General features: G+C 40.4%; 64 protein-coding genes, 1 tRNA gene, 2 riboswitches and 1 other annotated feature (1 of these 68 running past the window's edge). Of the genes, 22 read left to right on the plus strand and 43 right to left on the minus strand.

Annotated elements, in window-relative coordinates:
* From LCD34_RS13510 to LCD34_RS13525, 4 genes are all read left to right on the plus strand, one after another.
* On the plus strand, positions 1-575 hold a 575-nt coding region (locus LCD34_RS13510; protein WP_224559515.1), incomplete at its 5' end, for an MFS transporter.
* Between the two features lie 523 nt (positions 576-1,098).
* Complete coding sequence (locus tag LCD34_RS13515; RefSeq protein WP_017359639.1) at positions 1,099-1,305, plus strand: hypothetical protein; 207 nt, start codon at positions 1,099-1,101, stop codon at positions 1,303-1,305.
* Between the two features lie 780 nt (positions 1,306-2,085).
* Entirely contained in the window at positions 2,086-2,532 is a 447-nt protein-coding gene (locus tag LCD34_RS13520) for a MarR family winged helix-turn-helix transcriptional regulator (RefSeq protein ID WP_019743045.1), read from the plus strand.
* Positions 2,533-2,564: 32 nt separating this feature from the next.
* Positions 2,565-3,509 (plus strand): acetyl-CoA carboxylase carboxyltransferase subunit alpha, encoded by a 945-nt coding sequence (locus LCD34_RS13525; RefSeq protein ID WP_224559516.1) that lies wholly within the window; start codon positions 2,565-2,567, stop codon positions 3,507-3,509.
* Between the two features lie 250 nt (positions 3,510-3,759).
* On the opposite strand, the gene LCD34_RS13530 is transcribed toward LCD34_RS13525, so the two are convergent.
* The 3 genes from LCD34_RS13530 to LCD34_RS13540 all read right to left on the minus strand — a co-directional run bounded on the left by LCD34_RS13530 (position 3,760) and on the right by LCD34_RS13540 (position 6,254).
* Positions 3,760-3,832: transfer RNA gene (locus LCD34_RS13530), tRNA-Val, on the minus strand.
* A gap of 128 nt (positions 3,833-3,960) precedes the next feature.
* The gene (metC, locus tag LCD34_RS13535) at positions 3,961-5,139 is read right to left on the minus strand and encodes a cystathionine beta-lyase (RefSeq protein ID WP_100324888.1); all 1,179 of its coding nucleotides are present in this window, start codon (positions 5,137-5,139) and stop codon (positions 3,961-3,963) included.
* Complete coding sequence (locus tag LCD34_RS13540; protein WP_108611375.1) at positions 5,136-6,254, minus strand: methionine biosynthesis PLP-dependent protein; 1,119 nt, start codon at positions 6,252-6,254, stop codon at positions 5,136-5,138. The genes metC and LCD34_RS13540 overlap by 4 nt, the downstream gene beginning before the upstream one ends.
* A 79-nt stretch (positions 6,255-6,333) precedes the next feature.
* Positions 6,334-6,455, minus strand: a riboswitch (SAM riboswitch).
* Positions 6,456-6,675: 220 nt separating this feature from the next.
* Between LCD34_RS13540 and LCD34_RS13545 the strand changes: the two genes are divergently transcribed.
* The 3 genes from LCD34_RS13545 to LCD34_RS13555 are packed head-to-tail and all read left to right on the plus strand — an operon-like array spanning position 6,676 to position 8,425.
* Positions 6,676-7,416 carry an esterase family protein gene (locus LCD34_RS13545; protein WP_019743058.1) on the plus strand — a complete coding sequence of 247 codons (741 nt, stop codon included), beginning with the start codon at positions 6,676-6,678 and terminating at the stop codon, positions 7,414-7,416.
* Positions 7,417-7,468: 52 nt separating this feature from the next.
* The gene (locus LCD34_RS13550; RefSeq protein ID WP_017359656.1) at positions 7,469-7,984 is read left to right on the plus strand and encodes a YjcG family protein; all 516 of its coding nucleotides are present in this window, start codon (positions 7,469-7,471) and stop codon (positions 7,982-7,984) included.
* 6 nt (positions 7,985-7,990) lie between these two features.
* On the plus strand, positions 7,991-8,425 hold the full coding sequence (locus LCD34_RS13555; RefSeq protein ID WP_008348412.1) for a GNAT family N-acetyltransferase: 435 nt from the start codon (positions 7,991-7,993) through the stop codon (positions 8,423-8,425).
* 83 nt (positions 8,426-8,508) lie between these two features.
* Here the strand turns inward: LCD34_RS13555 and LCD34_RS13560 are convergent, their stop codons facing one another.
* Positions 8,509-8,766 (minus strand): hypothetical protein, encoded by a 258-nt coding sequence (locus tag LCD34_RS13560; RefSeq protein WP_008348414.1) that lies wholly within the window; start codon positions 8,764-8,766, stop codon positions 8,509-8,511.
* Positions 8,767-8,892: 126 nt separating this feature from the next.
* On the opposite strand from LCD34_RS13560, the gene LCD34_RS13565 reads away from it, so the two are divergent.
* Positions 8,893-11,202 (plus strand): ATP-dependent helicase, encoded by a 2,310-nt coding sequence (locus LCD34_RS13565; RefSeq protein ID WP_065460170.1) that lies wholly within the window; start codon positions 8,893-8,895, stop codon positions 11,200-11,202.
* Between the two features lie 16 nt (positions 11,203-11,218).
* Here LCD34_RS13565 and LCD34_RS13570 read toward each other — a convergent pair whose 3' ends face one another.
* From LCD34_RS13570 to LCD34_RS13585, 5 genes are all read right to left on the minus strand, one after another.
* On the minus strand, positions 11,219-11,476 hold the full coding sequence (locus tag LCD34_RS13570) for a stage VI sporulation protein F (RefSeq protein WP_008348417.1): 258 nt from the start codon (positions 11,474-11,476) through the stop codon (positions 11,219-11,221).
* 136 nt (positions 11,477-11,612) lie between these two features.
* Complete coding sequence (locus tag LCD34_RS13575) at positions 11,613-11,750, minus strand: YjcZ family sporulation protein (RefSeq protein WP_008348419.1); 138 nt, start codon at positions 11,748-11,750, stop codon at positions 11,613-11,615.
* Between the two features lie 84 nt (positions 11,751-11,834).
* A complete protein-coding gene (locus LCD34_RS13580; RefSeq protein ID WP_008348420.1) occupies positions 11,835-12,056 on the minus strand; it encodes a hypothetical protein in 222 nt (73 codons plus the stop codon).
* Positions 12,057-12,140: 84 nt separating this feature from the next.
* Positions 12,141-12,269, minus strand: a complete 129-nt coding sequence (locus LCD34_RS19590; protein ID WP_008348422.1) for a hypothetical protein — start codon at positions 12,267-12,269, stop codon at positions 12,141-12,143.
* A gap of 71 nt (positions 12,270-12,340) precedes the next feature.
* The gene (locus tag LCD34_RS13585; protein WP_019743061.1) at positions 12,341-12,691 is read right to left on the minus strand and encodes a DUF1360 domain-containing protein; all 351 of its coding nucleotides are present in this window, start codon (positions 12,689-12,691) and stop codon (positions 12,341-12,343) included.
* A 177-nt stretch (positions 12,692-12,868) separates the two neighbouring features.
* Between LCD34_RS13585 and LCD34_RS13590 the strand changes: the two genes are divergently transcribed.
* The 5 genes from LCD34_RS13590 to LCD34_RS13610 all read left to right on the plus strand — a co-directional run bounded on the left by LCD34_RS13590 (position 12,869) and on the right by LCD34_RS13610 (position 15,501).
* Positions 12,869-13,255, plus strand: a complete 387-nt coding sequence (locus tag LCD34_RS13590; protein ID WP_007498962.1) for a spore coat protein — start codon at positions 12,869-12,871, stop codon at positions 13,253-13,255.
* A gap of 44 nt (positions 13,256-13,299) precedes the next feature.
* Positions 13,300-13,635, plus strand: a complete 336-nt coding sequence (locus tag LCD34_RS13595) for a hypothetical protein (RefSeq protein WP_008348429.1) — start codon at positions 13,300-13,302, stop codon at positions 13,633-13,635.
* A gap of 88 nt (positions 13,636-13,723) precedes the next feature.
* On the plus strand, positions 13,724-14,206 hold the full coding sequence (locus LCD34_RS13600; RefSeq protein ID WP_182489096.1) for a spore coat protein: 483 nt from the start codon (positions 13,724-13,726) through the stop codon (positions 14,204-14,206).
* A gap of 147 nt (positions 14,207-14,353) precedes the next feature.
* Complete coding sequence (locus LCD34_RS13605; RefSeq protein WP_008348432.1) at positions 14,354-14,845, plus strand: CotY/CotZ family spore coat protein; 492 nt, start codon at positions 14,354-14,356, stop codon at positions 14,843-14,845.
* A gap of 212 nt (positions 14,846-15,057) precedes the next feature.
* On the plus strand, positions 15,058-15,501 hold the full coding sequence (locus LCD34_RS13610) for a CotY/CotZ family spore coat protein (protein WP_008348434.1): 444 nt from the start codon (positions 15,058-15,060) through the stop codon (positions 15,499-15,501).
* 37 nt (positions 15,502-15,538) lie between these two features.
* On the opposite strand, the gene LCD34_RS13615 is transcribed toward LCD34_RS13610, so the two are convergent.
* From LCD34_RS13615 to LCD34_RS13660, 10 genes are all read right to left on the minus strand, one after another.
* On the minus strand, positions 15,539-16,114 hold the full coding sequence (locus LCD34_RS13615) for a CotO family spore coat protein (protein ID WP_047945549.1): 576 nt from the start codon (positions 16,112-16,114) through the stop codon (positions 15,539-15,541).
* A 113-nt stretch (positions 16,115-16,227) separates the two neighbouring features.
* Positions 16,228-17,004 (minus strand): enoyl-ACP reductase FabI, encoded by a 777-nt coding sequence (fabI, locus tag LCD34_RS13620; RefSeq protein WP_003211867.1) that lies wholly within the window; start codon positions 17,002-17,004, stop codon positions 16,228-16,230.
* 149 nt (positions 17,005-17,153) lie between these two features.
* Positions 17,154-17,960 carry a bifunctional hydroxymethylpyrimidine kinase/phosphomethylpyrimidine kinase gene (thiD, locus tag LCD34_RS13625; RefSeq protein ID WP_052320244.1) on the minus strand — a complete coding sequence of 269 codons (807 nt, stop codon included), beginning with the start codon at positions 17,958-17,960 and terminating at the stop codon, positions 17,154-17,156.
* Between the two features lie 17 nt (positions 17,961-17,977).
* A complete protein-coding gene (locus tag LCD34_RS13630) occupies positions 17,978-18,991 on the minus strand; it encodes a thiazole biosynthesis adenylyltransferase ThiF (protein WP_017359662.1) in 1,014 nt (337 codons plus the stop codon).
* Complete coding sequence (locus tag LCD34_RS13635) at positions 18,988-19,755, minus strand: thiazole synthase (RefSeq protein WP_007498979.1); 768 nt, start codon at positions 19,753-19,755, stop codon at positions 18,988-18,990. The genes LCD34_RS13630 and LCD34_RS13635 overlap by 4 nt, the downstream gene beginning before the upstream one ends.
* Before the next feature lie 4 nt (positions 19,756-19,759).
* The gene (gene thiS / locus LCD34_RS13640) at positions 19,760-19,963 is read right to left on the minus strand and encodes a sulfur carrier protein ThiS (protein WP_017359663.1); all 204 of its coding nucleotides are present in this window, start codon (positions 19,961-19,963) and stop codon (positions 19,760-19,762) included.
* The gene (gene thiO / locus LCD34_RS13645) at positions 19,960-21,072 is read right to left on the minus strand and encodes a glycine oxidase ThiO (RefSeq protein WP_017359664.1); all 1,113 of its coding nucleotides are present in this window, start codon (positions 21,070-21,072) and stop codon (positions 19,960-19,962) included. Before thiO ends, thiS begins: the two co-directional genes overlap by 4 nt.
* On the minus strand, positions 21,056-21,673 hold the full coding sequence (tenI, locus tag LCD34_RS13650; protein ID WP_017359665.1) for a thiazole tautomerase TenI: 618 nt from the start codon (positions 21,671-21,673) through the stop codon (positions 21,056-21,058). Before tenI ends, thiO begins: the two co-directional genes overlap by 17 nt.
* Positions 21,648-22,358 carry a thiaminase II gene (gene tenA / locus LCD34_RS13655; RefSeq protein WP_017359666.1) on the minus strand — a complete coding sequence of 237 codons (711 nt, stop codon included), beginning with the start codon at positions 22,356-22,358 and terminating at the stop codon, positions 21,648-21,650. The genes tenI and tenA overlap by 26 nt, the downstream gene beginning before the upstream one ends.
* Before the next feature lie 78 nt (positions 22,359-22,436).
* Positions 22,437-22,546, minus strand: a riboswitch (TPP riboswitch).
* A gap of 53 nt (positions 22,547-22,599) precedes the next feature.
* Positions 22,600-24,447 (minus strand): monovalent cation:proton antiporter family protein, encoded by a 1,848-nt coding sequence (locus LCD34_RS13660; RefSeq protein WP_007498989.1) that lies wholly within the window; start codon positions 24,445-24,447, stop codon positions 22,600-22,602.
* Positions 24,448-24,607: 160 nt separating this feature from the next.
* Here LCD34_RS13660 and prpE point away from each other — a divergent pair, with 160 nt between their 5' ends.
* On the plus strand, positions 24,608-25,351 hold the full coding sequence (prpE, locus tag LCD34_RS13665; RefSeq protein WP_017359667.1) for a bis(5'-nucleosyl)-tetraphosphatase PrpE: 744 nt from the start codon (positions 24,608-24,610) through the stop codon (positions 25,349-25,351).
* 40 nt (positions 25,352-25,391) lie between these two features.
* Here the strand turns inward: prpE and LCD34_RS13670 are convergent, their stop codons facing one another.
* The 4 genes from LCD34_RS13670 to LCD34_RS13685 form a co-directional block, all read right to left on the minus strand.
* Positions 25,392-26,285 carry an RluA family pseudouridine synthase gene (locus LCD34_RS13670; protein WP_175415476.1) on the minus strand — a complete coding sequence of 298 codons (894 nt, stop codon included), beginning with the start codon at positions 26,283-26,285 and terminating at the stop codon, positions 25,392-25,394.
* 17 nt (positions 26,286-26,302) lie between these two features.
* Positions 26,303-27,103 (minus strand): NAD kinase, encoded by an 801-nt coding sequence (locus LCD34_RS13675; RefSeq protein ID WP_008355343.1) that lies wholly within the window; start codon positions 27,101-27,103, stop codon positions 26,303-26,305.
* 65 nt (positions 27,104-27,168) lie between these two features.
* Positions 27,169-27,798, minus strand: a complete 630-nt coding sequence (locus tag LCD34_RS13680; protein WP_008348457.1) for a GTP pyrophosphokinase family protein — start codon at positions 27,796-27,798, stop codon at positions 27,169-27,171.
* A gap of 33 nt (positions 27,799-27,831) precedes the next feature.
* Positions 27,832-28,197: a hypothetical protein gene (locus LCD34_RS13685; protein ID WP_008348459.1), complete on the minus strand. Its 366-nt coding sequence runs from the start codon at positions 28,195-28,197 to the stop codon at positions 27,832-27,834.
* Positions 28,198-28,414: 217 nt separating this feature from the next.
* Here LCD34_RS13685 and LCD34_RS13690 point away from each other — a divergent pair, with 217 nt between their 5' ends.
* The 5 genes from LCD34_RS13690 (at position 28,415) to LCD34_RS13710 (ending at position 31,833) form a co-directional block, all read left to right on the plus strand.
* Complete coding sequence (locus tag LCD34_RS13690; RefSeq protein ID WP_007498999.1) at positions 28,415-28,990, plus strand: CYTH domain-containing protein; 576 nt, start codon at positions 28,415-28,417, stop codon at positions 28,988-28,990.
* A 25-nt stretch (positions 28,991-29,015) separates the two neighbouring features.
* Positions 29,016-29,780: a lytic transglycosylase domain-containing protein gene (locus LCD34_RS13695; protein WP_008348461.1), complete on the plus strand. Its 765-nt coding sequence runs from the start codon at positions 29,016-29,018 to the stop codon at positions 29,778-29,780.
* 277 nt (positions 29,781-30,057) lie between these two features.
* The gene (locus LCD34_RS13700) at positions 30,058-30,456 is read left to right on the plus strand and encodes a thiol management oxidoreductase (RefSeq protein ID WP_007499001.1); all 399 of its coding nucleotides are present in this window, start codon (positions 30,058-30,060) and stop codon (positions 30,454-30,456) included.
* Positions 30,453-31,364, plus strand: a complete 912-nt coding sequence (locus tag LCD34_RS13705; RefSeq protein ID WP_007499002.1) for a ClpXP adapter SpxH family protein — start codon at positions 30,453-30,455, stop codon at positions 31,362-31,364. The genes LCD34_RS13700 and LCD34_RS13705 overlap by 4 nt, the downstream gene beginning before the upstream one ends.
* 295 nt (positions 31,365-31,659) lie before the next feature.
* Complete coding sequence (locus LCD34_RS13710) at positions 31,660-31,833, plus strand: hypothetical protein (protein ID WP_224559517.1); 174 nt, start codon at positions 31,660-31,662, stop codon at positions 31,831-31,833.
* Positions 31,834-32,119: 286 nt separating this feature from the next.
* Here the strand turns inward: LCD34_RS13710 and pepF are convergent, their stop codons facing one another.
* The 4 genes from pepF to mecA all read right to left on the minus strand — a co-directional run bounded on the left by pepF (position 32,120) and on the right by mecA (position 37,755).
* Positions 32,120-33,946 (minus strand): oligoendopeptidase F, encoded by a 1,827-nt coding sequence (pepF, locus tag LCD34_RS13715; RefSeq protein ID WP_285891535.1) that lies wholly within the window; start codon positions 33,944-33,946, stop codon positions 32,120-32,122.
* A gap of 214 nt (positions 33,947-34,160) precedes the next feature.
* Positions 34,161-35,321: a competence protein CoiA gene (locus tag LCD34_RS13720; RefSeq protein ID WP_048003234.1), complete on the minus strand. Its 1,161-nt coding sequence runs from the start codon at positions 35,319-35,321 to the stop codon at positions 34,161-34,163.
* A 162-nt stretch (positions 35,322-35,483) separates the two neighbouring features.
* Positions 35,484-37,004 carry a cardiolipin synthase gene (gene cls / locus LCD34_RS13725; RefSeq protein WP_008348473.1) on the minus strand — a complete coding sequence of 507 codons (1,521 nt, stop codon included), beginning with the start codon at positions 37,002-37,004 and terminating at the stop codon, positions 35,484-35,486.
* An 85-nt stretch (positions 37,005-37,089) separates the two neighbouring features.
* The gene (gene mecA, locus LCD34_RS13730) at positions 37,090-37,755 is read right to left on the minus strand and encodes an adaptor protein MecA (protein ID WP_008348474.1); all 666 of its coding nucleotides are present in this window, start codon (positions 37,753-37,755) and stop codon (positions 37,090-37,092) included.
* A gap of 264 nt (positions 37,756-38,019) precedes the next feature.
* On the opposite strand from mecA, the gene LCD34_RS13735 reads away from it, so the two are divergent.
* Positions 38,020-38,685, plus strand: a complete 666-nt coding sequence (locus LCD34_RS13735) for a TerC family protein (protein WP_224559518.1) — start codon at positions 38,020-38,022, stop codon at positions 38,683-38,685.
* 40 nt (positions 38,686-38,725) lie between these two features.
* Here the strand turns inward: LCD34_RS13735 and spxA are convergent, their stop codons facing one another.
* The 8 genes from spxA to LCD34_RS13775 all read right to left on the minus strand — a co-directional run bounded on the left by spxA (position 38,726) and on the right by LCD34_RS13775 (position 46,148).
* The gene (gene spxA, locus LCD34_RS13740; RefSeq protein WP_003211421.1) at positions 38,726-39,121 is read right to left on the minus strand and encodes a transcriptional regulator SpxA; all 396 of its coding nucleotides are present in this window, start codon (positions 39,119-39,121) and stop codon (positions 38,726-38,728) included.
* Positions 39,122-39,314: 193 nt separating this feature from the next.
* Positions 39,315-39,893 carry a GNAT family N-acetyltransferase gene (locus LCD34_RS13745; RefSeq protein ID WP_008348478.1) on the minus strand — a complete coding sequence of 193 codons (579 nt, stop codon included), beginning with the start codon at positions 39,891-39,893 and terminating at the stop codon, positions 39,315-39,317.
* Positions 39,894-40,030: 137 nt separating this feature from the next.
* Positions 40,031-40,318: a hypothetical protein gene (locus LCD34_RS13750; RefSeq protein ID WP_224559520.1), complete on the minus strand. Its 288-nt coding sequence runs from the start codon at positions 40,316-40,318 to the stop codon at positions 40,031-40,033.
* 105 nt (positions 40,319-40,423) lie between these two features.
* Complete coding sequence (locus LCD34_RS13755; protein WP_373467165.1) at positions 40,424-41,374, minus strand: ABC transporter ATP-binding protein; 951 nt, start codon at positions 41,372-41,374, stop codon at positions 40,424-40,426.
* Positions 41,343-42,404 carry an ABC transporter ATP-binding protein gene (locus tag LCD34_RS13760; protein ID WP_035392433.1) on the minus strand — a complete coding sequence of 354 codons (1,062 nt, stop codon included), beginning with the start codon at positions 42,402-42,404 and terminating at the stop codon, positions 41,343-41,345. Before LCD34_RS13760 ends, LCD34_RS13755 begins: the two co-directional genes overlap by 32 nt.
* Positions 42,405-42,422: 18 nt before the next feature.
* On the minus strand, positions 42,423-43,451 hold the full coding sequence (opp3C, locus tag LCD34_RS13765; protein WP_035392435.1) for an oligopeptide ABC transporter permease: 1,029 nt from the start codon (positions 43,449-43,451) through the stop codon (positions 42,423-42,425).
* Complete coding sequence (opp3b, locus tag LCD34_RS13770; protein ID WP_035392438.1) at positions 43,451-44,380, minus strand: oligopeptide ABC transporter permease; 930 nt, start codon at positions 44,378-44,380, stop codon at positions 43,451-43,453. The genes opp3C and opp3b overlap by 1 nt, the downstream gene beginning before the upstream one ends.
* Before the next feature lie 109 nt (positions 44,381-44,489).
* On the minus strand, positions 44,490-46,148 hold the full coding sequence (locus LCD34_RS13775) for a peptide ABC transporter substrate-binding protein (protein ID WP_035392439.1): 1,659 nt from the start codon (positions 46,146-46,148) through the stop codon (positions 44,490-44,492).
* A 449-nt stretch (positions 46,149-46,597) separates the two neighbouring features.
* Between LCD34_RS13775 and LCD34_RS13780 the strand changes: the two genes are divergently transcribed.
* Positions 46,598-46,861 carry a DUF3899 domain-containing protein gene (locus LCD34_RS13780; protein WP_223255625.1) on the plus strand — a complete coding sequence of 88 codons (264 nt, stop codon included), beginning with the start codon at positions 46,598-46,600 and terminating at the stop codon, positions 46,859-46,861.
* A 44-nt stretch (positions 46,862-46,905) separates the two neighbouring features.
* Positions 46,906-47,125: a binding site (T-box leader), on the plus strand.
* Positions 47,126-47,178: 53 nt separating this feature from the next.
* Positions 47,179-48,174, plus strand: a complete 996-nt coding sequence (gene trpS, locus LCD34_RS13785) for a tryptophan--tRNA ligase (protein WP_136944449.1) — start codon at positions 47,179-47,181, stop codon at positions 48,172-48,174.
* Positions 48,175-48,209: 35 nt separating this feature from the next.
* Here the strand turns inward: trpS and LCD34_RS13790 are convergent, their stop codons facing one another.
* The 8 genes from LCD34_RS13790 to fabF form a co-directional block, all read right to left on the minus strand.
* Complete coding sequence (locus LCD34_RS13790) at positions 48,210-48,962, minus strand: YjbA family protein (RefSeq protein ID WP_008348490.1); 753 nt, start codon at positions 48,960-48,962, stop codon at positions 48,210-48,212.
* A gap of 165 nt (positions 48,963-49,127) precedes the next feature.
* Positions 49,128-50,027, minus strand: coding sequence for an oligopeptide ABC transporter permease (opp4C, locus tag LCD34_RS13795; protein WP_081114822.1), 900 nt, complete (start codon positions 50,025-50,027; stop codon positions 49,128-49,130).
* Positions 50,028-50,060: 33 nt separating this feature from the next.
* Complete coding sequence (locus LCD34_RS13800; protein WP_007499031.1) at positions 50,061-51,011, minus strand: ABC transporter permease; 951 nt, start codon at positions 51,009-51,011, stop codon at positions 50,061-50,063.
* Between the two features lie 77 nt (positions 51,012-51,088).
* A complete protein-coding gene (locus LCD34_RS13805; RefSeq protein ID WP_025207149.1) occupies positions 51,089-52,723 on the minus strand; it encodes a peptide-binding protein in 1,635 nt (544 codons plus the stop codon).
* Positions 52,724-52,808: 85 nt separating this feature from the next.
* On the minus strand, positions 52,809-53,804 hold the full coding sequence (locus LCD34_RS13810) for an ABC transporter ATP-binding protein (RefSeq protein ID WP_029575386.1): 996 nt from the start codon (positions 53,802-53,804) through the stop codon (positions 52,809-52,811).
* Positions 53,805-53,827: 23 nt separating this feature from the next.
* Positions 53,828-54,808: an ABC transporter ATP-binding protein gene (locus LCD34_RS13815; RefSeq protein WP_224559522.1), complete on the minus strand. Its 981-nt coding sequence runs from the start codon at positions 54,806-54,808 to the stop codon at positions 53,828-53,830.
* Between the two features lie 170 nt (positions 54,809-54,978).
* On the minus strand, positions 54,979-55,773 hold the full coding sequence (locus tag LCD34_RS13820) for a DUF2268 domain-containing protein (protein WP_224559524.1): 795 nt from the start codon (positions 55,771-55,773) through the stop codon (positions 54,979-54,981).
* Between the two features lie 77 nt (positions 55,774-55,850).
* Positions 55,851-56,987 carry the 3' portion of a beta-ketoacyl-ACP synthase II gene (gene fabF / locus LCD34_RS13825; protein ID WP_008348501.1) on the minus strand. The gene runs 105 nt beyond the window's last position, so the window shows 1,137 of its 1,242 coding nt (coding positions 106-1,242); its start codon lies off the right edge, out of view — the gene reads right to left on this strand; its stop codon occupies positions 55,851-55,853.

Below are 56,987 nucleotides of genomic sequence, written 5' to 3' on the forward strand. Positions count from 1 at the left end.
TTTGGCGTTCTAAGCTAGCGTGGAATGTTACATTGTTTATGGGGTCTCAGTCCTTTGTATTTTTCACAGTCATTTCATGGATTCCTGAAATTCTTGAAACTAAAGGGCTAAATGCTAATGAAGGTGGATGGATGCTATCATTGATGCAACTTTCAATGCTTCCTGCTACATTTATTGTACCTATTTTAGCTGGACGTTTTAGCAAACAACAGATATTAGTATGGATTTCATTTCTCTTGCTTGTTGTTGGCTTAATGGGCATTTTATTTGGCGTGTCATTCCTTATACCTCTGTGGATGATAATGATTGGGATTGGCATTGGAATGGCCTTTAGCTTAGCCATGATGTTTTTTAGTTTACGCACCAAAGATACACAAGAAGCAGCAGAATTATCTGGTATGGCACAGTCTTTAGGCTATCTATTAGCAGCGATAGGACCTATTTTATTCGGCTGGTTACATGACATGACTTATCATTGGACTGTTCCTCTGTTCATGCTAATCTTCATTTCAGTCATTATTTTAATTACTGGTGTGAATTCTGGTAAGAACGTATATGTTACTTCTGCTAAATAAATAGCAACATTCATTAAGAATTTTTATGACACATGCATCGTAAAGGTTTTGAGTTAGTAACTTCTTCCCCAATTCGTCCCTTTTCAAAAAAATAAAACAAATATCTGTTGTCAAAAAACCCTTGCTTAGCAAGGGTTTTAATGATGATTCCGGCTAAACTCGATCCTGCAACCTCTCCCCTGTCAAGGACCGTTCAACCCCTATAACAAATAACCTATTTACTTCATTTATTTACAAATGATAACATTCATTAGAGATGGAGAACCAATATGCATACATATTCATTATGAAAAAAACTTTCAAAAGGTTTAATAATATCCACGGTTTCAGGAACTTTTTTTATTCACACCTTCTGCAGAAGCAAAATTCGAAACCATTCTAATCACTCTTGAACACTATACAGGCGCTCTTAAAGTGAATGGAAGTGAAAATGTAGCATGGTGGGTTGCTAGAACCATCATGTTGTTCTTTTTTTAAAATGAACTAAAACACAATGCTGAAACAATAAGGAGGTACTTGATTAGTGACACAGGAAAATAAGGCATCAAAAAGTTTGTTAATTACTTTACCCGCCGCTATTATCGCTATTGTATTGATTTTAGGAAAAATTGATACACCTGTAACAAACATTTTATTTTATGTAGTAGCTTTTGTTGTAATTGGTTTAACTGTTTCAAGCTTAATAAAAGACTACAAAAAAAGAAAGATTGATGACTCTTCGAAGGTGTAGCTATGAAAAACACGATAATGAGCCCTTCAATAGTAGAGATAAGGTTACCAAAATACGGTTTTATGATCTTAATCACACTATGAAACTATTGTATTGTTAAATGGCTCACCTGTCGTATCTTAAATTGACCACACTGAAAAATACAGTGTGGTTTTTCATTTCACTAATGTTTTTTTGTTTTAGAAATACAAAAGCCACTCTCGACTATCTCAGGAATGGCTCTGTATCAACATCTTTTCATATGAATCCGACTGGGTTCGAACCAGCGATCTCTCCCCGTCAAGGTGAATGACCTTATCCGAAACTTCCAGATGTTCTCTTAAAAAGACTGTTTTAATAAGATTCTATGCTAAGCCTTTCTAATAAAAAAAGTGCACTCCTGAAGAAAACTGAAAGGGTTCGCACCCAATCCGTCCCCATAAAAAAACAGACCCTGCATGGTCTGTTTTCATTTTGCCTATACGTTTTGAGATGTGTTTCTAATACCTTTTGATCAGCAGCCGTAGCTTCTTCAAATCGACCTTGTTTCCCATGCTCATCTGCATATACTATATAGCATGCTTCTGCATAAGCGAAACACTGTTTCTGCTCTACATACTGAAAGACCTTGGGCAACTACTTCTCATTTATATTAATAAAATAAATTGGTTTATACCATTTTAACAAGTAGAAATATCTCATTCTTATTTTAATATTGGCTTACGTTAAACTTGTGAAAAAAACACATTCATGTATAATACAATTGATGTATCATACATGAATTTTAGGAGGGTGACCTTTTTGAAAAGAGAAGATGCCTTAAAACTAAGATCAGATATTAAGAAAATGATTATAATAACTGGGGTTTTTGAATCTCAAAATTTGCCCAATGGACCATTTGAAAAACCTCTACCAACTTCTCAAATGATGGCGTTAGAGGAACTAGAGATGGAAAAATTAACTGTTTGGCAACTATCCAATAAACTTAGATTAGAGACTTCAACTGTAAGTAGATTGGTAGATAAGTTAGTAAAAAAGGGACTTGTTTATCGTGAAGTAAATGAAAAAAACAGAAGAGAACTTTTTCTGCACCTCACAGAAGAAGGTCACATTACTGTTAATCGCTTAAGAGAACAATCCCTTACATTTTATCAACGTATCCTCAATAATTTATCAGAATCAGAACAAAAAATAGTTGTGGATGGTTTTGAATTATTTATTGATTCTATTTCTAAGTCTTTTGATTAGAGTGAGGTAAATCATACCCTTTGGAGGATAAAATGAGTTTGGATTTTGAACGTCCTATTATTGAACTAAAAGAGAAATTTGATGAATTAAAGAAAATGATGAAAGAACATAATGTAGATTTATCATCAGAAATTCAAGAATTAGAAAAACGTTTAAATAAAATGCAAGATGAAATTTATTCTAATCTTACACCTTTTCAACGAGTTCAAATTGCAAGGCTACGTAACCGGCCCACGACATTGGATTATATACCTTTATTGTTTACAAACTTTTTCGAACTTCATGGTGATCGATTATATGGTGATGATCAAGCAATGATAGGTGGTATTGCAAAATTTAAAGGGATGCCCGTTACGGTTATTGGTCATCAAAGAGGGAGAAGTACAAAGGAAAATATAGAAAGAAATTTTGGAATGTCACACCCAGAAGGATATAGAAAAGCGCTAAGACTGATGAAACAAGCTGATAAATTTAATCGCCCTATTATTACATTTATTGATACGATTGGCGCCTATCCAGGCAAAGGGTCTGAAGAACGTGGAATTTCTGAAGCGATAGCTCGAAATCTATTGGAAATGGCTACACTTAAAGTGCCAATTGTTTGTATTGTAATTGGAGAGGCATCAAGTGGTGGAGCTCTTGGTATTAGTGTCGGTAACCATATCCATATGTTAGAGTATTCATGGTACTCGGTCATTTCGCCAGAAGGAGCAGCATCTATCCTATGGAAGGATGCTAAGTATGCTCCAGAAGTTGCTAAACATATGAAAATTTCAGCAAGAGATTTAAAGCATTTAGGAATTATTGATGAAATCATTCCTGAAATTAAGGGTGGAGCACAAAATGATATCAACTCACAGGCAAAATTGATTGAATCTGCAATCGAATCATCTCTTAAAAAATTGATACGATTATCCTCGGAAGAGCTTATACAACAGCGATATGAAAAGTATAGACAAATAGAGAATTATAAATGAAAATATTTAAAACCGTATTACATTTCTGAGGATTCTTACTAAAAAGTTCTAAATATTTTGTAAGTAACCTCTTAAACTGGATATGCTGATACTATTAAAAAATGTGTGATTGGTATGGAAAAGGAATTTTTTGATTCTAAAAATACTGAGAAACAATCTGGTGGATAAAGTTCGTCCCCAACCAAAAGAAACAGAACAAATATTTGTTACCGACAATCAAAAAACCCTTGCTAGGCAAGGGTTTCAACGATGATTCCGACTGGGCTCGAACCAGCGACCTCTACCCTGTCAAGGTAGCGCTCTCCCAGCTGAGCTACGGAATCGGATTATGTATCAGTTCTGGGCTTTCTGTTACTGACAGTCTCTATTATATAACCATCATGATCAGTCGTCAATGGTTTTGTTCAAAAAAGGCGAAAAGCCGGTATACGCACCGGCTTTTTACTGACTTTTATGATTGGTTCACAAGAGCTGGCTTTAGTTGATCTAGTGCTTGTTTGAAGTCCCTTTTGAGGTCTTCTCCGTTTTCTACGCCCACACTTAATCGAAGTAAACCATCCGTGATGCCTCTTTTTTCTCTTTCTTCTTTTGGCATAGCGGCATGGGACATTTTGGCCGGATAGGAAAGAATGGATTCGACTGCTCCGAGGCTGACGGCGAATACAGGTAATGTGACGCCATCGACCAATTCTTTGACAGCCGCTTGGTTTTCTAGTTCAAATGAAAGAACAGCACCTGCACCGCTCGCCTGTTTCCGCTGAATGTCTGCCCCTGGGTGATCATCTAATCCCGGGTAATATACTTTTTTGACCGCAGGATGTTCTTTGAGGAATGAAGCCAGTTCTAATGCGGTTTGACTGGCTTTTTCTAATCTGACTTGAAGGGTCTTTAATCCTCTCAGCACAAGCCAGCAATCCTGTACGCCAAGTACCGCCCCGAAGGAGTTTTGCAGCGAATAAAGTTCGTCTCCTAGCTTCTCATCTTTCACCACGGCTAAGCCTGACAGTACATCACTGTGGCCGCTTAAAAATTTCGTTGCGCTGTGCAGCACAACGTCAACACCAAGGTCCAGCGGACGCTGAAGCGCAGGCGTTAAAAACGTATTATCTAAGAAAGTCAGACAGTCATGTTCTTTCGCAATCTGTACGACACCTTCAATATCCGTAATACCGAGTGTAGGGTTTGACGGTGTTTCCATGTAAATGACTTTTGTATTTGATTGAATGCCTTGTTTCACTTCATTCAAATCAGTCATGTCCACAAAGGTATGCTCAATCCCAAATCTCGAAAGAACTTGGGTGATCATTCGGAAAGTCCCGCCGTACACATCTCTTGTGACAAGAACGTGATCTCCTTTTGATAACAGAAGAAAAGCGGTTGAAATGGCTGCCATACCTGACGCAAAGGCAAGCCCTCTCGTTCCTCCTTCTAGCGCTGCAATGGTATCCTCCAATGCCTGACGTGTAGGGGTGCCTGATCTAGAGTAGTCATATTGACCAAAGTCATCGAAGCTGCTTTGGTGAAACGTCGATGCATGTTGAATCGGTACACTGACTGCACCTGTTGAACGGTCTGTTTTAAACGCATTATGAACGAGTTGTGTTTCTAATGTCCAATCGTGTGTGGTCATTTCGTGTGTACCTCCTCTTTCACATTTGATAGTGCCTGTTTCAGGTCTGCTTTTAGGTCCTCCACATGCTCAATCCCGACTGAGAAACGGAGCAATTTGTTACACACACCGTTTGCGATGCGAATCTCTTCTGGGATGTCCATATGGGTTTGCGTTGCAGGATACGTAATGAAGCTTTCGACTCCGCCAAGGCTTTCAGCAAAACAAATCGTTTTCAGCTGCCTCAAAAATGGATTGACCCAGTCCTCTTTGGCTACTCGGAATGACAGCATGCCTCCCTTGCCTGGGTAAAGGACATCTTGAATTTCCGGCTGCTGCTTTAGAAAGTCAGCTAATTCCTTCGCATTTGCTTCGTGCTGGCGCATTCTCAGCGCCAATGTTTTCATTCCTCTCATTAAAAGCCATGAGTCAAATGGAGATAAAACCGCCCCGATGGCGTTTTGATGCTGGAACATGTCTTCCGATAGCTGCTCCCCTTTTGTGACGACAAGTCCGGCAAGAACATCGTTATGTCCGCCTAAATATTTGGTGGCACTATGAATGACAATGTCCGCTCCGAGTGTAATCGGTTTTTGCAAGACGGGCGTATAAAAGGTGTTATCCACAATGACCAATGCACCGTGTTCTTTTGCGATTTTCGCAACCTTTTGAATATCCGCTTCCTGCATGAGTGGGTTTGTTGGCGTTTCAATAAAGACGGCTTTTGTATTTGGCGTCATTTTAGAGCGTAAACAGTCTTCATCTGAAAAATCATCATAAACAAAGCGCAGTCCGTACTTTTTCCATTCGTTTTCAAATAGACGGTATGTACCGCCATATAAATCTGATGAAACAATGAGTTCATCCCCGCTCTCAAACAGCGCCATGATCGTTTGGATGGCAGCCATTCCCGAACTGAAGGCAAAACCGGCCGTTCCTTCTTCGAGTGAAGCAATCGCATCTTCTACAAGCTGCCTTGTTGGGTTTTTTGTCCGAATATAATCAAATCCTGTTGATTCCCCAATGCCTCTATGTCTGTAAGCTGTTGAAAGATAAACGGGAGGACTGACAGTTCCAGTCGCCTCTTCGCTGCGGTTTCCAATTTGCGCTAACTTCGTTTCCACATGTTCTGTCATTTGACACCATCCTAAGTAAAAATCTAATTTCAAAACAGAAAAACCCCTTCTTCATAAGAAGAAGGGGTTTAATCGCTTCCTCTTATCTTCCAAGCAAAAAAGCTGCTTGCTGGATTTAGCACCTTGGTACATCACATGAAGTGATGCATACCGGTTGCTGAGGTTTCAAAGGGCCAGTCCCTCCACCTCTCACGATAAGAATGTGTTGTCTGTCTGTTCTAATTCTTAATACTGTAACGCATTAAACCTCATTTTTCAAGGGGAAATGTAACGATTAATTAAAATTTTCTGTATTTTGCAGCAGATTGGATGCCAGCCAATTTGATTGCATGTTAGCATATAGGAACAACGCTGTTTTTCGTGTTACAATGAATGGAAACGTTTCACTTATGATGAATTTGGTTAGCTGGAGGAATGGATTATGGTGAAGAAAACAGGCATCATTCAAGAAGAAACCTTACAGTCAAAAGAACTTGGGGCAGATATGACCATTTTGATTTATTTGCCAGTCAATTACTCCCCCCTTTATACATATCATGTCATCATTGCACAAGATGGTCATGATTATTTCCGTCTAGGTAAAATAGGCAGACAGGCGGAAGAATTAATGCAAAACAAAGAAATGGAACGCTCGATTATCATTGGTGTCCCATATGAAAATGTGACTGAAAGGCGAAATACGTATCATCCAGACGGACCAAAGTTCGAGGCGTATAAACGCTTTTTGGCAAATGAACTAGTTCCGTATATTGATGAACACTACCCAACGTATCAAGTTGGATCAGGTCGTACATTTATTGGTGATTCATTAGGTGCTACGATCTCACTTATGACAGCCATTGATTATCCTTCGTTATTTGGCGGACTGATTTTGCAGTCTCCTTACGTGGATGAGTCGGTTCTGCAAGCAGTCAAACAGTCATCATCCCTTGCTCATTATGCCATTATCCATCAAATCGGGTTAGAAGAAACCGCTGTGAAAACGACAGATGGGCAAGTGCTAGACTTTATTCAGCCGAACGAAGAATTAAAGGTCCTTTTGGAGAAGTCCGGTGCGGATTATTTATTTGAGACATTCGAAGGCGATCATAAATGGACGTTTTGGCAACCGCTCATTTCACCTTCGTTAAAAAGAATGCTCCCATATTCGTTAATCAACTGAATTTTGTTATAATAAAAAATAATAAATACTTTCTTAATCAGGAGGGAACATGATGAAATACGGAGTTGTTTTATTTCCATCAAAAAAATTGCAAGACATTGCGAACTCTTATCGGAAACGTTATGATCCGAACTATGCACTCATACCACCTCATTTAACATTAAGAACACCTTTTGAATTAACGGATCTAGAAGCAGCTGAGGTCGTCTCCACCTTGCGAGAGTACGCAAAAAATGCTTCTCCTATTACGTTACGTATTAAAAAATTCAGTTCATTCGCTCCTGTAAACAACGTGATTTATATGAAAGTAGAACCGAACGAAGAATTAATGGCTCTCAATGAGAAGTTGTACACTGATCCGCTTGCTGGTACACCTGAATATGCATTTGTTCCGCATGTGACAGTGGCTCAAAAGTTATCAGACGATGAGCATTCAGACGTTCTAGGCACATTGAAGCTGAGAAAAATTGACCACGAGGAAACGGTTGACCGCTTCCACCTTTTATATCAATTAGAGAACGGATCTTGGACCGTTTATGAAACATTTATCTTAGGAGAAGAGGGTTAAAGACATTTGAATACAGTCATCGTAAAAGAACAAACACAACGAGAAGATGCTTATTATGTTCGAAAAGAAGTTTTCGTAAAAGAACAAGAAGTCCCGTTAGAGATCGAAATTGATGAACTTGAGGACGAAGCCATTCACTTTGTCATTTATAATGATGACAACAAACCACAAGCTGCTGCTAGACTGCGCATAATTGAAGGTCATAAGGCAAAGCTTGAACGAATTTGTGTATTAAAAGAGGCGCGCTCTTTCGGTCTTGGCCACCAGCTTTTAGAAGCACTTGAGTCTGAAGCGATGGCAAACGGGGCGAAAGAAGCTGTCATGCATGCACAAGTCCAAGCTCTTCCTTTCTACGAAAAGAAAGGCTACAAAGCCGTTTCAGAACCGTTTGAAGAAGCAGGAATTACACATGTCAAAATGACAAAAACACTATCCGTTTAACGAAAATAAAAAGCCAGGGCATCATGGATGCTCTGGCTTTTTATTGATTCCATCTCGTTCGCTCAGGAAGAAAGCGCAGTCATTTAGACGTAAGTATTGATATGAACGCCCTTGCCTTCTTCCATAAACATATCTCGTACAAAGCGTTCCCGCTTTTTTTGCTGTACTTTCGTTTCCGCTTCTGTCACTAAGTCCTCTTTTTTCTCCAGCTCTCTGTATACCTTGTCATGAAAGGTGCGGGTGACCTTCGTCACTTTCGCATAGTCTTCTTTATCCTGAGGAGCAGGACGATTGATATATTGAAAATACAGATCCGGCTGAATCGGGGCTATATATCCCATCAAGAACGCCTCCTTTGCTTCTCTTCTACTCTACTATTCCCTAATTATGACTGTTTGAAACACGCCTCATTTGATATGATTAGAAGTGTTTCTTTTTAAGATTGATTGACTATTGGAGGACTAGCTTTGAAATGCGCACGACGACATGATCGAACGATCTCATTACATACATATTCGAGAGAACACTATCAATTCCTCCATGATGAGGGGAAAAAAGGGCATTTATCTTGCCCATATTGCGGACAACCCGTCTTTTTTAGATTAAATATACATGAAGAACCTGCCTTTATCCATAAGCAAATATCTCAGCAAGAGATTTGCGAAAAAAGAGAACAACAAGAGGAAAAGAAACCGGCTGAACGAGAGGAACATGCATCCTACAAAGAACTTGGCGGCTTTCGCTTTCCAACCGGCAAACAGATCATCTCACAAACAGAAGAATCGGATGACTGGCAGGAACCACGGTCCATTCAATTTGGCGAAACCTTTCATTTAGAAAAGAATGAAGAAGTCCATACCATTGACCTCTTTCCACACATCACCTTTAGCGCACCGCAGCTTCAAGCAGTCACACACAAAGACGGTCCGATGCTTGTGCTGGCTGGCGCCGGCAGCGGGAAAACAAGGGTACTGACAGCAAGAGCTGCTTATCTGATGTCGCACCATCAAATCCCTGCTCACCATATCCTGCTCGTGACCTTCACCACAAAAGCAAGCAGTGAAATGAAAGAAAGACTGCGTATGCAGTATCAGCTTCATCCTTCACAGGCGAGCCAAGTTGTGACAGGCACATTCCACAGTCTATTTTATAAAATGCTGCTTCACGATGATCGGGGCAAATGGAACGGACAGCATTTGATTAAATTCGACTGGCAAAAAGAGCAGTATATTCGAAAAGCAATCATGCATGAAGGACTTGATGAAAAAGACTATCCAACCGATCAAGTGCTGCAATCAATCGGCTATTGGAAAAATGCTTTTTTACCAAACGAACTTCCTGAGCTGAAAGATGAAAAGGAAAAGCAAATGTGGACAATCTATCAGTCATACGAGCAGCAAAAGCGTGAAAATCAACAATTTGACTTTGATGACATGGCGATTGCCTGTTTACACATGCTGAATAAGCAGCCTGAATTGCTCAAACAATATCAAGAACGATTCAAGTATATTTTAGTAGATGAATTTCAAGATATTAATCCCGTACAATATCAATTAATCCAGCTTTTAGCTGGAGAATCCGAGCAGCTATTTTGTGTAGGCGATGATGATCAAGCCATCTATGCATTTAGAGGAAGCAATCCTGCTTTTATTCTTGACTTCAAACAGGACTATCCTTCGGCCGAGATCGTCCATTTACATGCAAATTACCGCTCTCATCATACGATTGTCGCAAGTGCTGACGCCATTATTAAGAAGAACCAGCATCGTTACGAGAAAACGTTAAAAGCCGTACGCGTGGAGAAAATTCCGCCGACTCTTTTTTATCCATATGACGAGGAAGAGGAAGCGACCATGATCGTAGCAGATATTCAGGAGAAAATTAAAAACGGTGCAAAACCGAATGACTTTTGCGTGCTGTTTAGAACGAATACAGGAGGCCGCGCGATTTATGAACGTCTTCATCAATCGGCGATTCCGTATCAAACTGATGCTGGCGTAAAAGCCTTTTATAGCAGAAGAATTGTTCGGGTGCTGCTCGCTTTTCTTTCGCTCAGTCAGGATGCAGATGATGTCGCCGCAATGAAGCTGCTGCTGCCCGTTTTCTTTTTAAAGCAGCAAACACTGAATACCATGAAGGCGCTGACCATTACGGAAGATTGTTCTATGGTAGAGGCACTTGGAAAGCTAACAGACATCCAGCCGTTTCAGCTCAAAAAACTACAATCGATCGTTCCCCTGTTTCGAACGTTAAAATCGTTAAAGCCATCTGAAGCTGTAGCGTTTATTGAACAAAGGATGGGACTTGGTGATTATTTAAAAAAACGTGTGAGTGATACGAATGTGCTTGAAAAAGGAACAGATGATGTACGAGATGTGAAAACAGCGGCGAAACGTTTTGAAACGATTGAAGCCTTCCTCGCTCATGCCGAACATATGAAATCTGCTGAAAAGGAAAAATCAGATGAACCAGGCGTTCAGCTCATGACGATCCACCGTGCGAAGGGACTAGAATTCCAAACAGTGTACATCACGAGCGTGGTTGATGGGGCGCTCCCTCATGACTTTGCACTTGATGAACTGAGAAGCGGTGATGAAGAAGCCATCGAAGAGGAGCGGCGCTTATTATACGTTGCCATGACGAGAGCAGAACAATCCCTTTATCTATCCGTTCCATCATATAGAAGAGGAAAAACGGCTCACCGCTCCCGCTTTTTGTACCCTCTTTTAAAGAAAAATCGTGAATTATTCACACAAAAACAACAGGCCCCCCTTTAAATGGAGAGCCTGTTGTTTATTTTTTGTTGTTCATCATTTTAGCGATTGTATTAAAATCAAGCTTTTCTTTTCCACTTGTAATCGATTGAACGATTTTGTCTTCCATTTCTTTAGGTACACGTTTGTTTGCAAGCTGCGCCACTTTTTTAATGACACCTCGAACGGTATTCTCATCTTTAAAGTTCGCGTTTTGCAAAGAACCTGCAAGCTTAAAGACATCATTCATATTTACACCTGTTTTATTTTCCACACTTTTAAAGAACTTATTATCCATTCCTTTGCCTCCTCTTTGTGGAGTAATCACCTTACTATATGAAAATAGGCGAGATATGTGCCTATCCTGCTGCCTTGTTAGCAAAGAGAAAGGAAAGCAAAAGGCTTCCCTATTGCTTCCCTCACCTTCTTACTGTTTAGTTAAAGAAAGAAGCACCAACGATGATTAGAAGGATGAAAAGCACGACGACAAGAACAAAAGTTGAACCATAACCGCCGCCGTAGCCGCCGCCATAACCTCCGCAATAACCGCCACCGTAACCGTAACAACTCATATTTAAGCACCTCCTCTTCTCCCTTACAAAATATGAAAAATACATGAAATGGTTTGGACGATCACATAAAAAAGTGCGGAATTTTTATTTCTGCTGTTTAAAGACGTAATCTGCCTCTCCATGACGGATCATGAATGCTTCTGTTTCTTTCGCAAAAGTATCCATTTTCTCGCCAAATGCTTTTAAGTGCTCTTCAAGATCCTTCGCTTTATTCGCTAGATCCATTTCAGCTTTTTCGTGCGCTTGCTCTTTCCCATCATGGGGTTTAGTGAACAAGGAACCGATTAATTGTTCGAATGCATCCATTCTGGTCACCCCTTCTCTCTTACATATGCATCACCCAAAAAAAGGGCAACAAAAAAACCGGATAAATCCGGCTTTTGTTTTTCCCTATTGAGGTTTCTTTTTCTTCCCGCAGCCGCAGCCAGTCTTCTTGATTTTCTTCGTATATACAGATTGTTGATTTGACTGCGCTGGATACCCTTGAAGCATATGTGACGGTGTTTCAGTTGGTTTCATCGCAACCCTTCCTTTCCTATTCCATGTTAGTATATGCATTTTCTTTAAGCGTGTCTGATCAGAATGCCTGTTTATTTCACAAGCTTCGACACGACTGCTTCAATCAAGCCTGCTGCGGCGGCAATCGCTAATAGTAAATTAAGCCACATGCTGATGACAGGAAAAAATATGTATATCGCAAGTAAAGCAGCAGTGCACCACATACCCGTACACCAATAACAACTTAACAGCTCTCCTATCCAAGATCGCAGTCCCTTCCCCTTAATGACGATATAGGTCTCGACTTCACCTTGTTCGTTCACCTCTTCTTGCTCTTCATGAAATAGACGGCGAAAGGGGGCTGTAATCGTATCAAACACGATCAATCTCGTCAGCCTAAAGGATGCGAGGGCAAATATAGCAAATGACAAAGCGCCGCTCATGGAACCTCCACCTCCTTCATTCTTCTTTTTCCGTCCTTTCTTTATATATGCAAAAAGAAAGACTGCCATGATGAATCGGGTGTAAATAAAATTGGGTTGTACTTTTTCATGCTTTCCGATTCCACCTTGAGCCTCTGCTGCATTAAATAATGTATAGATAAGAAAGGAGTGAAAGTATTGTCTATTGAAGAAAGTGCTGATTTATTATACACACAACTGTTAAACGAATTAATCAGCAATTATGATGATTTCATCGAGATCAAGGATTCCGAAAATGTCACGATTCATAAAACAGATGTAACAGCCGCACTCTCCCTTCAAGCGACCGTAACGACAATCATTACTCTTTTAATTCAAATTCTTGTACCAGATGATGAATTGGCTGCAGACATCACAGAACAGCTTTTAGCTGCACAACAAGTGACAGTTCAAAAGAAAACAGTGATTCAAATCATCAATTGTTATAACGTCACGATTACATTATCTGATGCATCCATTATGAACTCCGTCCAAATTCTCACTCAAACACTGAATGTACTTTTAGTTGAAGCCGGCATTCTTTAACCCTTTCTTTTTCTAACATCACGTATGAAAGAGGTGAAATAATCGTGGCTGAAGAGAACGAAAAAAAGGAGTTTCAAATCAACACTGATGTTGATCCATTAACAAGCCTTCTTGTGAGTGATATTTTAAACAAAAATAATGTCACAGATGATCAGAAAGCAAACCTTTCAGAAGATCAAAGAAAGATGATTTTGAAGTTGGTTCAGGATTTACAAAAGAAAGCAGATGATTTCGTACAGCAGCAGCAAGAGAAAAAGCGTCAGGCAGAGGCAGCAAAACATGCAGAAGAGGTCGAGCCTGAACCACAAGTGCGTCCTAAACGAAATTCACTTCGAGATCGTATTCAGCAGCGCCGTCAAGCGCAGCAAAATAACGATTAAATAAAAATGGGTTGCCTGCTAGGATAAATGCCCGAGACAAAACCAATCATTCCAGCATTTAATAAAGTAAACGGAAGGAGGAAAAGAAATGGATTCTAAACCATACTCTTGGGTCGCTCTAGATCGTAACTGTACACACCACGGCGATTACAACAACTACGAAAGAAAAGCAGTTTGTGACGGCCACTATTATGATGATGAAGATGTTTTACAAGACTTTGATCAAGTGAGTGTCACAAAGCAGACATCTGAGGAAGTCATTATCGTTAGAGATTCTTGTGACATTAACGTCTCTTCTGTTGATGCACAGGTTGCAGCATCTATCCAAGCAGCTGTTCAAACAGCGATCATCACCATTACAAACATCTCAATCGCTGATGGTGACCTAGCTGACCGCGTCACGCAAGATCTCTTACAAGCAGCTAGCCACAAACAAACAAATCGCCAGAAACTTGTTATCGAAAACTCTAGAAACGTTACAGTCTCTACAATCGATGCGGACATCTCTATTGCCATCCAAACACTTACACAGACACTTGTTGCGACGATCGTTGCAATTGGTATCCTCTAATGTACAAAAGCAGAGCGAAAAGCTCTGCTTTTCCTTTTTCTAAAAATACAACAAAGATAAATAGTCATTTACCCACACCAACTAGAGGGCGCATACATATGTTGTTAAGGACTAAAGTCAAATACCTTGTTAAAGGAGCTGAAATCCATGAGCTGCGGAAAACACCATGGCCGACATGATGAAAACTGTGTATGCGATGCGGTTGATAAGATTTTAGCAGAGCAGGAAGCTGTAGAAGATAAATGTCCTACGAGCTGCTACAGTAATTTATTAAGCCCGACAGTTTCTGGAAAAGATACGATTCCGTTTTTACTTTTTGATAAAAAGGGCGGATTGTTCTCTACTTTCGGAAACATTGGAGGATTTGTTGACGATTGCCAATGCTTCGAATCCATTTTCTTCCGGGTTGAAAAATTGCATGACTGCTGTGCCACATTATCTGTATTAAGACCTGTTGATGTACACGGACATACGCTAAGCGTTTGTCACCCTTGCGATCCTGACTTCTTTGGTTTAGAAAAAGCGGACTTTTGTATCGAAGTTGATTTGAACTGTTTCTGCGCGATCCAATGTTTAAATCCAGAACTTGTCGACAGAGTCATGCCAACAAAAGATAAAAAGCATCATCACCACGGCTAAACCAATCGCCCGCTCATCTATCTTGTCATAAGTCAAAGCATCCCCTTCCTCACGAATGACAACCAATCATGCGGAGCAGTCAGCAAAAGGCGGCCGCTTCCGCATTGATTGACATTAGATGCATCAACCGGCGAGACACGTAATAAAGCTTATAGATGATGATGACAGTGCTCAAACACTCAAACAAATTTCCTTGTATAGGAGGGTTGAATATGAGCCGCAAACATTCATGGAACTGTGTAGCAGAGGCTGTTGAAAACATAAACGACTTACAAAATGCCGTCGAAGAGGATTGCCCGACCAGCTGTTACAGCAATCTCCTTTCTCCATCACATTCATTAGGTGACACTGTCCCGTTTGTTCTATTTACCTCAAAATCAAAACCATTCGTCGCATTCGGAAACGTCGGAGAAGTAGATGCTGGCCCTTGCTTCAGCACTGCATTTTTCAGAGTCGAACACATCTCTGATCACTGCGCAACACTCAGCTTGCTTATTGCATTTGACAAAGATCGTCATATTTTAGATTTTACAGATAAAGATTCCGTATGTGATGTGTTCCGTTTAGAAAAATCAAAGTATTGCATTGAAGTAGACCTTGACTGCTTCTGCGCAATCGAGTGCTTAAATCCAAGACTCATCAACCGTAGCTGCTAACAAAAAAAGTCCCATTATGGGACTTTTTTTATGTTCATTAAAAACCAAGTGGATGAATAGAAGAAATATCACCAATTGCTAATTCCACTGGATTACCGCCGCCTGCCGTGCGGATGACCACCATATTGTCTTTTCTCTCCATGATGATCCCTCTATATGTTTTTCCATCGGCTTCAATGAGGCAAAGCGCTCTCGGCATATTATGCGGCAGACTTGTAAGAAAATCGACTTTCTCCTCGATATTCATTTGGCTTAACGGCTTCTTCACTCGTTTTCTTCTTGGTTCTTCTTTTGTTTCATGAAATACGCCTTCTGGCTGTTTTTCTTGTTCTTGTACTGGCTCTCGATTTTGTGAATTATCTTTTTCTTGATTGATCTCCCGCTCTTGCTGTAGCGCAGGCGGCTCTTCTTTTTTCTGCTTTACTTCCTGTGATACAGGTTCTTGCACGCTCTCTTCGATTGCATCCTCTTTGGCGCTTTTTTTGGTTTCTGAAGGTTTTTCTGACTTCTTGCGCTTTCTCACAATATTTTGCATGGCCGGCGCTGATTCATCATAGCTCGGCTGAACAATATACATAAGCGGCTTTTGATTCTCATCACCTTTATTTGACATACTAATCCCTCCCGAATGATTCATTCCTTATATATATGAGAGGACACCCCAAATCAGAAGAAAAATAAAAAACAGCATACCAGTGATTGGTATGCTGCAAATCAATTATTCGTTTAGCGGGCAATGATATGGAAGCCAGAATCAACATGAAGATTCTCACCTGTCATGCCGCGGGATAAATCACTGAATAAGAATAGTGCTGTATCGCCAACTTCTTCAGGAGTCGTTGTACGGCGAAGCGGTGCACGCTCTTCAATATCCTTCAGGATCGTATTAAAGCCGCTGATTCCTTTTGCAGATAACGTACGAATTGGACCAGCAGAAATGCTGTTCACACGGATGCCTTCCGCTCCAAGATCAGCTGCTAAGTATTTCACACTTGCTTCAAGGGCTGCTTTTGCTACACCCATGACATTGTAGTTAGAGACAACGCGCTCTCCGCCTAGGTAAGTAAGTGTGACAATGCTTCCGCCTTCTGTCATGAGCGGACGTGCTGCTTTTGCTACAGCTGTTAGTGAATAGGCACTAATGTTGTGCGCTAAAAGGAAACCTTCACGGTTCGTGTTCAAATATTCACCGACAAGCTCTTCTTTGTTCGCAAATGCAATCGCATGTGCAACACCATGGATGACTTGTACTTTTTCTTTAATCGTTGCAAAACATTTTTCGATTTCTTCATCACTTGTCACATCACAAGGAAGAATAATGGAATCATCACGCTCTAGCGTGCTTGCTAGTTCTTTTACTGATTCTGCAAGACGATCTCCAACATAAGTAAAAATCAAACGAGCTCCTGCTTCGTGAAGTGAACGAGCAATCCCCCAAGCGATGCTTCGTTTATTGGCAACACCCATCACCACAATATTACGGCCTTCTAAAGAAAAGTTCATATGTATTAAAGCCTCCTATTTTTTCAAGACATAGTATTAGTACCTGATCATAATCTTATCACAAATCATGAGATATTGACAATTTCCGTTGAAAGAAAGTTTTTATTTCAGAAAAAAGACCGTCCTCACAAGTGAAGACAGTCTTCTTTTTATGCTTTGACTCTGTTTTGCTGATAAGCAAAGTGGTTAGTCGGTCCGTGCCCAGCGCCAATATTCAGAGGAAATTTGATCGCCTCATGGACAAAGGTTTCTGCCGTTTCAAAGGCTTCTTTCATGGAACGACCTTTTGCTATTTCTGCCGTTAATGCCGCTGCAAATGTACAGCCTGTTCCGTGTGTATGTGGTGTATCAATATGTTCGTTCGTGAGTTCAAAAAAGCTTTTTCCATCGTACAAAAGGTCTGTAATGAGGCCGTCTGAAGGACTATGACCTCCTTTGATCACAACATAGGACGTGCCAAGCTCATAAAGTCGTTCTGCTGCTCTATGGCGATCGTCTTTTGTCTGAATGCGCATGCCTGTCAGCACTTCTGCCTCAGGGAGATTCGGTGTGACTGCATAACTGACAGGTAGTAACTGTGTTTTCATAGCAGAGACCGCATCTTCATTTAATAAAGAAGCGCCGCCTTTGGCAATCATGACTGGATCGACAATTAGTTTCAAGTCATATTGCTTCGTCTTTTCAGCAACAACACTGATCATGTCGGCACTCCACAGCATTCCTGTTTTAGCGGCATCTGGCAACAAGTCTTCTGCTACTGCATCAATTTGACTTTCGAGCGCCTCGATAGACAGTGGATAAATACCGTGAACACCAAGTGTGTTTTGCGCTGTAATGGCCGTAATGGCGGACATTCCGTACACACCAAGCTCCTGAAAGGTTTTCAAGTCTGCTTGAATACCTGCTCCACCACCAGAATCAGTACCTGCGATGGATAATGCTTTTTTAATCGTCATGTCATCTCACCCTCTCATTAGCCAATCCATTGATGATAAATCGTTCTCGCTTTCGCAATATCATTTGTCCCATGTACAAGCGCTCTGCCATCTTTGAATAAAACAAGCTTGTACTCATCCTTCTGACACGAAAGCAAATAAGGATTTTCCAGCACATCCATTCCTGCTTTCTTTAGCTGACGTGCTACTTCATGAAGCGCCGGGGGTGCCCCTAGTGCACTGCGAATTTGTACAGTATTTCGTCCACATAATACATCTGCTTTTGCTCTTTGATCATATGAGAGAAATGGATATGTCTTAAGACCGCAGCTTGGACATTGTTTCTTTTTTAAAGACGTAACGGATCGAATATCAGATCGCTCGTTTGTCCATAAATCAAACGATCTTAATACCGGCGTGATGTGGTGTCCTGTTAAAAGCTTCAGTGCATCCGCCACTTGATAGGCCGCAACCTGCTGCACTACTGGACTAATAATTCCTGCTGTATCACATGTCATGCCTTGTGCAGGCAAATGCTCAAGCAGGCAGTGTAAACATGGTGTTTCACCAGGAATCACTGTGAATTGAATACCATAGCTTGCTACACAGGCCCCGTAAAGGAACGGAATTTGATGTTTGACGGCCGCATCGTTCGCAATCATTCTCACCTCAAAATTATCCGCTGCATCCACGATGATGGATGCCCCGCTGACGTACTCATCAATATTTTGAGCGGTCACGTCAATGACGATGCCTCTCACATGAACGTCACTGTTCACCTGCTTGAGTCTTTTCTCAGCAGCCACAGCCTTTGGCAACCGATCAAGAACATCTTGTTCTGTGTATAGCTGCTGACGCTGCAGGTTGCTCCATTCAATATAATCTCTATCCAAAATGGTGACAGATCCTACGCCGGCACGGACGAGCATTTCAGCACTCGCTGTTCCAAGTGCCCCAGCCCCAATAATGACGGCCTTTGAGGCATGTAGCCGTTTTTGTCCTTCTGTTCCAATCGGCCTAAAAAGCTCTTGGCGTGAATAACGTGTGCTCAAAATGCTGGCATTCCTTCCTGCGGGCTGCTGGCTGTTCCATAGTTTTTGAGTGGAATACGGCCTGCCTCGAAACCGAGTCTTCCAGATTCAATCGCCAGCTTCATCGCTTTAGCCATTTTCACAGGGTCCTTTGCGCCAGACACGGCTGTATTCAGTAATACAGCATCAGCGCCCAATTCCATCGCATAAGCAGCATCCTTCGGAGAACCTACACCCGCATCAATAATAACTGGCACCTTTGCCTGTTCAATAATAAACGATAGATTCAGAGGGTTTAAAAGTCCTTGACCTGATCCAATTGGAGAAGCACCTGGCATAATGGCATGGACACCAAGTTCTTCTAATTTCCTTGCCAGCACCACATCATCTGACGTATATGGCAGCACGATAAAGCCTTCTTCTAATAGCATTTCAGATGCTTTTAACGTTTCGACTGGATCTGGCAGAAGAGACCTTGAACAGCCAATGACTTCTACTTTGATCATGTCACACAGTCCAGAAGCTTTCGCTAAACGAGCAATCCTCACCGCTTCTTCCGCTGTACTTGCCCCTGCAGTATTTGGCAGCAATGTATAGGCTGATAAATCGAGCTGCTCTAAAAAATTGGGCTGTGATGGTTCAAATATGTTCATTCTTCGCACAGCAAAGGTCAAAATTTCAGCTTCTGATACGTTGACCGCCTCTTTTTGAACTTCAAATGATGGATACTTTCCTGTCCCTAGTAATAGTCTTGATGTAAATGTTTTTCCGCCAATGCGCAGCATGGTGTCATCCTCCTCCTACAAAGTGAACGATTTCAATCGTGTCATTTGGTTGAATTTTTACCTGTTGAAAGGCTTCTTTATCTATAATTTCATGATTTTTTTCAACGATTACCACTCGGTTTTCAAGTTGATAGGCTGATAGCAGATCAAAAACCGTGCCATTTTCCTTATCGAAATCAACCATTCTTCCATTCAATTGAATTTTCATACGAACAATGCCTCCTTTCGCCCAATCCGAAACGCATGAAGCCATTCCTTGTGAACAGACTCGCCTACTATCAAGCGGCGAATGATTTCCCCCGTAATTGGCGCAAGTAAAATGCCATTTCGATAATGTCCCGTTGCAAAAAGAATACGCTCGTCTTCCGGATGTTTTCCGATATAGGGGTGCCGGTCGCTTGTCGCTGGCCGAAGACCTGCCCAGCATTGATCAATCGGCATCTCTCGAATAGAAGGCATGAGCTGAGATGCTTTGTGAATAACTTCTTCAATACCACCAAGTGTCGGAACGGCCTGCCAGTCATTCGGTTTCATCGTTGCACCAATCACTAGCTTACCGCTATCCCTTTGAACGATATAACAATGATCATGATAGATGGTGTGTGCAAGCGCTGGACCGTTATTCCAAACAGACACGCATTCTCCTTTTACTGGATAGAGAGAATGTGATAACCCCAGTTCTTCTAAAAAACGGCCTGACCATACACCACTTGCTACAGTCAGATGATCACATGTGAAGATGCCTTTAGCTGTACTGACTGTCAATGTTTCTTTTCCCCTCTTTACATCGATAACGGGGGTAAACTCCTTCACATCCGCTCCTTGCCGAACAGCCGCCTGCCAAAAAGCCCTGCATACCGCATATGGCTCGACATGTACATCATCTGCTATCAAGCCTGCTCCTACAATGTCATCTGCTATTTGAGGCATACGTTCTTTTACGCTGCTTGCTTCAAGCCATTCAAATGTGGGCAAATGCTGCATCCGGCAAAGCGCACGCTTTTCTTGTTCTGTAAAAGCCACCTTCATAATCCCGCCCACTGATGTCCGAATATCAATGCCCGATTCATGCTGAAGGTCGACCGTTAATTTTTCATATAAAGCCTGACTTTGTCTGCCTACTTGAAAGAAAATATCTTCATCACCTTCTCCTTCAGCATGTGCACCCAGCATGCCAGCAGCCGCACTTGTCGTTTGCTTCCCGATCTCATTTGCCTCAAATAAGACAATCTGCTTTCCTGCTTTTGCAAGGTGATAAGCGATCGACATCCCTATGATTCCACCACCAATGATTGCAACATCATAATGCTTGTTCATAAGGATTCTCCTTTCGCTTTTTAGAAAATGTTTGCGCCATTTTGCGCGGCTGAGGATGAGCAAAAATTCCCGACATGACGGCTATTCCCTTTAAATCAACATGCATCAATTCTGGCAGTCGTTCTGGTGTGATTCCACCAATGACAACGACTGGAATGGACAGCGTAGAAGTCATTTCCTCCACAACCTTTATGCCTCTCGCCTGTAGTCCGGGTTTGCATGCGGTATCATACACATGTCCAAACATGACATACTCTGCCCCGTTCTTCTCTGCTGCTCTGGCTTCTTCTATCGAATGAACCGATACCCCCGCATGGAGGTGAGGAAATTTTTGTCTTAATTCCTTTGGCGAAAAGCTGTGTCCTGGAAGATGAACCCGGTGAATATTGGTCAGCAGCGCAACATCAACTCGGTCATTGATAATCAGCTTTTCTTTCGGAACACCTTCTGCTAGGAGTTGTTTCACGAGGTGAACCAGCTCACCTGCTGCCTTCGATCGTTCACGAATATGAATAAAGTCTACTTCAGACGCAATGTCTTTTATTTGCTTGATGAGCTCCCTGATAGGAAGCGTATCATTTGTCACTGCGTGGAGTTCCATTTGCACCAACCCCATCTAAGCATGCTGTCTGCCACATTTCTTTTTCATACGCCATCTCCCAGAAATGGTATTCGTAATAGCTCGAAATCACGAAATTTTCTTTCATATTAGCCCGCACATGTTCTGGCGCTTTTTCTGCAAGTTCATCAAAACGGTTCACCTGTTCAAAAACAAGCTCTTTAAACCAATCTCCACCATATGTCAAAATCCATTCTTGATAAATCGGATGGTCAGGTGTTGTTTGTTTCAGTTTTTCTCCTACCTCATAATAAAGCCAGTAGCACGGCAATAATGCGGCTAAAATTTCTTCAAAACGACCGCTTTTCACAGATCGGTACATATGCGAGGTATATGCATATGCAGTTGGAGAAGGTTTAAAGTTTGCCAGCGCTTCATCAGAGATCTGGAGCAGTTCTGTGAACTTTCTATGCAGTGATAGCTCTGCTTCATACGTACCCTGCGCATGATATGCCATTCTGCCTGTCGTATGTAAGTCCTCACTAATGGCAGCTCCATACGATTGTACTTTTGCAAAATGAGTTAAATAGTACGAATCCTGCATCACATAATAAGTGAAACGATCGAGTGAAAGTGTGCCATCACCAATCCCTTTTACAAAAGGGTGTGTAAAGCTCCCATTCCACCATCTAGCTGCTGCTTCTTTACATTCTTTCGAAAATGTCATGTTCCTCTCCTCCTGTTTTTCCATATAAAAAAACCACTTTCCGCGTGGAAAGTGGTTTGGAATTTGTAAAAAGCATAGTCAAACACCGCACCACTTCCCTACGCAGGTATGAACCTGTTCAGGTAATGAGGGTCTAAAAGTCTACACTTTTATCTCAGCCCTTTTAAAGGACTCCCCTAGTGGATCAAACATATATTGTTGTACCTCTATCTTAATCAGGATTTGTTCATCGGTCAAGGGTTCATTGCAACTCTAATTGGGCTCTAAGTCCTGCCACATACTCCCGGGAGCCAGACACAAGCACGCGGTCACCGCTTCTAAGCGTCGTATCCCCATGCGGTACTAAGCTGTCAATTCCTCTAAAAATACGGACAAACACCAAATCGCCGGTAAAAGGAAATTCCCTCAGCATGACATTATGATACCGATGATTGTTCATTTGAATTTGATACAAAGAAGAATCCTCATTTGTTAACAAGCGAATCGCATCAGGTGCTTCAATCAATGCCCTCAGCACCGTTTTAGATGATAAGAAGTTAGAAAAGGTATCGATCCCTGCTTCCTTTAATGTCAGCTCGGCTTCCGCTTTGTTAACACTTGCAATGACTTGTTTAGACCCTTCTTCTTTTGCAAATAAAGCAATTTCCTTATTTTTCGTTTCACTGCCTGTAGCCACAACGAGCACATCCTCTTGCCCAATGCCAGCCTGCCTTAGCGTATCATCGTCATATTGTTCAATCGCTTCAACTTCAAAGATGGAGTCAGCAAGCAAGGCTTCTTTATTTTCCTGAAAGACGTGTAAAATACGGATATCATATTCATCCTGATGCAAATCAAGCGTCACAGGTAACGTCAGCTGATTCGCTCCAATAAACGTCACACGCTTTTTATGATTGGTTTCACGTTCTTGTTTAAATAACGCCTTAAACCAAACAGGCGTTAAAACACTCGTGAGCACAGCGACTAGAATAAGGGCTCCTGACATTTTATGATCAATGACACCAAGCCGCTCACCAATCGTTGCAGCAGCAATAACTAGGGATAACGTCGAGGTTAATAAAAAACCAGAACCGATAACTTTTTTCATGTCATACCATTTTTTTAAATAAAGAATCGGAACGAGTTTACTAAGCAATAATGCGATAAACAGCAGCGGAATCATGATCATGATGGTTGGATCTTTAAAGAGTGACCATATATTCAGGTCCACACCGACCATCACAAAAAAGATCGGAATTAAAAATCCATAGCCAAATGAGTCCAGCTGCTGTACGAGCTCTTTATTAGGCGAAAGAAGAGACACAAGCACACCTGCTAAAAAAGCCCCAAGAATATTTTCAGCACCGAGTGATTCAGATAAGGCAACTAAGACTATAATGAGAGTAAAGATGGCTCTTGTCCCAATTTGCACCGTTCCTTTTGACATGGACTGAAAAATGGACTTTGTCTTAAATACCCGGCCAAATAAATAAAGAAGAATACCTGCCGCAAATAATAATAAGAGCAACCACATGTTCCCTGTTCCATCGCCATAAATGGAGGAAAACACAGCAAGTAAAATCATTGTCACCAAATCAGCAATAACGGCTACAAGCAAAATGATTTGACCAATATTCGTTTGCATCAACTTTTCCTCTTTTAAGGTAGGAACTACCACACCCAATGAGATGGTGGAAATAATAAGCGTCATTAAAAAGGCATTTTGAATAAACCCTGCAAGAACAAACGCATAAGACAGGATAAAGGACATACAAAATACGCCAACAAAAATAATGGTCGCTGTTTTAAATGTATTCGGTTCTTTTAAACCATTTGGCAGTTCTCGCGCTTTCTTCTTTGATTCAAAAGAAGAAAAATCTATTTCAAGTCCACTTAAAAACATAAGAAAAATAAAACCTAGCATGGATAACGTATCTAGCCATGCGTCGTGTTCAACAACTAGTTGAAGACCGCTTTTTCCAATGATGAGCCCCATGATGATTTCAGCGACAACGACCGGGATGGTCAGCTTAAATCGGTGCAATAAAATGGGGGTGAAAAAGGCTACAATAATAACGACAACGAGTGATGAAACAGATGTATGCTCCATTGGCTAAAGCCTCCTAACATTCATGTTTAATTTTTAAGTTTTACGTTAAAGCATTGATTCTAACAATTGCCCAAATGAAATGAAAGCCATTCGTTATATTTTCTAAAATTCAAACTTCTTTATATCCGATAAATGGATGAAAAAATCAGGAGGAACCTTTATGAAATTCGATATCATCGGCGATATCCACGGCTGCTACGAAGAGCTGCTTACCCTCATACACAAACTAGGATACGAACTCAAACACGGACTACCTGTCCACCCTGATAAGAGAACACTGGCCCTTGTTGGTGATTTAACAGACCGCGGCCCTCGATCAGTTGCCGTGATGCAATTTGTCATACACGCCTATTCTAAGGGTGCCATCCGCTATGTGCCTGGCAACCATTGTTTTAAGCTGTATCGCTATTTGAAAGGAAATCCCGTAAAATTACTGCACGGTATTGAAACAACGGTGAACGAAATCAAAAACCTGCCGCATGATGAACAAACCATTTTATCACGTGAATTTAAACATTTATTTGAAAAGGCACCGCTTTATGATGTACTGATTCCGAATGAACTGATCATTGCACACGCAGCAATGAAGGAAAAGGATATTGGCAAAAAACCGAACAAACAGATGAGGTCTTATCTATTATTTGGAGCAGTCACCGGAGAAACATGGCCAGACGGTCGACCTGTCAGGAAGGACTGGGCAAAGGAATATCACGGAAAACCATGGATTGTGTACGGGCATACACCCGTAAAAGAACCAAGATTTATCGGTAGAACGGTTAACATTGATACAGGCTGCGTCTTTGGCCACAAGCTCTCTGCCCTTAGATATCCAGAGCTTGAGACAGTATCTGTTCCTTCATCTATGCCATATGATGATTCAAGATTTCAGCATTTCACGCAATAAAAAACCCGGTCCACCATGACAGGTGACCGGGTTTACTTGTTTACTGAAGCAATAATGTCATATCATCCGGCAAAGGAGCCGAAAAGGTCATGGACTCCCCAGTTATCGGATGCGGAAAAACAAGGGTTTCACTATGAAGTGCCTGCCTGCCTATTCTCTCGCTTGTTCCACCATATAGCGTATCTCCAACAAGCGGATGACCAAGGAATTGCATGTGAACACGAATTTGATGAGTTCTTCCCGTTTCAAGGGTAAGGGACACATCAGACATATCTAAATGAGTATGTACCGCCCGCACCGTATAATGTGTTACGGCTTCCTGACCAGACTCATCTACCATTCGTTCAATAATGCTGTCCCCTTTTCGAGCAATTTTTGCTCTAATCGTTCCTTCCTTTTGCGTGATCATGCCATGTGTCATGGCTCTATACGTTCGCTTGACTTCCCCTTTTTTCTGCGCCTTTGATAAAAGGCTGTGTGCAAAGCGATGTTTAGCGACTAACATGACACCAGAAGTATCACGATCAAGACGGTTCACCAAGTGGACAGTCAGTCGAACAGACTGCTTAGCATAATGGTGAAGCAGTCCATTTGCAATACTATGCTCAGGGTGCTCTCGAGAAGGAATCGATGGGATATACGGCTTTTTATTCAGCACAAGCACGTGCTCGTCCTCAAATAAAATATCAAGCGGAATGGCCGCAGGTTTTAGCCCTTCACTCACTTTTTCCTCGGGAAATAAAATGGTGAGCCTGTCTCCCTCGCGTAGCTCATATCTCACGGTCACATGCTCTCCATTAATCAGAAGGTCACCGCCATCAAATTTAATATCTGTCAGCATTCGTTTTGAAATGCCAAGATCGATTAAGTAGTCCTTCAGCAGCCTGCCTTCTTCTTTGGCTGATATGGTTTTGTTTATCTTAAAGTATTCCAGCGAGAACAACCTCTTTCTTATTCTCCTTTGCCGATAAAGGAATCTTGCACCCTTTTCCAAAACGGAAATGGTCTAAATCGGGCAAACCGGACATTCTCGTCTGCCACTCGGCATTGAATGGATTTCACATCTTTATGCAGCAGCGACAAATGATCTATCGTCACCTGAAAATCCACATCATTTATCGGTTTGATCACACACGTATGGTGGTCCGGCAAAATGAGCGGCGAACCGACCGTTCTAAACACTCTGTTGTTGATTGAAGCCATTTCTGCCAGCTGGATCGCCCTAATGGATGGGTGAATAATAGCCCCGCCAAGTGCCTTATTATAGGCTGTACTGCCAGATGGTGTAGACAAACAAAGACCATCTCCTCTGAATGTTTCAAAAAGCTGACCCCTAATCTCAACATCTGCCACAAGTGTACCTTCCATACTTTTAATCGTACATTCATTCATTGCTAAATATTTTTCTTCCCGGCCGCCATCGTTGTACCTGACAATGACTTCAAGAATCGGATATTCCACAATATGATAAGGCGTTTTGGCAATGGCTAACACAAGCTTTTCTATTTCACTCGGTACCCAGTCCGCATAAAAACCAAGATGGCCTGTATGTACGCCGACAAAAGCGGTTTCGTTCAGACGGTTGCTATACCGGTGAAAAGCGTATAAAAGGGTTCCGTCTCCGCCAACTGTAATGACGAGATCGGGTTCCTCTTCATTTAATTCCATTCCAAAATCCAATAAGTAGGTCTGTATTTTATTTTTGAGTGTGTCAGATACAGAATTCCCTTTCGAAGAAACTGCAAATTTCATGAATTCTTCTCCTTTTCCACCTTGCTGCGACGAGAAAGCAGCATCATATTTGATCAAGCTTAGGCTCAGCTATCGTTTTTCTTTTTCCGGGAAAATGCCACTTGCGCTTCTTGAATTTCCCCTCTGATTTCAGACATCTCATCATCAAGAAGAGATGCTGCCTCAGAAGCTCTTTGAAGGCGCTGCTTGACCTTCTCCGGGATATTCCCGCTATATTTATAATTCAGAGAATGCTCGATGGTCGCCCAAAAGTTCATGGCTAATGTACGGATTTGGATTTCGACGAGGAGCTGCTTCTCTCCATTGATCGTTTGCAGCGGATATAACACAACAAGGTGGTACGAGCGGTATCCGCTTTCTTTATGTTCTGCAATGTAGTCGCGTTTATCTACAACCACGAAATCTTTTCGTGACTGAAGCATTTTCTTGACGACTTGTATATCTTCTACAAATTGGCACATAATGCGAAGCCCTGCAATATCCTGCATCGTTTCAATCTCATGCATCGGGATGTTTTTACGCTTTGCCTTTTCCAATATGCTGGCAACGGGCTTCACTCGGCCAGTGACAAATTCTACTGGTGAATGGTCATCCTCAAATTCATACAGTTTTCGAATGCCTTTTAGTTTCACTTTTAATTCTTCGACTGCTTGCTTATATGGTGCGAGGAATTGATCCCATTGTTTTTTGTCCATGAAACTTCCCCCAATTCCAAATACCTAATTATTTCAGAGGAATGTGCTCTTCACTTTCTCTTCCATATCTCCGTAATTGGCATTGTCTTTAATATTGTCGATTAAATAGTTTAATTCCTGATGAAGTTGAATGAGTTCTAGCGTTTGCTCTTCCGCCGCCAAATAGACAGGGATTTCACGATTCATTGCTTCTTTTAATGGAGCCCATGTATGTTCTCCTAAAATAAGATACGTAAAAGACTCCTCAGTCTCAAGTATGTAAACGAACGCAAAGTGATCAGAATCAACAAGCATTTGTCCTGATGCTTTTGCTTTTTGAATTTGCTCATCTGACTGGACCGTCAAGATCAGCCTGTCTTCTTTTAAAGTTGCTTCTGTGATTTCAATTCTGTTTTGCATCATGATCTCCTTTACAACAAAGTACAGCTTTATTTTATCATATCAAGTTCAATATTGATAAACCGAACTTTTTGAGAAAATTTGATTTCTCCATTTCGTTGTTCATTTTGCCTCATTTAGCATCTATATACGTCTCTTTTTAAGGAATAAATAAGAAAAAATGAAACTTTTCATGTACAATAATCATATTTCCTCTAAATGAAAGGTTGATGTCAAAATGGCACAGGAAATTGAGATAGAACTAAAACAATTATTAATGAAAGAAGAATTTGAACAGCTAAAAGAATATTTTCAATTAAAGGACGAGGACTTCCACACTCAAACCAACTATTATTTTGATACACCTCAATTTGATATAAAATCCAAATTCGCTGCATTACGAATGAGAGAAAAAGGCGGGCAGTGGGTCCTCACATTAAAGGAACCGCATGAGATCGGCCTTTTGGAAACTCACCAAACGATCGATCCTCCCGCAAGTCTTGAACATTTCCACCTGCCAGAAGGTGAAGTGGCAGACAGATTAGTACACCTTCACATCCAAAAGGATCAAATCGTGTATTTTGGTTCACTGGAAACGTCAAGAGCAGAAAAAATGATCAAAGAAGGCTTAATTGTTTTGGATCACAGCCGATATTTAACAGTAGAGGACTATGAACTTGAATTTGAAGTGAGCGATTTAGACATTGGACAAGCCGCTTTTACAGCATTGCTTCAGCAATTTCAGATCCCACCAAGACACACGAAAAACAAAGTCGTACGCTTTTATGAAGAAAAAATGAAAACAAAAGAATAGATGAATTCCTTGAAGGAGGAACATGATGAACGTCAATCAACTTCAATCCTTTATGCAGCTTCAAGCACTCAAAACGTTACAATCTGATAATGGACAAACACAACTCACAGCTGGACAAGAATCAAGCGCTGAGACTTCATTCCAGTCGCTGTTGCAAGATTTTTTAGGCGGATCAGAATTATCTCGTCTCCCGCTTTCCATTTCTGCTTTCATGGGATCGGACCCATCAACGTCTCCGAACACGCAATATGCACGAATGAACCCATATTTATCTGCGATAGCGGGCAGTGAACAGCTTCAATCTCAGTCTCTTTATGCAAATGACAGCCAATTGAATACCGCAAATGGTATTGGAAACGTCTTAAATAACAGCTACACACCACCGCTTCAAAAAGCTGTTTCAGGCTCTTCATCAAAAGAGATTAATCAGATCGTCTCACAAATGGCTCAAAAGCACGGAGTTCCAGAAAAGCTGATCCACGCAGTGATCAAGCAAGAATCCGGTTATCGCACGAATGCTGTCAGCCATGCAGGTGCACTTGGACTGATGCAGCTTATGCCGTCTACTGCTAAATCACTTGGCGTGAACAATGCCTTTGATGCAGCCCAAAACATTGAAGGCGGAACGAAGTATTTAAAACAAATGCTGCAAAAATATAATGGAAATGTCTCACTTGCCTTAGCCGCTTATAACGCAGGCTCAGGGAATGTAGATAAGTACGGAGGCATTCCTCCATTTAAAGAAACACAAAATTATGTAAAGAAAATCACAGCTCAATATTTCGCTTAAACCGAAGAGAATAACCTCTTCGGTTTTTTGTATGTCGCTTTTCACCCTTTTTTGACTGAATGTGTTATGATATGGTCAATTGAACACGGAACCTGTCTCCCTCACTATTCCCAAAGGACCAAAGCGGTTTGTTTGTGGAATTGAGTAGAGGTTGTTAAAATAAGTATACAAGAATAGAAACAACAAAATAGAACAAACTGAATATCACTTTTGAAATACATGAAATTCGCAATAGGGTGAGCCATCCTATTAGCTACGAGTTAAAGGAGTAGTCAACATGGTACAATCGTTTAACGCACCTTACGAAGCGGTTGGAGAGGAACTTCTATCGCAACTTGTTGATACTTTTTATGAAAATGTAAAGTGTCATCCTTTGCTTCATCCTATTTTCCCGGATGACTTAAAAGAAACAGCAAGAAAACAAAAACAGTTCTTAACTCAATATTTAGGCGGACCGCCGCTTTATACTGAGGAGCATGGTCACCCAATGCTACGGGCGAGACATCTCCCTTTTCCGATTACTGAGGAGCGGGCGGACGCATGGCTTGAATGCATGGAGGATGCAATGGATCAAGTAGGACTAACCGGCGATATTCGTGACTTTTTATTTGAGCGACTGTCTTTGACGGCTCGTCACATGGTCAACCAAATACCTGAAAAGGACGGACGATCTTGAGCTGCAATCCGCATGAGCAATATTTCTCACATTGTCACGGACATCCTCAAAAGCCGATTGAAATCTATGTATTCATTGATCCTCTCAGCCCGGACTGCTGGTTATTAGAGCCATCAATTAAAAAGTTGAAAATGAAATATGGCCGTTTCTTCACTTTACGAACGGTTACAAGTTCTAGTATTAATGCTTTGAACCGCAAACGAAAAAAACATTTGCTAACCGAAGCGTGGGGGAAATTTGCCACGAAAACTCAGACCAAAAAAGAACAAATGCTGTCTGAACAAATTGTGACATCACCTTATCTCGCCTCTCTTGCATTAAAAGCAGCTGAACTTCAAGGCAGAAAATGCGGAATGAAATTTTTACGACTCATTCAAGAATCGCTTTTTTGCCATCAGCAGGACGTCACCAGTGAACAAGTCTTGCTAGAAAATGCAAAAACGGCTGGACTGGACATTGAAGAGTTCCAGCGAGATATCCATTCTCAAAGTGCTGTCAAAGCGCTCCAATGTGATATGAAAATCGCAGCTGAAATGGATGTGTCTGAGCTTCCCACTTTCGCCTTTTTTAATACGATCAATGGTGAAGAAGGATTAAAGATTTCAGGTGCATATTCTTATGATATTTACGAGGAAATTCTCTTTGAAATGATTGGCGAAAAACCAACACCTTCAGAACGACCGCCAATTGAATGGTTTATCGCTTACTTTCAATTTGCATCAGCAAAAGAAATTGCCGTTGTATATGACCTGACCCTTGAAGAAGTTGAACGCGAGATGAAAAAACTCGCATTTGCTAAAAAGGTAGAACGTGTACAAGTACATCAGGAAATGTTTTGGCGTTATACAGAAGGAGACAATCATTCAGATCTTGATGTCTACCGCTGTGAGAATGAACATGGGTGCTGACCCATGTTTTTTCTTTACCCCTAAAAGAACACTTGTTCTATTTATAAGTACGAAGAAACCGCGCCGGGATAAGCGCGGTTTCACTATGTCTTAACGACAACAAAGGGGATGGGAGAAATTTTTCACGGTCAAACAAAGGGGTAATGTTTGTATGTGATTAATTTCACATCTGTAGTATATCAAATTTTGTCGACTTATGACAACCGATATACTATATGTTCATATTTTTGTCACAAAACATAAGAGGACTGTCACTTTCATATAGTGAAAGTAACAAAAAAATGGGGGGATCTGCATGCGCAGCACAACCATTGGACTTGTTGCCATTGGCTTATGTTTCTGTTTAAATATATTAGGCTTAATGAAGATGCTGCCTGTTTACCTGACATCTCCACTCCTATTCGCTTCCATTCTCTTTACACTCTATCGAATGAATTACCGGAAAACCTTCAAAGGTTTTAAAGCGTAATCATTGAATGTACAAACCTCGTTCATATAGACGAGGTCTAGCGTGTAGGCAACCCTCGCATTCGGTGTCAGTCCTGCGTGCTAGTGCTCACGAATGTCAAATTCGCTCCGCGCAAGTAACTCGGCCTTCCTAGCCTGCAAAGGTTTTCTATCACGCTAAAAAGAAGTCAAAGGGCTAAAATCAAGTTCATTTTAGCCCCTTGTCAACAATCTGGTCTTTTTATTTCAAGAAAAAACTCCTGCCAAAAGGTGAGTTTCCACTCACACATCTGACAGAAGTCTTCTCGTTACTCACCAGTCTTTGAGATGAGCTCTTCCATTTCCTTTAATTTTTCTTCAAACAATTGACATGCTGCCTCAATTGGTTCTTTTGATGCCATATCTACACCAGCTTTTTTCAGCACGTTAATTGGATAGTCAGAGCTTCCTGCTTTAAGGAAGTCTGTATAGCGCTCCACTGCAGGTTTCCCTTCTTCTAAAATTTGTTTACTTAATGCCTGAGCCGCACTATAGCCTGTCGCATATTGATACACATAATAGTTGTAATAGAAATGCGGAATTCGGGTCCATTCTAATCCGATTTCCTTATCCACAACCATACCGTCGCCAAAATACTTCTTATTCAGGTCGTAATACAGGTTCGTCATAAACTCTGGCGTTAATGCCTCCCCTTCTTGCGCTTTCACATGAATCAGGTGCTCGAACTCTGCAAACATCGTTTGTCTGAATACCGTCCCTCTAAATCCTTCTAACAAGTGATTGAGCACATACAAGCGCTGCTTTTTGTCCTCTAAATGATTGAGTAAGTATTCACCTAGTAATGCTTCGTTTGTTGTAGAAGCTACTTCCGCTACAAAAATGCTGTAGTTTCCGTACGGATATGGCTGATGCTTTCTTGTATAGTAGCTATGAACAGAGTGACCAAATTCATGAGCCAGCGTAAATAAATTATCAATATTATTTTGCCAGTTCATTAAGATATAAGGATTCGTACCATAGCTTCCAGAAGAATACGCGCCGCTTCGTTTCCCTTTATTCTCATAAACGTCTACCCAGCGATTTTCGAGTCCCTCTTTTAATACCGAAACATATTCTTCTCCTAATGGCGCTAACCCTTTCAGCATATAATCCTTTGCTTGGTCATAGGTCAGCTTCATGCCAGCATCTTTTACTAATGGTGTATACAAGTCATAATTGTGCACTTCATCAAGCTTTAATACCTTTTTACGCAATTCAATGTAGCGGTGTAATAAGGGTAAATATTGATGAACTGTATCAATTAGATTGTCATACACTTCTTCAGGAATACTGTTGCGTGATAGCGCTGCTTCTCTTGCCGATTTGTATTGACGTACTTTCGCATAAAAATTATCCTTTTTAATCGAGCCGCTGAGTGTAGACGCCAAAGTATTCTTATATTGATCATACGTTTTATAAACGGCTTTAAAAGCATTCTTTCTCACTTCACGATCATCACTGTTTAAAAAAGTAATGAAGTTGCCATGAGTAATTTTCTTTTCTTCTCCATTTTCATCCTTAACAGAAGGGAACGAAATATCTGCATTATTAAACATACTAAACGTAGTGGATGATGTTGATAAAGGTTCAGAGGCTTCAGCTAATAAAGCTTCTTGCTCCTCACTTAAAATATGCGGACGCTCTTTGTTAATTTCTTCGAGAGCGTGAGAATAAAGTTTTAATTCTTCTTTTTCCAAAATAAATTGCTGCAGCTTATCTTCTTGAATAGATAAAATCTCCGGAACAATATAGGCAGATGTACTAGACAGCTGTGTAAATAAATTGGATGCTTTATCATTTAAAGCCTGAAATGATGAATTTGTTGTATCTTCATCATATTTCATATGCGCATATGTATAAAGCTTGCCAAGCTTTTCAGAAAGTTGATCCTGAAATGTTAGGGCTTCATACAAGACATCAGCAGAATGGGCCAGCTTGCCTTTAAATTGGGCGAGCTTCGGAATTTCTTTTTTTACAGCTTCGAATTCCTTATTCCAAGAATCGACACTTTCAAAAATATCTTCAAGGCGCCATTTGTTTTCTTCTTTTACTTCGCTTCTGTCTGGTAAATGATTGTTGTTATTTTGTGAAGTCATATGAATCCCCCTTGCATGAGTTGTGTTGAACCAACCTTTCGGAAAGTGAAAGAAATTGGTGTTGTATTTATCTTCTTTGTTTTGAACTATGTTTGTCAAATCATATGCAGAAATAAATACCAAACAAACTAAAAAAATGAGAAAAAAGCGTTTCTTTCTATTCAATAGCAGCACCACCTTTTTCTTATCATGATCAAAGTGGGCATGAAACATGCTAATGAAATAAGAAAGCATCTCGTTTTATCGCTTCATCTGCTGTTCGTATAGGCTTTTGATTCGACGTTACTTGATAATTACCCTCTTTCGTCATGTATAAAAACCCTAGTTTCACAAGCGCCCGTACATATGAAATGATCACCTCTTTGATTTCTTCTATTGTGACATTGGTATATCGGAGCTTCACTTCTTTATTCTGGACACATCGCTCAATTTCTTTTAAAAGAAGATGAATGGTCACTTGTTCTTTTCCCGTTCGAACCATCCAATCATAAAGACATCCTTGCCACACATAAACAGGGCTTGAAAAGATATATGCTTCTGTCAGGGGGATAAATAGTTCTGTCGGTAGAAATGGCCATGCTGTTTGATGATGCTCATAAAATATGGTTCTTAAACGCTTGCTTTCATTTGCTAAAATTTGGGGTGGCCGCTCCCTAAATTGCCGAATACACTTGAGCCACTCTTTATACAATTGATGATTGCTCGAGGAAACAGATAAGAGTGCTGGTAGTTGGCGATAAGCTGAAGGCGGTCTAACGGTCATTGAGGCACATATTTTCGTTGGCTGAAACACGAGAAGTTGATCCAGGTGGATGAATCTATTTTGGATCGGACAATAAAAAATGAGTCTCCTATTCTTTGACTGCCTTAAAATTCCCCAATGAATGGAGGAGAATGAAAAGAGCTGGCCAGCCATTCGTTTTAAACGATTCGCCCCTATGATCCATATAGGATAGAGCCCCGCAGCACGGAGACCTTCCGTTCGTTTATGTAGCTCTTTCCACGAAATATTTGCACATTGAAATTCGATGGCATAGCTTTTATTTTCTATAGCAACGGTCACATCAGGGCGCTGCTGAATGTTTGAAACATACTTCTCTAGTAACGGCTCATATCCAAGCTGTGTGAGCCAATCCTTAAGAGCAATCTTCCCTGCCTGATGATAAGCTGTTTCACCGGTGGACGCTAATGGACATGCCGAGAGCTGTTTATGTGCAAAATGATGGACACGATGCTCACCTAGCTTTAATAGAACCTCCTGCCTACATTCAGGACAGTAAAATTTGCACGTAGCTCTTACATGCTCTAGCCGCCTTTTAGTCAGATGTTGTGTGATGCGAATCAGCTTGCCATTCTCCATGATTGCTGCATTCATATATTTCGCCCCTTGCTCTTTGATGACCGTATTATAGCTTTTTCTCTCATCAGGAAGCGAATATCGAAAATGAATTTTTATCGTATCAAAACACGATTTCAACCTACTTTCCCTTAGTAAAATAAAAAATCCCCCTTTTAGAAAAGGGGGAAAATACAATTTTTATAAAAGAGGTGATAATAATCTTGCTGTTGATTCAAACAGCCTCACCCTTAAAGGCCTCTTCGCAAATTCTTCTGGAACAATTTCATGTGACTGCTCTAAGTCACCTAAGAAGTCGTTGACCAGCTTCTCTGTGCTTTTTGTTTTGTAGAGGAAAGCATTCACTTCAAAGTTCAGATGAAAACTTCTCATATCCATATTTGCTGTACCAATTGATGCTAGCTCACTATCCACAATGATAAACTTACTATGCATAAAGCCTTGATCATATTCATATACCTTCGCACCTGCTTCTAAAAGTTCGGGGAAGTATGAACGGGACGCATGAAATACGATGCGTTTATCTGGATTTTTCGGTGCAATGATTCGTACATCGACTCCGCTCAAAGCAGCAATTTTCAGTGCGGACAAAATATCATCATCAGGTACAAAATAAGGTGAAGCAATCCAAATTGATTTTTTGGCGGAGATAATCATGGAGAAAAAGAGATTTTTAATGACTTCCCACTGTTTATCAGGACCACCAGCAATCATTTGTACGCCTTCTGCTCTACTCTCCATATGACTGAAATCTTTAAAATAATCCACACCCGAGCACCTTTCGTTGGTCATGTAATACCAATCCTGCATAAAAATCTGCTGCAAATCACGAACGGCCTCACCTTTAATCATCAGGTGCGTATCACGCCAAAATCCATATTGTCTGCTTCTCCCCATATATTCGTCCCCAATGTTTAGCCCGCCGACAAATCCTACTTCTCCATCAATCACCACGATTTTTCGGTGATTTCGGAAGTTGATTTTATTATTTAATAAGGGCAGTCTCACTGGTAAAAACGGAACGATCTGCACGCCAGCCTTTTCTAAGTCAGCAATATATTGACGGGAGAGTTTTAGGCTGCCTACATCATCATATAAAAAGCGGACAATCACACCACTTTTTGCTTTCTCGATTAAAATGTCCTTTAATTCTTGTCCCAGATCATCATGACGGAGAATATAATATTCTAGGTGAATGTGATGTGTTGCTTTTTTGATTTCTTCAAAAATATGAGAGAACGTTTCTTCTCCATTGGTCAGAACTTTAGAGGATGTGCGATACGTAATAGGGGTATGTCCAAGTCTGTGGGCCAGTTTAAATAAGAGCTGCTGATGGTCACCCATATGAGTCATTTTTTCAATCGCTTCTCTGTGGATACGTTCATCTTCCTGGACAAGCTGTTCGTCTAGTACCGCTTTCTTTTCAAAAAGTCTGCGCTTTTTAATATTGCGTCCAAAGAAAATATAAAACAAAAACCCGAAAAGCGGAAAGCTCCCAAGCAGCACAAGCCACGTAATCGTTTGAGAGGGGTTTCTGTTTTCTAAGAAAATGACAAACCCGATGAAGATAATCGATAAAGTGAATAGAACACTGACGGAACTTAATACACTTACCGCTAGATCACCGGCAAAAATTTGGATAATCAAATAAGCACCTATCGTAATGATAAGAAAAAATAGAACTTTGACTACATTTCTCATTTCATTTTCTCCTTGCCGATCACTTTGTTTACTTTTTCATTCAGATAAAAAAGTCGATTCCTCTATAGAAATCGACTTTTGGTTGTTACGAGAAGTGCTGTTGAATCGTTTCAAGCGCATTCTCTTTGACAATCAGCTGACCGTATTCTTGCAGTCTGTAGATGCTGACCACTGATTCATGAGCATATTCAAGCAGAATACTAAGCTTATTCTCCACCTGCTCATCTGACAAATCCTCGTGGAAGTCAACATATAGATAATAACGGTTTTCAAACGAATATAAACTTGTCGTAAAATCCTGCATATTTAATTGAGAAAGTGCAATCAAATCTTCAAAGTCATCCATTTTTAATACGAACTGAAGTTGAAGTTTTTTGTCCTTCTCATTATGATCTTCTTGATCTTGCTCTTCTTTATGAAAATCATCAAGCAGAGCATCTAAACTTTCTTCATCTGTTTGATCTTTTTTATCTTCTGGAATCGGCAATTCGAGCTTTTGTCCATCTTTAGAAAGTTGGGCTTTTGTCACGACAATTTCAAGACCTTTATCAAGTGCCTGTACTTGAATCCAAAGTGGTCCCTCTACTGCAAATTCTTCTTCTTCGTGCACTTCGTCCATCACTTCCCAGAACAGCTCTTCACTGCGCTCACGATTATACCAAATCTCTTCACGGTCAAAACCGCGATCTTCAATATCACCGTAGGAAATATAAAATTTGACTGTATGTTCATTTATTCTTTCGATTTCCATTTTGCCAACCTTCCCTTCTATATAAGATGTTGAAGGGACATACAAGCTCCCAATTAATAGTACTTTACTACACTTTACCCGTTCCGTCTACATGTTAACCATTTAAAGAAATGAGGTATTGCTGTGTACTGTCTATTTTATGATAAAACATGAATAAAAGAAATAAAAACGCATTTTTTGCAGAGAAAACTTGCAGAAACATATATTTGAATTGTCTTCATATATTGGTTGTACGAGCTATTTTAGTGAAATGAGGTGAACTGGATGGAAACAGAGTGGATCGTATCCTTACTGATGATTATTGGCATAGACCTCATATTAGGCGGAGATAATGCATTAATCATTGCGATGGCCAGTCGAAGCTTATCAAATGAAAAACGAAACAAAGCCATATGGATCGGCACACTTTTGGCAGTGCTGATGAGAATCACCATGACTGGTGCTGCCGTTTATTTATTGACCATCCCCTATTTGCAATTTATCGGCGGTCTCTTTCTCCTTTATATAGGATACAATTTGTTAATTGAACACAAGAAAGAATCCATTCGGATTAAAAGCAGCGGCTCCCTTTGGCGTGCTGTTCAGACCATCGTGATTGCAGATCTTTTTATGTCACTTGATAATGTGATCGCTGTTGCAGGGGCAGCTAAAGGGAACATGGTGCTCACTGCCTTTGGCTTAATGATTTCAGTCCCGATTATTATTTGGGGGAGTAAGCTGATTCATGCAGCACTAACCAAGTTTCCGATTCTTTTATACGGAGGGAGTGCCCTTTTAGCTTTTACTGGCGGAGAAATGATTGTCCGTGATGTAAAACTGAATGAATTTATGGCGCAGCATACAACACTTGAATTGTTGCTTCCCTTTTTAACCGTCGCAACCGTTATTTTAGCCAGTCTCTTTTACGAACAAACGGCTGAAAATAAATAAAAAAAGCTGCCAAATGATCGGCAGCTTTTCTTGTTCTCTATTAGTTAGCAAGTCGCTGAGCTTCTCGAAGTTGGAATGTACGAACCGTTCTAGGAAGGAAACGTCTAATTTCATCTTCGTTGTACCCAACTTGCAGTCTTTTTTCATCCAAAATAATTGGACGTCTTAGAAGACCAGGGTGCTCATTGATTAGTTTATACAATTGTTGAAGCGGCATTGTCTCAACATTTACATTTAGTTTTTGGAATACTTTAGAACGTGTTGAGATAATTTCATCTGTACCATCTTCCGTCATACGAAGAATCTCTTTGATTTCATCGATTGAAAGAGGCTCAGAAAAGATATTTCTCTCTTGGTATGGAATATTGTGCTCTTCTAACCACGCTCTTGCTTTTCTACATGATGTACAGCTTGGTGATGTGTATAATGTTACCATAAATCTTCACTCCTCAATTTGTAGAATGAATATTGATCTGTATTCTCAAATTAAAATTGTTCTAAATAAGTAATCTTTATAGTGATTATACTATAAAAAAGTAAGTGTGAACAGATTTTCTTGCAATTTTTGTGACAAAAACTAGACAATTTCATTCTTTTTGTGCTGATGTTTGAAGTCTGAACATTCTCATTTAGTCGAGATGATCGAAAATATTTTTTTGTTTTCTATTTTTAACGAGCTTCAGCACATCATCAACATCCTCATACGATTGTCCATACCATTCTTCGTCTTTATACGTATGGATTCCTTCGTACGTCTTTCTCATGGCCTCCATCATTTCTTCCTCATTATCTGTACGAGGCGACCAATAAAGAATTTCCATGCGGTTCACTTCATTCGTTGCAAGTGACCTGCGTTTATAACCAATTGATTCAGCATGCTTGAAGTGCTCTCTCTGATAAAACTTTAGGCGTTTTGCAGTATCTGCATCATCTTCATCTACAGGCTCGACCTCAAGCAAGATCGGTTTTCTTTTTTCCTTCAGCTTATGAATGAGCTTTGAGCCGAGGCCTTCACCTCTTGCATCCTTGGAAACAAATAAATAATCAATAAAGATGAAAGAATCAAATTCAGCGTACATCATTACATGATGAGGCCCTTCTTCTTTATGATAAATATCACTTCTTTCCTTTAATAAAGCTTCCATATGCTCTTTTGACTTCATTTCTTCTATCGGGAAGTATTCACTGAGCTTTTCATACCAATTCATGGATCCGCTCCTTATGATGTAGTTAAGAACCACTTCCTTATCTATTCCCGATTTCCTGCTATTTAAACGCCTGTACTAGTAAGACGCAGCAATGCCATTGGTGGTTTCACTTTTTTTCAAGAGAAAGCAAAAAAGTTTTATATCGAACGATTCATGAGCATTTGAAAGCAAGCAAACAAAAGAAGTGTCATGGCGATCTGAAACATGATGAAATAAAGGTACTTCATACGCCGGACTTCTTCCTTCTGTTTATTCGTGCGCCGATACACAGCAACTTCAACCGAAAACGAAATGATGCAAATGAGCACTAAAAATGCGATCATCCACTTTCCTCCGTTTGGTTCCGTTAAAAAAGATATTGAAAAAAGAATCGTGACGATAAAAAAGTGAAGACATGAATAGCGAAACGTCTTCCATAACAACATTTGATTTCCTCCTGGTTTACTCATTTTACATAAAAATTACCATCAACTTGTTTTTTTGTAAAATAAAAAAAGAAGCACTGATATCGCAGTGCTTCTTCTCTGTTCTTATTGTTTTGCTTTGATCTCTTTGAATTCTTCCTCAGTACAGCTGACAAAGTGACCTGGCTTCACTTCACGAAATTCCGTATTTGTTCCTTTATGAACAGATGGATCGTATTTAATCCGTTTGCGGTTACGCTCATAATCAGGATCTGGAAGCGGAATCGCAGATAGTAATGATTTTGTATATGGATGAAGCGGGTTTTCATATAATTCATTCGCTGGTGCCAGCTCAACCAATTTCCCAAAATACATCACACCGATACGATCGCTGATATATTTCACCATGGAAAGGTCATGGGCAATGAATAAATACGTTAAGCCTTTTTCTTCTTGCAATTCTTTCATTAAGTTGACAACCTGCGCTTGGATGGACACATCTAGTGCAGAGATTGGCTCATCGGCAATGATGAAATCCGGTTCAACAGCTAATGCACGAGCAATCCCAATACGCTGCCTTTGACCGCCTGAAAATTCATGCGGGTATCTATTCGCGTGCTCTTTATTCAAACCAACCGTTTCAAGCAATTGATATACACGCTCTTTACGTGCTTGTGCTGATTTTGCAAGACCATGAATATCGATACCCTCTGCAATAATATCCACAACTTTCATTCTTGGATTGAGGGAGGCATATGGATCCTGAAAGATCATTTGCATTTTTCGGTTAAATTGTTTAAGATCTGTTGTTGATTTTTTATCATGCACATTCTGCCCGTTAAAAATAACTTCGCCACCTGTTGCATTGTATAGACGAATGATGGTTCTACCAGTAGTGGATTTCCCGCAACCAGATTCACCTACAAGGCCCAATGTTTCACCTCTATAAATGTCAAAGCTGACATCATCAACAGCTTTTACTTCATTAGGTTTACCCACATTAAAATATTGCTTAAGATTTTTCACTTGTAAAATAACATCTTTTTCACTCAATGTGATCCCCCCCTTTTTGCGCATTAAATTGTCGCATTCTTTGCTTAATTGATTCAGGAGGTTCTACTTTTGGCGCGTTAGGATGTAAAAGCCATGTAGCAGCAAAATGAGTTTCTGATACTTGATATAAAGGCGGCTGCTGTTCAAAATCAATTTTCATTGCAAATTGATTTCTAGCCGCAAATGGGTCTCCTTTTGGAGGATTCAACAAATCAGGCGGCGTGCCTGGAATGGCAAACAATTTCTCCTCTTTTGCATCAAGACTTGGCATAGAGCTCAGTAATCCCCAAGTATATGGATGTTTTGGGTTATAGAAGATCTCATCTACGGTGCCAATTTCAACAATTTGACCACCATACATTACCGCTACACGATCTGCTACATTCGCAACGACCCCTAAATCATGTGTGATAAAGATGATAGATGTTTCAATCTTCTTTTGAAGATCTTTCATCAGTTCTAAGATTTGGGCTTGAATGGTTACATCTAAAGCAGTAGTTGGCTCATCTGCAATTAAAATTTTCGGATTACAAGCAAGAGCTATTGCAACGACAACCCTTTGTCGCATCCCACCAGAAAATTGATGAGGGTATTGCTTGAACCTCTGTTCCGGTTTCGGAATACCTACAAGACTCAAAAGCTCAAGTGCTCTTTTTTTAGCTTCTTCTTTACTTGCATTTTGATGTTTTAAGATGGGTTCTATAATTTGCTTACCAATTGTCATAGTCGGATTCAAAGATGTCATTGGATCTTGAAAGACCATGGCAATATCTTTCCCTCTTATTTTCTGCATCTGTTTGTCAGAAAGTTTTGTTAGGTTTTTACCTTGAAACAAAATCTCTCCTTTTTTCACTTCGGAGTTAGATTTAGGAAGCAGACCCATGATTGATTTAGAAGTTACCGATTTACCAGAGCCTGATTCTCCAACAATGGCAAGCGTCTCACCTTTTTTCAATTCAAAATTCACACCTCGAATTGCCTTAACTTCGCCAGCAAATGTGTGGAATGAAATATTTAAGTCATTTACTTTTAAAATCGTTTCTTGTTTATTCATCAACATCACCGCCCCGTACTAATCTTTCATTTTTGGATCAAGTGCATCTCTCACACCGTCGGCAACAAGGTTAAAGACGATCATGATAACACTAATGATAATTGCTGGATAAACCATCTGATATGGGAAAGCGATCATTGATTTAAACCCATCTTCAATTAAAGTCCCTAGTGAAGCTTGCGGCTCTTGCAGACCTAATCCAATAAAGCTTAAGAAAGCTTCAAAGAAGATCGCACTAGGAATAGTGAACATTGTATTAATAATCATCACACCTGTTAAGTTTGGCAACATGTGCTTAAAGATAATTTTAAAGTTACTTAATCCCAAAGTTCTAGCGGCTAGTACATATTCCTGTTCTTTCAGCTTCATGACTTGAGCACGCACGACCCTAGCCATACTGATCCACCCGGTAATACTTAGTGCAATAATAATTGGAATAATCCCTGGTTTTAAGACGAGAATCATTAATATGACAACGATTAAGTTTGGAATCCCCATTAGAACTTCCAAAATACGCTGCATCGCATTATCAATTTTCCCACCGAAATAACCAGAAATAGCGCCGTAGGCAACACCAATAATTAAATCGATCACAGCTGCAACAACAGCAATAAGCAGTGAGATTTGAGTTCCTTTCCACACACGTGTAAATAGATCTCTCCCAAGATTATCGGTACCGAACCAGTAGTAATGTTCAATCCCTTTTTGTTCATATGGATTGACCACATCACCATTTTTTAATGTTCTTTCACCAGTAAAAGGTAAGAAACTAACATGCTCTAACCCTTGGATTCGCGGCGGTAAGTTCGCTTCAGACGTTGTTTGAGTACTAAAGTCTTTGCCACTAATTAATGGTCCAACGAGCGCCATGAATACAATTAAAAATAAAATCACCATACTAACAACAGCGGCTTTATTCTTTTTAATTCTAAGCCATGCATCTTGCCAATAATTTAGACTTGGTTTTTCAATTTTTTCAGCAGATAATGTATCAACACCAGCGGGTTCAAACAGACTTTTATCAATATTTTCTTCTTGCTGTTTCATTATTTGTTACCTCCCGCTACACGAATTCTAGGATCGATAATTCCATATAGAATATCGACAATAAATACAACCACTACAAAAAGAACGGCAAATAAGATAGTTGTACCCATGATGACTGGGTAGTCGTTTACTGTAATGGCTTTAACAAACTGCTCACCAATTCCAGGAATTGAGAAGATTTTTTCTATTACTAGTGATCCCGTCATTAAACTAACAGTCAATGGACCAAGTACTGTGACAACAGGTATTAAAGCATTTCTCATTGCATGTTTAAATGCGATCTCAAAATAGCCTGCTCCTTTTGCTTTTGCAAGTAAAATGTAATCTGTCTCAAGTACTTCAACCATTTCTGTTCTCATAAAACGAGCACAAATGGAGATAGGGAACATTGCTAACGCTATAGTAGGTAAAATTGTATATTCAAACCCATTCCAAAATTGAGTTGGTAATAACCCCAATTTCACCGCAATATAGTACTGAAGTAATCCAGCGAATACAAAACTCGGAATTGATTTACCGATAACTGCCAAGAAAGTAGCAGAGTAATCCACCCATGTGTTCTGTCTTAAAGCTCCAACTACTCCCAAAAAGATACCAACAATCGTTCCTAAAATAATCGCTTGAAGGCCTAGGACAGCAGATGGTCCTACTCGATATGAAAGAAGTTCTGTTACGGAGGTATTGTTGAATTGGAATGAAACACCTAAATCCCCAGTGAATGTATTAATCATGTAATGAAAATATTGAACAGGAATTGGCTGATCTAGTCCATATTTTGCATTAAGTACAGCTTGTTGAGCTTCTGACAACTTTTGCGCATTAACAAAAGGAGAACCCGGAATAAGTTTCATTAAGAAAAAAGTGATTGAAACAATGATGAAGAGGGTAACAACCATGTAGGCAACCCGTCTAATTAAGTATTTCAGCATACTTGCACCTCCTGATAAAACTGACTTTTCTGTATATTTCGACATATTTCTCTCAGTGAAAAAGAGAGTATATTCAGAGAATACACTCTCTTTTCTATAAGATTGTTAATTATCCTTCAATTTTCATCCATTTGTAGCTGAATTCAGGTCCAACTTTGTGAATGACAAATCCTTTTACTTTGTTATTAATCAGATAGTTAGTTGCTCTCTGATAAATTGGTGAAAGTGCTGCGTCATCTTGTAATAATACTTTTTCAGCTTCTTGTAAAGCTTTCCAGCGTTCTTCAGGTTTTGCAGCTAATTTGCCAGATGCATCTTTTAACAACTGATCATATTTTTTATCTGAGTAACCCATGTGGTTGTTTCCGCCACCTGTGATGAACAAGTCAGAGAACGTGATCGGATCAAGGTAATCTGGACCCCATCCAGCCATCTGAAGATCGTAATCCTCTTTCTTATCACGATCAATACGAGTAGCGAAAGGAACACTTTGAATATTGATATCTAAGCCAGGTAAAGTTTTCTCGAGCTGATCTTTAATGAAAGCACCGATTGTTTTAGCTGTCTCAGAATCATCACCTAAGTAATTAAGCGTTACTTTAGACGTTCCTAATTCTTTCAACCCTTTTTCAAAAAGCTTTTTCGCTTCATCTTTATTAGTTTCTAAGTATTTAGGCATTCCATCACGGAAGTCTTTTCCGCTTTCATCATGTACGAAATCTTTTGGAATTTGATAGTATGCAGCAACTGAACCATTCTGCAACACATCATTTACAAACGCTTCTTTATCAATTGCCGTTGCAATTGCGCGACGAACGTTTTCATTCTTTAAAGATTTATTTCCTTGGTTCATTTTCAACCAGAACACAGTAGGTTCTAGTAATCTTTTCATCCGCTTATCACCTTCGTATTGAGAGATGATGGCAGGTGTTGATAATTTAGGTGTAATATCAGCTTCTCCCGCTTCAAATGCGTTAACAGCTGCTTGTGGATCTTTAGATACTTTAAAAGTAAGTTTTGTCATAGAGACGTTCTTTTTGTCCCAATATTCTTCATTCTTTTTGTATTCCCAAGTAGTTGCTTGTGGGCCATCCCAAGAAGAAAGTTCAAATGGTCCGTTGTATACAAGGTTCTTTGCAGTCTTCGCATATTTGTCACCTTGTTCTTTAACGAACTTTTCATTCACTGGGTAGAATGTTGGGAATGAAAGCAGAGATTGGAAGTAAGGAATTGGTTTTTCAAGTGTAATTTGCAGTTCTTTATCGCTTACAGCTTTAATTCCTAGTTCCTCAGGCTTTGCTTTTTTGTTGTATACTTTATCAGCATTCTTAATTTTACCAACCATCATATATGGGCCATACTCAGACTTTTGTTCTGGATCTAAAGCACGTTGCCATGCATATACGAAGTCTTGAGCTTTAACTGGGTCACCATTAGACCATTTTGCATCTTTAATTTTGATGTTGTAAACTGTTTTATCTTTGTTAGCAACTGGTTCCCCATCAGCCATACCAGGCACTAATTCTTCTTTATCGTTGAAACGATACAAACCTTCAAACACGTTATTCATAGTCGTAAAACTGATTGTATCACTCGCTTGGATTGTATCCATTGCAGGCATTTCCTGTGATTCTAAAATTGTAGCCTCTTGTTTTGAATCTTTGGATGCAGTGCCCTTGTCGCTACTTTGTTTACCTGAACATGCAGATACAAAAATAGTCAGCACCAATAAAAAAACTAAAAGCAGTGAAAATTTAGACTTTTTCATCTAGTTGTTGACCTCCCCTTCATAAATGAACTACAGGAACTATTATACTAGCAAATAAGTAATTGTGCATTCATTTTTTTAAGAAAATTTTCATATTTCCACTGTTTTTTAATATTTTTATTAAAAAATTGAAATAATTTGGTTATTTTTCTGAGATTTTGTGATCTTAAATACCTAATCAGAGGTAATCCTGTCTATACAATTGGCAATCTTCATGATTCATTGTAAACTGATATCAAGAAATTGATTAAAACAACAGCTTCGTTCCTTGTTTCGTTTTTCTTATATAGTGAAAGTCTTGAATTAAATGTTTTTATTGCTATTTTAGTACAGTAAAGTTTTAATGCGCAGGAGTGATTGTTATTAGATTTTTTATTCTTTTACTTAGTTCTAATGGCCTTGTTTTCATTTTAAGCTTCCTCTTTTATGGGCACATATCTTTCTTAAGCATGATTAACATCACATTTTATTTAGCTTCTGGCACTTTGCTAGTGTGGTTATCGTTCATCACTTTAAAAAGTGGATTTTTTGATCAAATATCTTACAGCTTCCGAAAGGTGTTTGATTCTTTAAATAAGCAAAAGGACCATGTTGATGACAGTTTAAACAAACATTTATCATCATCTTTTCAAAGTAACTTTTCAACCTTAAGAACATTAGGTTTGAGTTTACTCATTGAAATGTTAATATTGCTCTTGATTTATTATATGTAGGTTTTGACTTTTGATTTTTGCTTATTTATAATGAATGAAATTACATTTTTGCGATGAAAAAGAAGAGTACATATATTCACCATTTACAGAGAGTCTGCGGTTGGTGCAAGCAGATAATGGCATGTATGGAATGGGCTTTGGAGCAGCTAACCGAACACTTGATAGAGTGAGTAGGCTTAGACGGAGCAGTCTCCGATATCAACGTCTTGAGTGATTTCTGATTTGAAATAACAAGGGTGGTACCACGGTTCATTCGTCCCTTTTCTGTTGAAAAGTGATGGGTGGGCCTTTTTATATTGAAGAAAAGAGGTTTTAGTATGACAAAAAAGACGATTTTCTCAGGCATTCAGCCTAGCGGTTCTGTGACATTGGGGAACTACATTGGAGCGATGAAGCAATTTGTCGATCTTCAGCATGATTACAACGGCTACTTTTGTGTGGTCGATCAGCATGCCATTACGGTGAGTCAGGATCGTTTAGCCCTTCGACAAAATATTAGAAGCTTAGCCGCCCTTTATTTGGCAGTGGGACTTGATCCTGAGAAGGCAACATTGTTTATCCAATCAGAGGTACCTGCCCACGCCCAGGCAGGATGGATGCTGCAATGTATCGCTTATATTGGGGAATTAGAAAGAATGACTCAATTTAAGGACAAATCTGCTGGTAAGGAAGCAGTCGTTTCAGGACTATTAACGTATCCGCCATTAATGGCTGGCGATATTTTGTTATACGGTACGGACTTAGTTCCTGTAGGAGAAGATCAAAAGCAGCATCTTGAATTAACGAGAACGCTTGCTGAACGCTTTAACCGAAAGTATAACGACATCTTTACTGTACCTGAAGTCAAAATTCCAAAAGAAGGCGCTCGGATTATGTCTTTAACAGACCCAACGAAAAAGATGAGCAAATCTGATCCGAACCAAAAATCTTTCATTACCTTATTAGATGAGCCAAAACAGCTTGAAAAGAAAATCAAAAGTGCTGTGACTGATTCAGAGGGCATCGTCAAATATGACAAAGAAAACAAACCTGGAATTGCCAACTTGCTGACGATTTATTCTGTATTAGGGAACGTATCGATTGCAGAGCTTGAACAAAAATACGAAGGTAAAGGTTATGGTGAATTTAAGGGAGATCTTGCGAACGTGGTCGTGGATGCGTTAAAACCAATTCAAGATCGCTATTATGAACTCATTGAGTCAGATGAGCTTGATCGCATTTTAGATGAGGGTGCTGAAAAGGCAAACCGTGCGGCAAACAAAATGCTGAAAAAAATGGAGAATGCAATGGGTCTTGGCCGGAAACGCAAATAAAACAAGCTTGCAGCATATTCAGCTGCAAGCTTTTTCTAATTCACTTTTGATTCGTTTTCCATTTCCCAAAGTTTTTCAAAAAATGGCTGTCCTTTAATCATTTTTTCACAAAAGGCTAAATGGTTTTCTGACCATCCATCAATGGTTTCGTTATAAAGCATGTTCCAAATTTCCTCGAAAGACATTCGTTTGATCTGGTTGTACATGCGCGGATTCCATTCTGTATACCAATAGGCAATTTCTGCCCGGTTTTGAAGCCCCTTTAGTTGATCTAGCGCCATAAACATCAGCTGCTTCAGCTGTCTTTCTTTTCTCGTTAATCCGCTGATATGCTGCGGTGGTAATGATAGGATGTGATATTCTTTCGTCGATTCAAGGCTGTCTGTTGTGAATTCATACTCCTCTGCCTTCACATCTTTCACCATTTCATACACCAATTGCTCCTGTCTTGGAATCAATCGGCTCTTTCTCACAGGGATGGAATAACCAATCGTATCCACAGCAATGATTCTAATCCCGTCCGTGACCACAAAGCAATACTCTAATTTACGGCGTTCATGATTTTTTCGAATATATGATTTCTCAAATACAGACTCTAGCAGCGTCTTCGGCAGCTCTGATAGATCATTCTCTATGTAATCAAACAAAGGACTCTGCACCTTGAGTAAAGGCACTTGATCTAACAGCTCCACGCTGTCCTCCTTGCGCCACTCATGAAAATGGCACACATTATAGCCATTCTCTTCCCCTTCAAACCAATTCACCCATACGTCATGAAGAAATAACATAACCAATCCCTCACTTTTTAAAAACTGTTGTCCACAGTATGGGCAAGGGATAGAGAAATTATTCCAACTTTATTAAAACTTCTCCCTGACGGAAGGACGGCTTTATTTCCTGGGAAAAGGAGAACGTCTCGCAGAGTCCTTTCACGATTTTCTATAAGAAGAACCTTATTTTAGCTTTTTAGGATCAAGGGCATCTCTCAGTCCATCACCTAAGAAGTTAAAGCATAAAACGGTAAGTAGAATCAGTAAACCTGGGAACAGTGGATACCACCATGCTTGCACCATAATGGAGAAATTTTGTGCATCTTGAAGCATGTTTCCCCAGCTCGCCGTTGGAGGCTGGATGCCGAACCCTAGATAGCTAAGTGTCGACTCAGCTAAAATAACAGAACCGACTTTTAATGTAGCAGACACAATAATAGGGCCGATACAGTTCGGTAAAATATGCGAAAAGATGATGACATGGTTTTTCGTTCCGATCGTTCTTGCTGCGAGTACGAATTCTCTTGTGCGAAGTGACAAGAATTCACTGCGGATCAGCCTGGCGGTTGTTGTCCAGCCAGTCAGCGCAAAGATTAAAATCAATTTATCAATACCCGGTTTAAAAATTGTCACTAGCGTGATCAAGAGAAAAATATCTGGAATAGACAATACCACATCCACCATTCTCATGAGCACAGAATCGACAAAGCCTTTAAAGTATCCCGCTACCGCCCCAATGACGGTACCAATGGTGATGGCTCCGACTACTGAGACAAAGCCAACTAATAGAGACACCCTCGCTCCGTATAGCACCCTTGAAAAAATATCTCGGCCAAACTTGTCGGTTCCCATAAAATGCTCTGCACTTGGAGGCTGTAGCCGTTTCAATAAGTCTTGCTGTTCCGGTGCGTAAGGTGCGATCACCGGGGCGAAAATAGCAGAAAAGATAATGACCAATAAAATAGCGGAGCCGGCAACCGCCAATTTATTTTTGAAAAATTTCTCGCAAAATAAACGAAGCATCGTCTCTGGTTTTGGCGGAAGGCCTTCTTTTAATTTGAGATCAACAGAAGGTGTTCCCATATTAGGTTGTGCCAATTGTGCTTCAGCTCCCTTCTAATATTCAATACGCGGATCAACGATCGCATAGAGAATATCCGCTATTAAGTTTCCAACGACCACGAGCACAGCAGAGATAACAGTCATCGCCATAATGACGGGATAATCTCTTGAAAAAGCAGAATCGATAAACAGCTTCCCAAGCCCTGGCCATGTGAAGATTTGTTCCACCACGACCGCGCCGCCAATAAAGGATGGAATCATGAGTCCAAAGATCGTAATAACAGGCATCAGACCGTTTCTCAATCCATGTTTGAAGATGACTTTGTTCTCTCTAAAACCTTTCGCTCGCGCCGTACGAATGTAATCCTGCCGCATCACATCGAGCATACTTGACCTTGTATAACGTGTAAGGCCGGCCATATCAGCCGTTGCTAAAACAAAGGCAGGTAAAATAATATGATGAAGCCGGTCAAATAGATTAAAATCTGCATTTAAGGTAGAGACACCCCCGGTCGGAAACCATCCTAAATTCACTGATAACACCATTATAAGGATCAAACCAAACCAGAAATTCGGAATAGCCAGTCCGATAAATGATGTAACCGTAATACCATAGTCAAGTTTTGTATACGGACGTTTTGCTGAAAGAACACCAAATGGGATGGCAATGATCAGGGCAACTAATGTAGAAAAGATCATGAGGATGAGGGTATTTGGCAGCCGGGCAAAAATCAAATCAGCCACGGGCGTTCCTTTTTTTACGATGGATGTGCCAAAGTCACCTTGAAGCATATTACCGAGCCATTTCATATATTGCACATATTCAGGATCGTTCAAGCCGTACTTATCAATAAAGGCTTCCCGGTCTGCGGCACTAATGGTCGGGTCCATCATGAGTGACATCGGATCGCCTGGTGCTGCTTTCATAATCGCAAAGGACAAAATCGTAATACCAAACAAAATCGGGATGGAAAGCAATGTCCTTCTAATGATATATGTAACCATGTGCACAACTCCTTTTTCATCGGATGGCCATACTATGATGAAAAAAGGGGAGACACCTCCCCTTCTTCACTTGCAGACTACTGTTCAATCCACCATTTTTCGATTTTGTAATATTCATCTTTCGGGTGGTAAGAGTAGCCTTGTAGATTAGATGGCATCGCGCGATGTGAGTTGGCATAATAAAGGAACGTATACGGCTGGTCTTCTGCAATCAGCTCATAAATTTTTTCATACGCCTTTGAATACTCTTTACGATCACTCAAGTTTTTGGCATCAACTAGCAGCTTATCGACTTCTTCATTTTTATACCAAATGTTATTTAAGCCTTTTTCAGACTGACTTGAATGGAAAATGCTGTATTGGTCAGGGAATGTCGCTAAGCTCCAGCCGAGTAATAACGCATCATAATCCCATTTTGGCGGAGTTGTTTGTTCGATTAATGCACTGAACTCCACAATTTGCGGTTTTGCTTCAATGCCAATTTCTTTGAGCTGCTGCTGGACAACGACAGCAATATCTTCACGGACTTTGTTTCCTTGGTTCGTCTTCAAGACGAAGGAGAACTTCTTACCGTCCTTATCAAGATAACCATCTCCATCTGTATCCTCCCAGCCTTCTTCCTTCAGCATCTTTTTCGCTTTTTCTTGATCAAATTCAAATACTGGGACATTTTCATTTTTAGGGTAGTTCCATGACAGCGGGCTTTCTGGGATGTTGGCTACTTTCCCGTCTCCATTTAACACTTGATCGACAATCGTTTGACGATCAATGGCATGGGTAAGCGCTTGACGGACTTTTTTACTTTTGAACAGTTCGTTTTTCTGATTCCAGCCAATATATGAATAATTAAGCCCTAGATCAGATTCGATTTTGATGTTACTAACTTTTTCAGCTGTTTGCAGTTCTGCTCCAGGCACTGCAAAGAAGTCAATATCACCTGCGGATAGCTGAGCCATGGCTGCATTTTGATCAGGAATCGTTTTAATGGTGACTGTATCAAGGTATGGCCGTCCATCCCAATAGTCATCAAATGCTTCAAGTTTGACATAGTCTCCTTCTTTCCACTCGGCAAATTTAAATGGGCCAGAGCCGATTGGATTTTTTCGGTTAAATTCATTTTCGCCAAGATCCTTTATAGGGACATCACCTAAAATATGCTTTGGTAAAATGCCATAGCTTCCTAGCGTGACGTTATAAAAATATGGATCTTTTTTATTCAGCTTAAATTCGACCGAATAGTCCCCTGTTTTTTTGACAGACTCTAATACTTCAAAGCCTGATCCACGCTCACCATTGTAATCCTTATTGATCGGAATGCTGTATGTAAACACAACATCATCAGCAGTCAGTTCTTCTCCATCATGAAACTTCACGCCTTTTCTAATGGTCACATCAAACTGTTTGCCGTCATCGGATTCTTTAATATCTTCTGCCAACGCCAGCTGTGGGTTAAGCTTTCCATCTGTTTGCAGTAAAAAGCTATAGATTCTCTCTTCAATATCAGAACTTGCCACGTCTGTTGAGTAAAGTGAGTTAAATAATGTAGGCTCTGCAATCGAACCAATGACAAGATCGCCACCTTGTACAGGTTTACCTGTGGATTTCTTTTCACTGTCTCCAGACGTTTTATTTCCACCAGAACAAGCAGCAAGGATCAATGTAAAGATCAGCAGCAAACTGACCAAAATGGACTTTCTCTTTCTATCTTTCATAGACAATTCCCCCTATCTTTTTTAAAAAATGATGACAGAAGCCCGTTTTATCCCCCCTCTCAAAGATGAGATCATACAAGCGTGATCAAGCGTCGTAGAGGTGGCAGGCCACAAAGTGGTTCGTTTTTAACTCTTGAAATTGTGGTACTTTTTCTTTACAGACTTCTTTCGCATGCGGGCATCTTGTATGAAACACACAGCCTTTTGGCGGATTAGCAGGGCTTGGTAAATCACCTTGCAGCATAATCCGTTCCCTTTTCACCTGACCTTTTTTACGGGTGACTGGAACGGAAGATAAAAGCGCCTGTGTATACGGATGAAGCGGATCATCGTACAGGCTATGCTTATCCGCCAGTTCCATCATTTTGCCAAGATACATGACGCCCACTCGATCACTAATGTGGCGGACCACACTGAGATCGTGAGAGATAAAGAGATAGGTGAGGTCAAACTCTTCTTGAAGCTCTTCCATCAAATTGATGACCTGCGCCTGAATGGAGACGTCAAGCGCTGAAACAGGCTCATCTGCTATGATCATTTCAGGATTCATGGCAAGTGCACGAGCGATACCGATCCGCTGCCTTTGTCCACCGGAAAATTCGTGCGGGTATCGATTCGCAAAACTTGGGTGAAGGCCGACTTTGGATAAAAGCTGTTCTACTTTTTCATTTCTTTCTTTTAAGGAATATAAGTGATGTGTTTTGTAGGGTTCTTTGATGATACTTCGAAGTGTTTTTCTAGGGTTGAGTGATGCAAAGGGATCTTGAAAAACCATTTGGATGTTTTTCCTTGTTGATTGTCTTAGTTTTGATTCAGATACATGAGAGATATCTTGCCCTTTAAATAGAATTTGTCCTTCTGTTGGTTCATATAAACGAATCATCGTCCGTCCTAATGTGGATTTACCGCATCCAGACTCTCCAACGATGCCTAACGTTTCGCCTTTATAAATGTTTAAGTCGATGCCGTCAACCGCTTTGACTGCTCCTACTTTCTTTTGCAGCACCCCAGCTTTAATCGGAAAGTGTTTTCGTATATTTTTTAATTCCAGGATGGTTTCTTTCTCAGATCGATCTGTCATGTATGGTTGATTTTCAGCAAGTGTCATGTTTGGCTTGCCTCCTCATATAAGAAACACCTGACGCTTCTACCATTTTCAAAGGTTGTCAGTTTGGGCAATTCACCTATGCAGCGTTCCATTACTTTCGGGCATCTAGGCGCAAAACGGCATCCTGCCGGAAGCTGATCTGGCGCAGGGACATTTCCTTTTATCGCCGTTAATGGCTGAATGTCTCCGTCAATGACTGGAATGGATTCAAGCAGTCCTTCTGTGTATGGGTGAAGCGGCTCATCAAACAACTCTTCAACGGTTCCATTTTCAACAACCTGTCCGCAGTACATGACAATGACGCGGTCTGCTACTTCCGACACAACACCTAAATCATGCGTAATGAGAAGTATAGATGTACCAAAGGTCGAACATAAATCTTTCATTAAGGTCAGCACCTGGGCTTGTATGGTCACATCGAGAGCAGTAGTCGGCTCATCCGCAATGAGGAGCTTCGGATCACAGCTTAGCGCAATGGCGATCATGACTCGTTGACGCATACCGCCGGATAAACGGTGCGGGTAATCTTTGATGATTTGTTCTGGCCTAGAAAAGCCTACAAGCTTTAGCAAGTCAATCGCTTTTTTGGTCGCTTCTTTTTTTGAAAGTTTTTTGTGGTAAATGAGGATTTCTGTTATTTGTTCCCCGATGGTTAAGACGGGATTAAGTGAGGTCATGGGTTCCTGAAAGATCATGGATACATCATTACCGCGAATACTGCACAATTCCTTTTCACTATATGTAACAAGGTCTTTTCCATCAAGCATAATGGAACCATCCATAATCTTCCCACCAGTCCCATTAATCAGACCCATGATGGATAAAGACGTAATACTTTTACCAGACCCAGACTCACCGACTAATGCGACTGTTTCCCCTTTTTTGATACTAAAATCAACGCCATCAACAGCAGGTATTGGTTCCTTTTTTCGAAAAAAATAGGTTTTTAAGTTTTGCACTTCAAGCAGTGTGCTCATGCATTCGCCCCTTTCTCCATAGATCAAATGAACCGAATCGAAAAATTCCGTCTTTTTAGAATAAAAAGAATTATCAAAATTTATATTTGTATATTATTACATCAGCATGACGAAATCAAGAAGTATTTAGTAAAATTGTAATATGTCACTTTTTTTGTGAATGATTGTCTTTATGATTCTATCGCCTTTAAAAACGTTTCCGCTGGCTCCGCAATCATAGACTCCTCGCTGATTCGGTGCTCATCGAAATACTTTTTCACGATATAAAATCCAGTGGCATAGCCAAGCATTTTGGGGTAGTTCCCTTTTCCATAAAGGAGATTCTGTATCAGCCTTTCGTCGTCCTGCACTTTCTGATAAAGGTGACTGGATACCCATTTCTTGTACATGCGCTGCAGCTGCGATTCGTCATATAAAGTCGTCCACTTTGCTGTATAGCTTTCTCCATATCTATGATACACAGCATATTCAGCGAGCCCTTCCATCATGATTGTATCAAGGAATGTAAAATCTTTTTCTTCTTTCGTGAGAAAATGCAACCTGCATACATGGTGATATTCATGCGTCAGCAACGTACCGATTCGCTCCTTCGGTGTATGCGGGGATAAAAAAAGAAAGATTTTGTCATCAAATGCCATGCCGGATTGAAAGTAAAATTGTTCTCTGATCTCTTTGCTGCTCTCATTAACAGGGAAAATAAAGACAGGGACATCAGGACCTCCCCACTTTTTTTGCAACGCTTTGTATTCTTTCATCACAAGCTTGAAATACCCTTTTTCTTTGATCTTGTCGATCATTTCCTGGCAGGCGTTCCATGATCGAACCATTCCGTGATGTTGTAAATGGGCGAGAATAGATGATCCTTCTTTTTTCTCCGCTCCTTTAAAATAAGGGACAAAACGCGCCGCCAGCTCCTGAAATGATGATGATTGCTCAATGAGATATTGTGTATTGATCAGACCCATACCGCTGAACACCTCCATTTTCATCATATGCAAAAAGGCGGCGATCTGTTTATAGATCGCCGCCTTCTTAAGACATATTACGCTTCGTATTTTTTGAAGATAATTGTCGCATTGTGCCCGCCAAAACCAAGTGAGTTGCTCAAAGCAACTTGTACTTCTTTTGAACGTGCTTCATTTGCTACATAATCAAGATCACATTCTTCATCTGGTGTTTCAAGGTTAATCGTTGGCGGAATGACACTGTCTTTAATCGCCAGAACAGAGAAAATCGCTTCTACTCCGCCTGCTGCGCCAAGTAAATGACCTGTCATTGATTTTGTCGAGCTGATCGCAAGCTGATTCGCATGCTCTCCAAACACTTCTTTAATCGCCATTGTTTCAAACTTATCATTATACGGTGTGCTTGTTCCGTGGGCATTGATATAATCAATTTCTTCCACTGTTAAACCTGCATCACGAATGGCTTCTTTCATTGCACGTACGCCGCCTTCTCCGTTTGGAGCAGGTGCTGTGATATGGTATGCATCTCCAGTTGAGCCGTAGCCAACGATTTCTGCATAAATGGTCGCACCACGTTTTAACGCATGCTCTAATTCTTCAAGTACAACAATTCCCGCTCCCTCACCCATGACAAATCCGTCACGGTTTTTATCAAATGGACGACTTGCTGTATCTGGATCAGGATTTGTCGAAAGGGCTTTGTTTGCACAGAAGCCAGCAAACGACATTTTCGTTAACGGTGCTTCTGTTCCACCTGTAATCATCGCATCTGCATCTCCACGCTGAATGACTTTAAAGGCATCACCAATGGAGTTTGTTCCTGTTGCACATGCTGTTACAGTACAAGAGTTAACCCCTTTTGCGCCAAGAGCAATTGAAATTTGGCCTGTTGCCATATCTGGAATCATCATTGGAACGAAGAACGGGCTTACGCGTCTTGCTCCTTTATTCGAATACACTTCGAATTGCTCTTCGAATGTTTCAAGTCCGCCAATACCAGATCCAACCCATACCCCAACACGAGGTGCGTTTTCATCTGTAATTTCGAGGCGTGAATCTTCTAAAGCCTTTTGAGCAGCAACGACTGCATATTGTGTGAAGCGTGCCATCTTTCTCGCTTCTTTTTTCTCCATGTAATCTTCGATGTTAAAATCTTTTAGTTCTGCTGCTACTTTTGCTGTATATTCACTTGAATCAACACGTGTGATCGGGCC

This window comes from Bacillus sp. RAR_M1_44, from assembly GCF_020165935.1.
In the GTDB taxonomy this organism is placed as follows: Bacteria; Bacillota; Bacilli; order Bacillales; family Bacillaceae; genus Bacillus; species Bacillus altitudinis.

Bases quoted from the DNA above. Each gene is read 5' to 3' on its own strand.
- LCD34_RS13525 (WP_224559516.1), top strand. From the start codon at position 2,565: ATGAGTTTGGATTTTGAACGTCCTATTATTGAACTAAAAGAGAAATTT.
- LCD34_RS13710 (WP_224559517.1), top strand. From the start codon at position 31,660: ATGCGCAGCACAACCATTGGACTTGTTGCCATTGGCTTATGTTTCTGT.
- tenI (WP_017359665.1), bottom strand. From the start codon at position 21,673: ATGGAACTCCACGCAGTGACAAATGATACGCTTCCTATCAGGGAGCTC.
- LCD34_RS13635 (WP_007498979.1), bottom strand. From the start codon at position 19,755: ATGCTGCGCATTGGCGGAAAAACATTTACATCAAGACTATTACTAGGG.
- LCD34_RS13545 (WP_019743058.1), top strand. From the start codon at position 6,676: ATGGTGAAGAAAACAGGCATCATTCAAGAAGAAACCTTACAGTCAAAA.
- LCD34_RS13605 (WP_008348432.1), top strand. From the start codon at position 14,354: ATGAGCTGCGGAAAACACCATGGCCGACATGATGAAAACTGTGTATGC.
- LCD34_RS13570 (WP_008348417.1), bottom strand. From the start codon at position 11,476: ATGGATAATAAGTTCTTTAAAAGTGTGGAAAATAAAACAGGTGTAAAT.
- LCD34_RS13675 (WP_008355343.1), bottom strand. From the start codon at position 27,103: ATGAAATTTGCAGTTTCTTCGAAAGGGAATTCTGTATCTGACACACTC.
- LCD34_RS13735 (WP_224559518.1), top strand. From the start codon at position 38,020: ATGGAAACAGAGTGGATCGTATCCTTACTGATGATTATTGGCATAGAC.
- LCD34_RS13720 (WP_048003234.1), bottom strand. From the start codon at position 35,321: ATGAATGCAGCAATCATGGAGAATGGCAAGCTGATTCGCATCACACAA.
- mecA (WP_008348474.1), bottom strand. From the start codon at position 37,755: ATGGAAATCGAAAGAATAAATGAACATACAGTCAAATTTTATATTTCC.
- cls (WP_008348473.1), bottom strand. From the start codon at position 37,004: ATGAGAAATGTAGTCAAAGTTCTATTTTTTCTTATCATTACGATAGGT.
- thiS (WP_017359663.1), bottom strand. From the start codon at position 19,963: ATGAAAATTCAATTGAATGGAAGAATGGTTGATTTCGATAAGGAAAAT.
- LCD34_RS13750 (WP_224559520.1), bottom strand. From the start codon at position 40,318: ATGTTGTTATGGAAGACGTTTCGCTATTCATGTCTTCACTTTTTTATC.
- LCD34_RS13755 (WP_373467165.1), bottom strand. From the start codon at position 41,374: ATGCGCAAAAAGGGGGGGATCACATTGAGTGAAAAAGATGTTATTTTA.
- LCD34_RS13790 (WP_008348490.1), bottom strand. From the start codon at position 48,962: ATGTTATTTCTTCATGACGTATGGGTGAATTGGTTTGAAGGGGAAGAG.
- opp3C (WP_035392435.1), bottom strand. From the start codon at position 43,451: ATGAAACAGCAAGAAGAAAATATTGATAAAAGTCTGTTTGAACCCGCT.
- LCD34_RS13685 (WP_008348459.1), bottom strand. From the start codon at position 28,197: ATGCAAAACAGAATTGAAATCACAGAAGCAACTTTAAAAGAAGACAGG.
- LCD34_RS13600 (WP_182489096.1), top strand. From the start codon at position 13,724: ATGGATTCTAAACCATACTCTTGGGTCGCTCTAGATCGTAACTGTACA.
- LCD34_RS13700 (WP_007499001.1), top strand. From the start codon at position 30,058: ATGGTACAATCGTTTAACGCACCTTACGAAGCGGTTGGAGAGGAACTT.
- opp3b (WP_035392438.1), bottom strand. From the start codon at position 44,380: ATGCTGAAATACTTAATTAGACGGGTTGCCTACATGGTTGTTACCCTC.
- LCD34_RS19590 (WP_008348422.1), bottom strand. From the start codon at position 12,269: ATGAAACCAACTGAAACACCGTCACATATGCTTCAAGGGTATCCAGCG.
- LCD34_RS13560 (WP_008348414.1), bottom strand. From the start codon at position 8,766: ATGGGATATATAGCCCCGATTCAGCCGGATCTGTATTTTCAATATATC.
- LCD34_RS13610 (WP_008348434.1), top strand. From the start codon at position 15,058: ATGAGCCGCAAACATTCATGGAACTGTGTAGCAGAGGCTGTTGAAAAC.
- tenA (WP_017359666.1), bottom strand. From the start codon at position 22,358: ATGACATTTTCGAAAGAATGTAAAGAAGCAGCAGCTAGATGGTGGAAT.
- pepF (WP_285891535.1), bottom strand. From the start codon at position 33,946: ATGACTTCACAAAATAACAACAATCATTTACCAGACAGAAGCGAAGTA.
- LCD34_RS13805 (WP_025207149.1), bottom strand. From the start codon at position 52,723: ATGAAAGATAGAAAGAGAAAGTCCATTTTGGTCAGTTTGCTGCTGATC.
- LCD34_RS13690 (WP_007498999.1), top strand. From the start codon at position 28,415: ATGGCACAGGAAATTGAGATAGAACTAAAACAATTATTAATGAAAGAA.
- LCD34_RS13775 (WP_035392439.1), bottom strand. From the start codon at position 46,148: ATGAAAAAGTCTAAATTTTCACTGCTTTTAGTTTTTTTATTGGTGCTG.
- LCD34_RS13780 (WP_223255625.1), top strand. From the start codon at position 46,598: ATGATTAACATCACATTTTATTTAGCTTCTGGCACTTTGCTAGTGTGG.
- opp4C (WP_081114822.1), bottom strand. From the start codon at position 50,027: ATGGGAACACCTTCTGTTGATCTCAAATTAAAAGAAGGCCTTCCGCCA.
- LCD34_RS13540 (WP_108611375.1), bottom strand. From the start codon at position 6,254: ATGACAGAACATGTGGAAACGAAGTTAGCGCAAATTGGAAACCGCAGC.
- LCD34_RS13615 (WP_047945549.1), bottom strand. From the start codon at position 16,114: ATGTCAAATAAAGGTGATGAGAATCAAAAGCCGCTTATGTATATTGTT.
- LCD34_RS13800 (WP_007499031.1), bottom strand. From the start codon at position 51,011: ATGGTTACATATATCATTAGAAGGACATTGCTTTCCATCCCGATTTTG.
- LCD34_RS13745 (WP_008348478.1), bottom strand. From the start codon at position 39,893: ATGAATTGGTATGAAAAGCTCAGTGAATACTTCCCGATAGAAGAAATG.
- fabI (WP_003211867.1), bottom strand. From the start codon at position 17,004: ATGAACTTTTCTTTAGAAGGCCGTAATATTGTGGTGATGGGTGTTGCC.
- LCD34_RS13695 (WP_008348461.1), top strand. From the start codon at position 29,016: ATGAACGTCAATCAACTTCAATCCTTTATGCAGCTTCAAGCACTCAAA.
- LCD34_RS13660 (WP_007498989.1), bottom strand. From the start codon at position 24,447: ATGGAGCATACATCTGTTTCATCACTCGTTGTCGTTATTATTGTAGCC.
- LCD34_RS13580 (WP_008348420.1), bottom strand. From the start codon at position 12,056: ATGGATGCATTCGAACAATTAATCGGTTCCTTGTTCACTAAACCCCAT.
- trpS (WP_136944449.1), top strand. From the start codon at position 47,179: ATGACAAAAAAGACGATTTTCTCAGGCATTCAGCCTAGCGGTTCTGTG.
- LCD34_RS13575 (WP_008348419.1), bottom strand. From the start codon at position 11,750: ATGAGTTGTTACGGTTACGGTGGCGGTTATTGCGGAGGTTATGGCGGC.
- prpE (WP_017359667.1), top strand. From the start codon at position 24,608: ATGAAATTCGATATCATCGGCGATATCCACGGCTGCTACGAAGAGCTG.
- spxA (WP_003211421.1), bottom strand. From the start codon at position 39,121: ATGGTAACATTATACACATCACCAAGCTGTACATCATGTAGAAAAGCA.
- metC (WP_100324888.1), bottom strand. From the start codon at position 5,139: ATGACCACACACGATTGGACATTAGAAACACAACTCGTTCATAATGCG.
- LCD34_RS13810 (WP_029575386.1), bottom strand. From the start codon at position 53,804: ATGACAGATCGATCTGAGAAAGAAACCATCCTGGAATTAAAAAATATA.
- LCD34_RS13820 (WP_224559524.1), bottom strand. From the start codon at position 55,773: ATGGGTCTGATCAATACACAATATCTCATTGAGCAATCATCATCATTT.
- LCD34_RS13815 (WP_224559522.1), bottom strand. From the start codon at position 54,808: ATGAGCACACTGCTTGAAGTGCAAAACTTAAAAACCTATTTTTTTCGA.
- thiD (WP_052320244.1), bottom strand. From the start codon at position 17,960: ATGACGATTAAAAAAGCATTATCCATCGCAGGTACTGATTCTGGTGGT.
- thiO (WP_017359664.1), bottom strand. From the start codon at position 21,072: ATGAACAAGCATTATGATGTTGCAATCATTGGTGGTGGAATCATAGGG.
- LCD34_RS13760 (WP_035392433.1), bottom strand. From the start codon at position 42,404: ATGAATAAACAAGAAACGATTTTAAAAGTAAATGACTTAAATATTTCA.
- LCD34_RS13550 (WP_017359656.1), top strand. From the start codon at position 7,469: ATGAAATACGGAGTTGTTTTATTTCCATCAAAAAAATTGCAAGACATT.
- LCD34_RS13585 (WP_019743061.1), bottom strand. From the start codon at position 12,691: ATGAGCGGCGCTTTGTCATTTGCTATATTTGCCCTCGCATCCTTTAGG.
- LCD34_RS13680 (WP_008348457.1), bottom strand. From the start codon at position 27,798: ATGGACAAAAAACAATGGGATCAATTCCTCGCACCATATAAGCAAGCA.